General features: G+C 75.0%; 53 protein-coding genes (1 of these 53 running past the window's edge). 23 read left to right on the forward strand and 30 right to left on the reverse strand.

Annotation, left to right across the window (positions count from 1 at the left end):
- Both ACZ4M8_RS13800 and ACZ4M8_RS13805 read right to left on the reverse strand, forming a co-directional pair.
- Window positions 1-270: the beginning of a VOC family protein gene (locus ACZ4M8_RS13800; RefSeq protein ID WP_467606676.1), read on the reverse strand. It extends 531 nt beyond the left edge of the window; the window shows 270 of its 801 coding nt (coding positions 1-270); the start codon lies at window positions 268-270; its stop codon lies beyond the left edge, outside the window.
- A gap of 242 nt (window positions 271-512) precedes the next feature.
- A complete protein-coding gene (locus ACZ4M8_RS13805; protein ID WP_467606679.1) occupies window positions 513-2,057 on the reverse strand; it encodes an acyl-CoA synthetase in 1,545 nt (514 codons plus the stop codon).
- Window positions 2,058-2,432: 375 nt separating this feature from the next.
- Between ACZ4M8_RS13805 and ACZ4M8_RS13810 the strand changes: the two genes are divergently transcribed.
- Entirely contained in the window at window positions 2,433-2,873 is a 441-nt protein-coding gene (locus ACZ4M8_RS13810; protein ID WP_467606682.1) for a hypothetical protein, read from the forward strand.
- Window positions 2,874-2,905: 32 nt separating this feature from the next.
- Here ACZ4M8_RS13810 and ACZ4M8_RS13815 read toward each other — a convergent pair whose 3' ends face one another.
- The 3 genes from ACZ4M8_RS13815 to ACZ4M8_RS13825 all read right to left on the reverse strand — a co-directional run bounded on the left by ACZ4M8_RS13815 (window position 2,906) and on the right by ACZ4M8_RS13825 (window position 6,341).
- Window positions 2,906-4,465: an acyl-CoA synthetase gene (locus tag ACZ4M8_RS13815; protein WP_467606684.1), complete on the reverse strand. Its 1,560-nt coding sequence runs from the start codon at window positions 4,463-4,465 to the stop codon at window positions 2,906-2,908.
- Between the two features lie 51 nt (window positions 4,466-4,516).
- The gene (locus tag ACZ4M8_RS13820; protein ID WP_467606686.1) at window positions 4,517-5,620 is read right to left on the reverse strand and encodes an NAD(P)H-dependent flavin oxidoreductase; all 1,104 of its coding nucleotides are present in this window, start codon (window positions 5,618-5,620) and stop codon (window positions 4,517-4,519) included.
- A gap of 79 nt (window positions 5,621-5,699) precedes the next feature.
- The gene (locus tag ACZ4M8_RS13825; protein WP_467606688.1) at window positions 5,700-6,341 is read right to left on the reverse strand and encodes an eCIS core domain-containing protein; all 642 of its coding nucleotides are present in this window, start codon (window positions 6,339-6,341) and stop codon (window positions 5,700-5,702) included.
- Between the two features lie 261 nt (window positions 6,342-6,602).
- On the opposite strand from ACZ4M8_RS13825, the gene ACZ4M8_RS13830 reads away from it, so the two are divergent.
- The gene (locus tag ACZ4M8_RS13830) at window positions 6,603-7,898 is read left to right on the forward strand and encodes a glycoside hydrolase family 27 protein (protein WP_467606690.1); all 1,296 of its coding nucleotides are present in this window, start codon (window positions 6,603-6,605) and stop codon (window positions 7,896-7,898) included.
- A 105-nt stretch (window positions 7,899-8,003) separates the two neighbouring features.
- Here the strand turns inward: ACZ4M8_RS13830 and ACZ4M8_RS13835 are convergent, their stop codons facing one another.
- The 4 genes from ACZ4M8_RS13835 to ACZ4M8_RS13850 all read right to left on the reverse strand — a co-directional run bounded on the left by ACZ4M8_RS13835 (window position 8,004) and on the right by ACZ4M8_RS13850 (window position 11,112).
- Window positions 8,004-8,861 (reverse strand): class I SAM-dependent methyltransferase, encoded by an 858-nt coding sequence (locus tag ACZ4M8_RS13835; RefSeq protein WP_467606692.1) that lies wholly within the window; start codon window positions 8,859-8,861, stop codon window positions 8,004-8,006.
- 430 nt (window positions 8,862-9,291) lie between these two features.
- Window positions 9,292-10,137, reverse strand: a complete 846-nt coding sequence (locus ACZ4M8_RS13840) for a class I SAM-dependent methyltransferase (protein WP_467606693.1) — start codon at window positions 10,135-10,137, stop codon at window positions 9,292-9,294.
- A 148-nt stretch (window positions 10,138-10,285) separates the two neighbouring features.
- Window positions 10,286-10,639, reverse strand: a complete 354-nt coding sequence (locus ACZ4M8_RS13845) for an ArsR/SmtB family transcription factor (RefSeq protein ID WP_467606696.1) — start codon at window positions 10,637-10,639, stop codon at window positions 10,286-10,288.
- A complete protein-coding gene (locus ACZ4M8_RS13850) occupies window positions 10,636-11,112 on the reverse strand; it encodes an SRPBCC family protein (RefSeq protein ID WP_467606698.1) in 477 nt (158 codons plus the stop codon). Before ACZ4M8_RS13850 ends, ACZ4M8_RS13845 begins: the two co-directional genes overlap by 4 nt.
- A gap of 293 nt (window positions 11,113-11,405) precedes the next feature.
- Between ACZ4M8_RS13850 and ACZ4M8_RS13855 the strand changes: the two genes are divergently transcribed.
- Entirely contained in the window at window positions 11,406-12,305 is a 900-nt protein-coding gene (locus tag ACZ4M8_RS13855) for a universal stress protein (RefSeq protein ID WP_467608000.1), read from the forward strand.
- 72 nt (window positions 12,306-12,377) lie between these two features.
- Window positions 12,378-13,235 carry a universal stress protein gene (locus tag ACZ4M8_RS13860; RefSeq protein WP_467606701.1) on the forward strand — a complete coding sequence of 286 codons (858 nt, stop codon included), beginning with the start codon at window positions 12,378-12,380 and terminating at the stop codon, window positions 13,233-13,235.
- Here the strand turns inward: ACZ4M8_RS13860 and ACZ4M8_RS13865 are convergent.
- Window positions 13,232-13,930 carry a CBS domain-containing protein gene (locus ACZ4M8_RS13865; RefSeq protein ID WP_467606703.1) on the reverse strand — a complete coding sequence of 233 codons (699 nt, stop codon included), beginning with the start codon at window positions 13,928-13,930 and terminating at the stop codon, window positions 13,232-13,234. The two genes, ACZ4M8_RS13860 and ACZ4M8_RS13865, sit on opposite strands and share 4 nt — an antisense overlap.
- A gap of 395 nt (window positions 13,931-14,325) precedes the next feature.
- On the opposite strand from ACZ4M8_RS13865, the gene ACZ4M8_RS13870 reads away from it, so the two are divergent.
- The gene (locus ACZ4M8_RS13870) at window positions 14,326-16,053 is read left to right on the forward strand and encodes a sensor histidine kinase (protein WP_467606704.1); all 1,728 of its coding nucleotides are present in this window, start codon (window positions 14,326-14,328) and stop codon (window positions 16,051-16,053) included.
- Between the two features lie 5 nt (window positions 16,054-16,058).
- Here the strand turns inward: ACZ4M8_RS13870 and ACZ4M8_RS13875 are convergent, their stop codons facing one another.
- Window positions 16,059-16,769, reverse strand: coding sequence for a response regulator (locus ACZ4M8_RS13875; RefSeq protein WP_467606706.1), 711 nt, complete (start codon window positions 16,767-16,769; stop codon window positions 16,059-16,061).
- A gap of 87 nt (window positions 16,770-16,856) precedes the next feature.
- On the reverse strand, window positions 16,857-17,507 hold the full coding sequence (locus tag ACZ4M8_RS13880; protein WP_467606708.1) for a CBS domain-containing protein: 651 nt from the start codon (window positions 17,505-17,507) through the stop codon (window positions 16,857-16,859).
- Between the two features lie 225 nt (window positions 17,508-17,732).
- On the opposite strand from ACZ4M8_RS13880, the gene ACZ4M8_RS13885 reads away from it, so the two are divergent.
- Complete coding sequence (locus ACZ4M8_RS13885; RefSeq protein WP_467606710.1) at window positions 17,733-18,731, forward strand: Acg family FMN-binding oxidoreductase; 999 nt, start codon at window positions 17,733-17,735, stop codon at window positions 18,729-18,731.
- Between the two features lie 112 nt (window positions 18,732-18,843).
- Here ACZ4M8_RS13885 and ACZ4M8_RS13890 read toward each other — a convergent pair whose 3' ends face one another.
- From ACZ4M8_RS13890 to ACZ4M8_RS13925, 8 genes are all read right to left on the reverse strand, one after another.
- The gene (locus tag ACZ4M8_RS13890) at window positions 18,844-20,043 is read right to left on the reverse strand and encodes an acyl-CoA dehydrogenase family protein (RefSeq protein WP_467606711.1); all 1,200 of its coding nucleotides are present in this window, start codon (window positions 20,041-20,043) and stop codon (window positions 18,844-18,846) included.
- 617 nt (window positions 20,044-20,660) lie between these two features.
- A complete protein-coding gene (locus ACZ4M8_RS13895) occupies window positions 20,661-21,800 on the reverse strand; it encodes a zinc-binding dehydrogenase (protein ID WP_467606714.1) in 1,140 nt (379 codons plus the stop codon).
- A complete protein-coding gene (locus tag ACZ4M8_RS13900) occupies window positions 21,797-22,099 on the reverse strand; it encodes a putative quinol monooxygenase (protein WP_467606715.1) in 303 nt (100 codons plus the stop codon). The genes ACZ4M8_RS13895 and ACZ4M8_RS13900 overlap by 4 nt, the downstream gene beginning before the upstream one ends.
- Window positions 22,100-22,259: 160 nt before the next feature.
- Window positions 22,260-22,919: a glycerol-3-phosphate responsive antiterminator gene (locus ACZ4M8_RS13905; RefSeq protein WP_467606718.1), complete on the reverse strand. Its 660-nt coding sequence runs from the start codon at window positions 22,917-22,919 to the stop codon at window positions 22,260-22,262.
- A 103-nt stretch (window positions 22,920-23,022) separates the two neighbouring features.
- Window positions 23,023-24,576 carry an FAD-binding oxidoreductase gene (locus ACZ4M8_RS13910; RefSeq protein WP_467606720.1) on the reverse strand — a complete coding sequence of 518 codons (1,554 nt, stop codon included), beginning with the start codon at window positions 24,574-24,576 and terminating at the stop codon, window positions 23,023-23,025.
- Window positions 24,573-26,246: a glycerol-3-phosphate dehydrogenase/oxidase gene (locus tag ACZ4M8_RS13915; protein ID WP_467606722.1), complete on the reverse strand. Its 1,674-nt coding sequence runs from the start codon at window positions 26,244-26,246 to the stop codon at window positions 24,573-24,575. Before ACZ4M8_RS13915 ends, ACZ4M8_RS13910 begins: the two co-directional genes overlap by 4 nt.
- A gap of 74 nt (window positions 26,247-26,320) precedes the next feature.
- Complete coding sequence (locus tag ACZ4M8_RS13920; protein WP_467606724.1) at window positions 26,321-27,874, reverse strand: FGGY family carbohydrate kinase; 1,554 nt, start codon at window positions 27,872-27,874, stop codon at window positions 26,321-26,323.
- A gap of 79 nt (window positions 27,875-27,953) precedes the next feature.
- Window positions 27,954-29,393, reverse strand: coding sequence for an MFS transporter (locus tag ACZ4M8_RS13925; RefSeq protein ID WP_467606726.1), 1,440 nt, complete (start codon window positions 29,391-29,393; stop codon window positions 27,954-27,956).
- A 331-nt stretch (window positions 29,394-29,724) separates the two neighbouring features.
- Here ACZ4M8_RS13925 and ACZ4M8_RS13930 point away from each other — a divergent pair, with 331 nt between their 5' ends.
- Window positions 29,725-30,468 (forward strand): M24 family metallopeptidase, encoded by a 744-nt coding sequence (locus ACZ4M8_RS13930; protein WP_467606727.1) that lies wholly within the window; start codon window positions 29,725-29,727, stop codon window positions 30,466-30,468.
- Window positions 30,469-30,483: 15 nt separating this feature from the next.
- Here ACZ4M8_RS13930 and ACZ4M8_RS13935 read toward each other — a convergent pair whose 3' ends face one another.
- From ACZ4M8_RS13935 to ACZ4M8_RS13950, 4 genes are all read right to left on the reverse strand, one after another.
- Window positions 30,484-31,254, reverse strand: a complete 771-nt coding sequence (locus ACZ4M8_RS13935) for an SDR family oxidoreductase (RefSeq protein ID WP_467608003.1) — start codon at window positions 31,252-31,254, stop codon at window positions 30,484-30,486.
- Window positions 31,255-31,382: 128 nt separating this feature from the next.
- A complete protein-coding gene (locus tag ACZ4M8_RS13940; RefSeq protein WP_467606729.1) occupies window positions 31,383-32,489 on the reverse strand; it encodes an NAD(P)H-dependent flavin oxidoreductase in 1,107 nt (368 codons plus the stop codon).
- On the reverse strand, window positions 32,486-33,241 hold the full coding sequence (locus ACZ4M8_RS13945) for a CoA-transferase subunit beta (RefSeq protein ID WP_467606731.1): 756 nt from the start codon (window positions 33,239-33,241) through the stop codon (window positions 32,486-32,488). Before ACZ4M8_RS13945 ends, ACZ4M8_RS13940 begins: the two co-directional genes overlap by 4 nt.
- Window positions 33,238-34,095, reverse strand: a complete 858-nt coding sequence (locus tag ACZ4M8_RS13950; RefSeq protein ID WP_467606734.1) for a CoA transferase subunit A — start codon at window positions 34,093-34,095, stop codon at window positions 33,238-33,240. The genes ACZ4M8_RS13945 and ACZ4M8_RS13950 overlap by 4 nt, the downstream gene beginning before the upstream one ends.
- A gap of 169 nt (window positions 34,096-34,264) precedes the next feature.
- On the opposite strand from ACZ4M8_RS13950, the gene ACZ4M8_RS13955 reads away from it, so the two are divergent.
- Window positions 34,265-35,032 (forward strand): SDR family oxidoreductase, encoded by a 768-nt coding sequence (locus ACZ4M8_RS13955; RefSeq protein WP_467606736.1) that lies wholly within the window; start codon window positions 34,265-34,267, stop codon window positions 35,030-35,032.
- A gap of 7 nt (window positions 35,033-35,039) precedes the next feature.
- Here the strand turns inward: ACZ4M8_RS13955 and ACZ4M8_RS13960 are convergent, their stop codons facing one another.
- On the reverse strand, window positions 35,040-35,948 hold the full coding sequence (locus ACZ4M8_RS13960) for an SDR family oxidoreductase (RefSeq protein ID WP_467606739.1): 909 nt from the start codon (window positions 35,946-35,948) through the stop codon (window positions 35,040-35,042).
- A gap of 116 nt (window positions 35,949-36,064) precedes the next feature.
- Here ACZ4M8_RS13960 and ACZ4M8_RS13965 point away from each other — a divergent pair, with 116 nt between their 5' ends.
- Window positions 36,065-36,913, forward strand: a complete 849-nt coding sequence (locus ACZ4M8_RS13965) for an enoyl-CoA hydratase family protein (RefSeq protein ID WP_467606742.1) — start codon at window positions 36,065-36,067, stop codon at window positions 36,911-36,913.
- Window positions 36,914-36,978: 65 nt separating this feature from the next.
- Here the strand turns inward: ACZ4M8_RS13965 and ACZ4M8_RS13970 are convergent, their stop codons facing one another.
- From ACZ4M8_RS13970 to ACZ4M8_RS13980, 3 genes are all read right to left on the reverse strand, one after another.
- A complete protein-coding gene (locus tag ACZ4M8_RS13970) occupies window positions 36,979-38,136 on the reverse strand; it encodes an acetyl-CoA C-acetyltransferase (RefSeq protein ID WP_467606744.1) in 1,158 nt (385 codons plus the stop codon).
- A 23-nt stretch (window positions 38,137-38,159) separates the two neighbouring features.
- Window positions 38,160-38,756, reverse strand: a complete 597-nt coding sequence (locus ACZ4M8_RS13975) for a TetR/AcrR family transcriptional regulator (protein WP_399097340.1) — start codon at window positions 38,754-38,756, stop codon at window positions 38,160-38,162.
- Between the two features lie 142 nt (window positions 38,757-38,898).
- Window positions 38,899-40,065, reverse strand: coding sequence for an acyl-CoA dehydrogenase family protein (locus tag ACZ4M8_RS13980; RefSeq protein ID WP_467606748.1), 1,167 nt, complete (start codon window positions 40,063-40,065; stop codon window positions 38,899-38,901).
- A gap of 79 nt (window positions 40,066-40,144) precedes the next feature.
- On the opposite strand from ACZ4M8_RS13980, the gene ACZ4M8_RS13985 reads away from it, so the two are divergent.
- The 11 genes from ACZ4M8_RS13985 (at window position 40,145) to ACZ4M8_RS14035 (ending at window position 49,716) form a co-directional block, all read left to right on the forward strand.
- On the forward strand, window positions 40,145-40,993 hold the full coding sequence (locus ACZ4M8_RS13985; RefSeq protein WP_467606749.1) for an enoyl-CoA hydratase: 849 nt from the start codon (window positions 40,145-40,147) through the stop codon (window positions 40,991-40,993).
- Window positions 40,993-42,159 (forward strand): acyl-CoA dehydrogenase family protein, encoded by a 1,167-nt coding sequence (locus tag ACZ4M8_RS13990; RefSeq protein ID WP_467606752.1) that lies wholly within the window; start codon window positions 40,993-40,995, stop codon window positions 42,157-42,159. Before ACZ4M8_RS13985 ends, ACZ4M8_RS13990 begins: the two co-directional genes overlap by 1 nt.
- A complete protein-coding gene (locus ACZ4M8_RS13995) occupies window positions 42,159-43,139 on the forward strand; it encodes an acyl-CoA dehydrogenase family protein (protein ID WP_467606754.1) in 981 nt (326 codons plus the stop codon). Before ACZ4M8_RS13990 ends, ACZ4M8_RS13995 begins: the two co-directional genes overlap by 1 nt.
- A gap of 70 nt (window positions 43,140-43,209) precedes the next feature.
- On the forward strand, window positions 43,210-44,280 hold the full coding sequence (locus tag ACZ4M8_RS14000; RefSeq protein WP_467606756.1) for an acyl-CoA dehydrogenase family protein: 1,071 nt from the start codon (window positions 43,210-43,212) through the stop codon (window positions 44,278-44,280).
- A 224-nt stretch (window positions 44,281-44,504) separates the two neighbouring features.
- Window positions 44,505-44,834 (forward strand): hypothetical protein, encoded by a 330-nt coding sequence (locus ACZ4M8_RS14005; RefSeq protein WP_467606757.1) that lies wholly within the window; start codon window positions 44,505-44,507, stop codon window positions 44,832-44,834.
- 290 nt (window positions 44,835-45,124) lie between these two features.
- Window positions 45,125-45,448, forward strand: a complete 324-nt coding sequence (locus ACZ4M8_RS14010; RefSeq protein WP_467606760.1) for a hypothetical protein — start codon at window positions 45,125-45,127, stop codon at window positions 45,446-45,448.
- A gap of 209 nt (window positions 45,449-45,657) precedes the next feature.
- A complete protein-coding gene (locus ACZ4M8_RS14015) occupies window positions 45,658-46,527 on the forward strand; it encodes a helix-turn-helix transcriptional regulator (RefSeq protein ID WP_467606761.1) in 870 nt (289 codons plus the stop codon).
- A 132-nt stretch (window positions 46,528-46,659) separates the two neighbouring features.
- Window positions 46,660-47,424, forward strand: a complete 765-nt coding sequence (locus ACZ4M8_RS14020; protein WP_467606764.1) for an SDR family oxidoreductase — start codon at window positions 46,660-46,662, stop codon at window positions 47,422-47,424.
- Between the two features lie 182 nt (window positions 47,425-47,606).
- Window positions 47,607-48,599 carry a dihydroxyacetone kinase subunit DhaK gene (gene dhaK / locus ACZ4M8_RS14025; protein ID WP_467606766.1) on the forward strand — a complete coding sequence of 331 codons (993 nt, stop codon included), beginning with the start codon at window positions 47,607-47,609 and terminating at the stop codon, window positions 48,597-48,599.
- Window positions 48,600-48,691: 92 nt separating this feature from the next.
- Entirely contained in the window at window positions 48,692-49,300 is a 609-nt protein-coding gene (gene dhaL, locus ACZ4M8_RS14030; RefSeq protein WP_467606767.1) for a dihydroxyacetone kinase subunit DhaL, read from the forward strand.
- Window positions 49,297-49,716 carry a PTS-dependent dihydroxyacetone kinase phosphotransferase subunit DhaM gene (locus ACZ4M8_RS14035; protein WP_467606769.1) on the forward strand — a complete coding sequence of 140 codons (420 nt, stop codon included), beginning with the start codon at window positions 49,297-49,299 and terminating at the stop codon, window positions 49,714-49,716. The genes dhaL and ACZ4M8_RS14035 overlap by 4 nt, the downstream gene beginning before the upstream one ends.
- 293 nt (window positions 49,717-50,009) lie before the next feature.
- Here ACZ4M8_RS14035 and ACZ4M8_RS14040 read toward each other — a convergent pair whose 3' ends face one another.
- Complete coding sequence (locus tag ACZ4M8_RS14040) at window positions 50,010-50,786, reverse strand: SDR family oxidoreductase (RefSeq protein WP_467606771.1); 777 nt, start codon at window positions 50,784-50,786, stop codon at window positions 50,010-50,012.
- A 232-nt stretch (window positions 50,787-51,018) separates the two neighbouring features.
- On the opposite strand from ACZ4M8_RS14040, the gene ACZ4M8_RS14045 reads away from it, so the two are divergent.
- Window positions 51,019-51,642 (forward strand): TetR/AcrR family transcriptional regulator, encoded by a 624-nt coding sequence (locus tag ACZ4M8_RS14045; protein WP_467606772.1) that lies wholly within the window; start codon window positions 51,019-51,021, stop codon window positions 51,640-51,642.
- Window positions 51,643-51,721: 79 nt separating this feature from the next.
- Here the strand turns inward: ACZ4M8_RS14045 and ACZ4M8_RS14050 are convergent, their stop codons facing one another.
- Entirely contained in the window at window positions 51,722-52,543 is an 822-nt protein-coding gene (locus ACZ4M8_RS14050; RefSeq protein ID WP_467606775.1) for an SAM-dependent methyltransferase, read from the reverse strand.
- A gap of 558 nt (window positions 52,544-53,101) precedes the next feature.
- On the opposite strand from ACZ4M8_RS14050, the gene ACZ4M8_RS14055 reads away from it, so the two are divergent.
- Window positions 53,102-53,716: an RNA polymerase sigma factor gene (locus ACZ4M8_RS14055; RefSeq protein WP_467606776.1), complete on the forward strand. Its 615-nt coding sequence runs from the start codon at window positions 53,102-53,104 to the stop codon at window positions 53,714-53,716.
- Window positions 53,713-54,468, forward strand: coding sequence for a hypothetical protein (locus tag ACZ4M8_RS14060; RefSeq protein ID WP_467606778.1), 756 nt, complete (start codon window positions 53,713-53,715; stop codon window positions 54,466-54,468). The genes ACZ4M8_RS14055 and ACZ4M8_RS14060 overlap by 4 nt, the downstream gene beginning before the upstream one ends.
- Window position 54,469: the final 1 nt, after the last annotated feature.

A 54,469-nucleotide genomic window follows, 5' to 3' on the forward strand; every position in this document is an offset into this window, starting at 1 on the left:
GGCCGCCACGACGGCGCGGGCGGTGGCGTCCGCGTCGGCGGTGTGGAAGTAGACCGTCCAGGACGACGTGGCGCCCGGCTCGGTCAGCGGCCCGATCGCGCCGACGGTGCGGCCGTCGAGCTGGAAGAAGCCGTACCCCCCGGCCTCCGGGCCCGCCGACCGGTGCGTCCAGCCGAAGACGGCGCAGTAGAACGCGGCGGCGCGCTCCACGTCAGGGGTGCCGAGGTCGATCCAGTTGGGCGTGCCCGGTACGTAGTCGGTGGTCAGCATGGGTCCTCCGAGGTCCTTCGCCTTGCGCGTACGGGTGACGGTGCGGTGCCGGGGCGGCGTTGCGGTCGGCCTGTCGCGACCTGCGCGGGCGGGGCACGGCGACCGCGGCCGGCGCCCCCGCGCGGCGATGACACACCGTCACCGCGCGGGGAGATCCGGCCGGTTCCCAGCATGGCAGGGGGCACTGACAGTCGCCCTCCGTACACGCGGTGGCCCGTGATCCGGGCCCGGGGCGGTGGCGGTCAGCGGGCCCCGAAGCGGGAGCGCAGCTCCCTTTTGAGGATCTTGCCGCTGGCGTTGCGCGGCAGCGCGTCGACGAACAGGACGCGCTTGGGCACCTTGAACCCGGCGAGCCGGGAGCGCACCGCGTCGATCAGCTCCCGCTCCCCGACCGGTCCGCCCGCCGCGCCGTCCGGTACGGGCGCGCGCACGACGACGGCGGTGACCGCCTCGATCCACCGCTCGTCGGGCAGGCCGATCACCGCCGCCTCCGCCACCTGCGGATGCGTGTACAGGGCGTCCTCGACCTGGCGGGAGGCGACCAGTACGCCGCCGGAGTTGATGACGTCCTTGACCCGGTCGACGACGGCGAAGTACCCGTCGGCGTCGCGTACCGCCAGGTCACCGGAGTGGAACCAGCCGCCGCGGAACGCCTCGGCGGTCTCCTGCGGCTTGTCCCAGTAGCCGCTGCACAGCTGCGGGGAGCGGTAGACGATCTCCCCGCGTTCGCCGTCGGGCACCTCGCGGCCGTCCTTGTCGACCACCTTCGCCTCGACGAAGAGGACCGGACGGCCGCAGGAGTCCATCCGTCCGGCGTGTTCGTCGGGGCCGAGGACGGTGGCGAGCGGGCCGATCTCGCTCTGCCCGAAGCAGTTGTAGAAGGCGAGTCCGGGCAGCCGGGAGCGCAGCTGCTCCAGGACCGGGACCGGCATGATCGACGCGCCGTAGTACGCCTTGCGCAGTCCGCGCAGGTCGCGAACGGTGAAGTCCGGGTGGCGGGCCAGGCCGATCCAGACCGTGGGCGGGGCGAACAGACTGTCCACCCGGCCGGTCTCCACCAGGGAGAAGAGCTGTTCGGCGTCGGGCCCGTCCACGAGGGTGTTCTCCGCGCCGACCGCCAGATAGGGCATCAGGAAGACGTGCAGCTGCGCCGAGTGGTAGAGCGGCAGCGCGTGCAGCGGCCGGTCGGTCTCCTCCAGGTCAAGGGCGACGACGGCGCTGGTGTACTCGTGCACCAGGGCGCGGTGCGTCATCATCGCGCCCTTGGGGAGCGCGGTGGTCCCGGAGGTGTAGAGGAGCTGGACGAGCGTGTCGCCGTCGCCCCCGGGGAGGTCGTCGGGGTCCGTCCCCGGGGCGTCCCGCTGTGCCGCCGCGATCCGGGTGAGCAGTCCGTCCGGGGCGTCGCGCAGCGGCAGGACGGGCAGGCCCTCCGGGAGCCGCCCGGCGAGGGCGGGGTCGGTCAGAACGAGCGAGCTGCCGGACTGGTCGAGGAGATAGCGCAGGTCCTCGCCGGTCAGGGCGTGGTTGACGGGGACGTGTACCAGTCCCGCGCGGGAACAGGCCAGGAAGCCGATGAGGTACGCGTCGGAGTTGCGCCCGTAGGCGGCGACCCGGTCGCCCGGGGCGAGGCCGAGGCCGCGCAGCACCCGCGCCGCGGCGGTCACCGCGTCGTCCAGCGCCCGGTAGGTCCAGGCGCGGTCGGCGTACCGCACCGCCGTCCGTCCGGGCACCCGCCGTGCGCTGCGCCGCAGGACCCCGTCGACCGTGTTGCTCCGCGCTGCCGTCATGGCGCGATACTCGGCCCCGGCCCGGCCCTGGTCAAGGCAGCGGGCAGGGGCGCCACGGCGGGCGCACGCCCGGTCGGCGGGTTCCGGACCCGGCCCGGAACCCCTACGGGTACGCCGGGCCCGCCGCGCCCCCGCCCGAACAGGCCGTACCGTCCGGTCGCCGCTCAACTCCCCTCCGGTGCGGGCGGGTTCGGCGATCCGGTCCCGTAGGGGGCCGCCCGGTGCGGCGTCCGGGGGCGGTCAGGGTGCGGCTCATCCCGGTGGCTGACGTACCGGCGGGGTGCCGGCCGGATGCTGGACGGGTCGCGGAGGCCACCGGGGGCCTCGGCGGGCGACGCGGCGGTGGCGCCGTGGCCGGAGAAGGGGAGAGGGTTCATGGTCAGGAGTGGTTTGCCGGACGGCGGGGCGGAGGAGGCCGTCCGGCGGCCGGAGGTGCGGCGGAGGCTGCGGCGCGTCCGGGGGCTCGTCGGCTGGTACGTCGTCCTCAGTCTGCTGACGCTCGGTGGCGTCGTGGTGCTGCACGACGATCCGGTGGCGGTGACCGACGCCGTATGGGTGCGGGTCGTCATCGTCGCCGCCACCTCGCTGCTGATGGCCTCCTTCGCCGCGGGCGCGGCCCGGGGCGACCGCCGGGCGTATCTGCGGCTGCGCATAGCCTCCGGGGTGATGCTGGCGGTCGTCGCGGTGGTCGTGGCGCTGCCCCGGGCGTTCCCCGGGTGGCTGCGGTGGGAGCAGGCCGGGTGCGGGGTGCTGCTGGCCGGGGTGGTGGCCCTGGTGAACGGCGGGCGGCTGCGGGCCGCGTTCGCCGCCCGGTAGCGGGGCGGTGCGGGGCGCCACCGGGCGCGGCCCTACGTGGTCGGTTCCCGGTCCGCCCAGTACGGTGCGCGCAGCCGTCGCTTGTAGAGCTTGCCGTTGGGGTCGCGGGGCATGGCGGCGACGAAGTCGACGGATTTGGGGAGTTTGTATCCGGCCAGCCGCCCGGCGCAGAACTCCAGGACCGAGGCGGCGAGTTCCGGCCCTGCCGGGTGGCCTTCGGCCGGTTCGACGACGGCCTTGACCTCCTCCCCCCAGTCGTCGTGCGGGATGCCGAAGGCGGCGGCGTCGGCGACGGCGGGGTGAGCGAGGAGGACGGACTCGATCTCGGCGGGGTAGATGTTGACGCCACCGGAGATGATCATGTCGATCTTGCGGTCGCGGAGGAAGAGATAGCCGTCCTCGTCCAGGTAGCCCAGGTCACCGACGGTGAAGAAGTCGCCGACGCGATTCTGCCGGGTCTTGGCGTCGTCCTTGTGGTACCGGAAGCCGCCGGTGCGCATCTTCAGGTAGACGGTGCCCAGCTCGCCCGGGGGCAGGCGGTTGCCGTCGTCGTCGAGGACGGCGAGTTCGCTGATCGGCCAGGCCCTGCCGACGGTGCCGGGCTTCTTGAGCCAGTCGTCGGCGGTGGCGAACGCGCCGCCGCCCTCGCTCGCCGCGTAGTACTCCTCGACGCAGCCGCCCCACCAGTCGATCATGGCGCGTTTGACGTGGTCGGGGCAGGGTGCCGCCCCGTGGATGGCGTGCCGCATCGATGTCACGTCGTACCGGGCGCGGACCTCTTCGGGCAGCGCCAGCAGCCGGTGGAACTGGGTGGGGACCATATGGGTGTGGGTGGCGCGGTGGGCGTCGATGAGCCGCAGCATCTCCTCGGGCCGCCAGCGGTCCATCAGGACCAGCCGGTGACCGATGTGCAGGGAGGCTCCGGCGAACTGGAGGACGGCCGTGTGGTAGAGCGGTGAGCAGACCAGGTGGACGTTGTCGTCGAACGGCCGGATGCCGAAGATGCCGAGGAATCCGCCGAGATGGCTCTCCTCGGGCGGGGTGCCGGGCAGCGGGCGGCGGATGCCGCGGGGGCGGCCGGTGGTGCCGGAGGTGTAGTTCATGACCCAGCCCAGGGTGCGGTCCTCGGGCGGGGTGTCCGGCTGTCCGTCGAGGAGGTCGGCGTAGGGGCGGAAGCCCTCGGCGGCGCCGACGGCGTAGCGCCGGTCGGCGGGGAGCGCGGCCTCGTCGGCGGCGGCGCGGGCGGCGTCGGCGAACCGTTCGTGGGTGAGCAGCACCTTGGCGCCGGAGTCCGTGACGATCCAGGCGATCTCGGGCCCCACCAGATGGTGGTTGACGGGCACGAAGTAGAAACCGGCCTGGGAGGCGGCGAGGTAGGCGGTCAGGAACTCGACGCCGTTGGGGAGGACGGCGGCGAAGGCGTCGCCGCGGGTCAGCCCGGCGGCGCGCAGCCCGTGGACGAGGCGGTTGCCCGCGGCGTGCAGGCGGCCCGCGGTCCACTCCTCGCCGTCGGGGGCGATCAGTACGGTGCGGTCCGGGTCGGCGGTGGCCTGGGCCCAGAAGCCGGTGGGCGGTGCGGGGCGGTCCGTCATCGTGCTGCCTCCTCGGCGGGCGGGTCGCAGGGTCCGCGGACGGTCCGAGCCCTAGGCGCGGCCTGCGATGCGGTTGATGCGGTCGATGGCCTTCTCGAAGCCGCGGGTGAGGTCGTCGAAGACGGCCTGCACACTGCGTTCGCTGTTCATCCGGCCGACGATCTGGCCGACCGGCGTCCCCAGCAGCGGTTCGACCTCGTGGCGCTGGATACGGGAGTTGGCCTCGGCGACCAGCAGCCCCTGGAGCGGCATCGGCAGGGTGCCGGGGCCGTCGGCGGCGTCCCAGGCGTCGGTCCAGGCGGTGCGGAGCTGGCGGGCGGGTTTGCCGGTCAGGGCGCGGGAGCGGACGGTGTCGCCGGGGCCGGCGGCGAGAAGTTTGGCGGTCAGCCGCCGCGAGTGGAGTTCGGCCTCCTCGGTGGTCAGCCAGAGCGAACCGAGCCAGACGCCCTGGGCGCCGAGGGCGAGCCCGGCGGCGATCTGTTCGCCGGTGCCGATACCGCCGGCGGCGAGCACCGGCAGCGGATCGACGGCGGCGACGACCTCGGGGGTGAGCACCATGGTGGCGATCTCGCCGGTGTGGCCGCCGGCCTCGTACCCCTGGGCGACGACGATGTCGATACCGGCGTCCCGGTGGTGGCGGGCGTGGCGGGGGCTGCCGGCCAGCGCGGCGACGCGGATGCCGCGGTCGTGGGCGCGGGCGATGACGTCGGGCGGCGGGGAGCCGAGCGCGTTGGCGAGGAGTTTGATCGGGTGGTCGAAGGCGACGTCGAGCTGGCTGCGGGCGACCTCCTCCATCCAGCCGGTGATCCGCCAGCCGGACGCCTCGCCCTCGGGCAGCGGCGGCACGTCGTACTCGGCGAGGAGCCGGGCGACGTGCTCGCGGTGGCCGTCGGGGATCATCGCCTCGACGTCCGCCTCGGTGACGCCCTCGACCTTGCGGGCGGGCATGACGACGTCGAGTCCGTACGGCAGCCCGTCGGTGTGGTCGGTCATCCACTCCAGGTCGCGGGCGAGTTCGCCGGGCGCGGTGTAGCGGACCGCGCCGAGGACGCCGAAGCCGCCGGCGCGGGTGATTGCGGCGGCGACGGCGGGGAACGGGGTGAACCCGAAGACGGCGTGCTCGACGCCCAGCGTGGTGCTCAGCTCGGTCTGCATGGGCGCAGGATGCCGCAGGGCGGCGGAGGAGGGAAGAGGTCTTCTGACGCTTCGTCAGCTCTGCTGGTGGCGGCGCTCGTTACTCCGCCGTCCCGGGACCGGCCTCGTCCTCCCGCTCCGGTGCCGGACGCGACAGGACCCGGTGGGCGTTCTCCTCCGCGGCGCGCTCGAAGCGGTCGCCCGGGTCGCTGATGCTCAGACCCTGGCCGTTGTCGGTGCCGGCGACCGGGCCCTGGCGTTGCTGGATGACGTGGGTGAGTTCGTGGGCGAGGGTGTGCCGGTCACCGCCGCCGTCGCCGATGACGATGTGGTTGCCGGAGGTGAAGGCGCGGGCGCCGACCTCGGCGGCGGAGCTGCGGGCCGCCGGGTCGGTGTGGACGCGGACGTCGGAGAAGTCGGCGCCGAGCCGCGACTCCATATCGGTACGGGTCTCCTCGTCCAGCGGCTTGCCCGAGGTCCGCAGCACCTCGTGGACGGCGGAGCGCTGCACGGCGGGGTGCCCGCAGCCGGGACCGTGGCTGTGTTCCTCCTGGGCCCAGGCGTGGCCGTCCGCCCGGAGCATCTGGACCACGGCGGCGTTCCCCGCGGCGCGCTGGAGGGCCGCCAGCGCCCGGGGCGAGGCGGCGGGGCCCCGTTCCGGCACCACGGGGGGCCGGACGGCCGCCGGGCGGGCGGGAGAGGCGGTGGGGGCGGGCCGGTCGGCAGCGTCGCGGGCGTGCATGGGATCCCTCTACGGAGCGGGTTCGGGTGAACTTCCTGGATACCTTCCGGCGCGCCGGAGCGCCATGGCCCTCGGGGCACCACCGGCGACCGGACAGGCAGCGTCCGGCGGGCCGGACGGGCAACGCCCCGCTCCGGCCCGCCGCCGGACACCGGCGGCTGAATCCCCCGCGACGTGCGGCGGGGTGTCTTGACCGGCCCCCGGCCCGGCCCTAGCCTCCGGCCGACCCCGCCCCCGCTTCGTCCCCTCGTGAGGTGCCCTGTGCGTATTCCTCCGCTTTCCCGCCCCGGCCGTGTCGCCGCCGCGCTGACCGCCGCGGCGGCCTGTGCGGCCGGCCTCCTGGCAGCCACCGCCCCGGCGTCCGCGGATCCGGCGCCCGCCGCCCGGCACAGCGGTCAGCGGTACCCCGATCTGACGCCGACCCCGCCGATGGGCTGGAACAACTGGTCGTACTACATGTGCGACGTGAACGAGAAGGTGGTCCTCGACAACGCGCGGGCGCTGGTACGCACCGGGCTCGCGGCGAAGGGGTACGACACCGTCACCGTCGACGACTGCTGGACGCTCAGACAGCGCGGTCCGCGGGGCGAGTTGGTGACCGATCCGGAGAAGTTCCCGCACGGTATGGCGTACGTCGGGCGGCAGCTGCACCGGATGGGCCTGAAGTTCGGCATCTACGGGGACGCGGGGACGCTGACCTGCGAGAAGTACCCGGGCAGCCTGGGCCACTTCCAGCAGGACGCCGATCTGTTCGCGAGCTGGAAGGTCGACTACGTCAAGTTCGACGGCTGCAACGTGCCGACGGCGCCGGGCCGCACCAAGGAGGAGACCTACCGCGACGTCTACGGGCAGATGAGCCGGGCGCTGCGCGCCACCGGCCGCCCCATCGTCTTCTCGGTGTCCGCCCCGGCGTACTTCCAGTACGACGGCGACGCGCTGTGGCACCGGGTCATCGGCTGGTCGTCGGAGGTCGGCAACCTCTGGCGGGAGGGGCGGGACATCGCGGTGGAGAAGCACTCCCCGGCCGCGAAGTGGTCGTCGATCCGTTACAACTTCGACTACAACGCGCAGTTGGCGGCGCTCCAGCGGCCGGGCCGGTGGAACGACCCGGACTTCCTGCTGGCCGGTGACTCGGGGCTGACCGGGACGGAGATCCACAGTCAGATGGCGCTGTGGGCGGTGATGGCCGCGCCGCTGATCTCCAGCACCGATCTGACCCGGCTCTCCCCCGCCGCGCTGAAGGTTCTCGGCAACGAGGAGATCATCGCCGTCGACCAGGACCCGCTGGGCGTCCAGGGGAGGCTGGTCCACCACGACGAGGACACGGCGGTGCTGTCGAAGCCGCTGCGCGGCGGCGACCGGGCCGTGGCGCTGTTCAACGCCGGTGACACGCCCCGGACGGTGGCCACCACGGCGTCCGCCGCCGGTCTGCCCGCCGCCCGCTCCTACCTGGTACGCGATCTGACCACCGGCCGCACCACCCGTACCACCGGCCCTCTCACCGCCACCGCGCTGGCGCCGCACGCGACGGTGCTGTACCGGGTGAGCGCCGGGTGAGTCGGGCACGGCACCGGTGGGCGGGTCCGGCCGCCGGTGCCGTGCGCCGGGCCGTTCCGTACGGCTCCGGGCGGCGGGCGGGCACCGGCCGCCGGCCCCCGGCCGTCAGACCTCGGCCACCACGAAGCCCTCGCCGCTGGAGGGGCGCAGGCCGTCGGTCCGGCCGGTGAAGTAGCGGTCGGCCAGTTCGCCGCCGGAGACATGGCGGACGTCGTGGAACCCGGCGTCGCGGACGGCGGTCAGCATCCGTTCCGGGGTGAAGAAGGTGCAAAACGGTGTGCCGGAGGCACGGGCGCGCGGTGCGGTGGCCGCCATCGCGGGGCGGTCGGCGGCGTCGAGCCGGCCGAGGGGCAGCAGGAACGTCATGGCGAGCGTCGAGCCGGGGGCGAGGCGGGCCAGGCGCCGCAGGGTCGCCGTGACGGCCTCCTCGGTGAGGTACATGGTGACGCCGGTGCAGGCGACGACGGCGGGCCGGGCGGGGTCGAAGCCCGCGTCGACGAGCCGCGCCCACCAGTCGTCGCCCGCCTCGAAGTCGACCGGGACCAGCCGCAGCCGGTCCGGGACGCCGTGGCCGAGGACGGTCAGGCGGCGGCGTTTCCACGCCTGGGTGTCCGGCTGGTCGATCTCGAAGATCCGCAGCCGGCCGGCGGTCTCCGGGCGGCGCTGGGCGAAGGTGTCGAGTCCGGCGCCGAGGATGACGTACTGGCCGACGCCACGGGCGGCCCGCTCGGTGACGAGGTCGTCGACGAAGCGGGCGCGGGAGACGACGGCGGCACGGAAACCGCGCGTGGCCTGCGGGTCCATGTCCGGGCGCCGCTGCCAGCCCTCCTCCGGGTCGGCGAGGAGCAGTCCGATGCCGTCGTCGAGGACCGGGGGCGCCGCGTCCACCCGGAGGTGCAGTGCCCGCCAGAGGGCGACCCGTACGGCGGTGCTGTCCGGGGTCCTGTCCGCTTCGTCGGTCACGTCCGCTCCTTGTCCGTACCGTCGTCCGGCCGGCCGCGGGCCGGGCCGGTGCGGCGCTGAGTACCACCGCCGGCGAGGCCGTCTTTGGGCGTCGGCGGGCCGGGAGGAACCGCGCGGGGCCGCCCGTTCCGGGCGGCCTTTCCGGGCGGCCTTTCCGGGCGGCCTTTCCGGGCGGCCGTTCCAGGCAAGCGTACCGAGCGACTGTCCCGGAGCGGTCGCTCCGGGGCGGTCGTTCCGGGCAGGCGTTCCAGGCAGGCACACCGAACGGCCGTCCCGGGGTGGTCGTCCAGATCGCCACCCACACCACAGCTGTCCCGAGCGGCCGTTCCAGGCATCCGTCCCGAGCGACCGCCCCGGCAGCCGATCCCGACAGCCGTTCCGAGCGGCCGTTCCGAGCCCGGGAGCCTGGAACGGCCGGTGTCCCTCTCCCTCACGGGCGCCGGTGCGGGCGGTCGGCGGTCACCACGTAGTAGTCGAGGACGCCTTCCTCGTAGGCGCGCAGGAAGTTGCGGGGCCAGGTGCCGGGGGCCCACCAGCGGGCGAGCCAGCGGTCCCAGCCCGGCCAGACGTACGGGCCGATCGACACGGCGGAGGCGTCGGTGAGTCCGGCGGCGGTGAACGCGCCGGTGAGGGCGGTCACCGGGCGGGCGATGTCGAGGCCGGTGGCGAAGGTCTCCAGGAGCCGGGCGAGGTGGCCGGGGCGGTCGGGCGCGTCGTCCACCGTGAAGAAACCGGCGACCGCCGCCCGGCCGCCGGGGCGCAGCACCCGCGCGCTCTGCGCGGCGAAGGCGCCGAGGTCGGGGAAGTGCTGGGCCGCCTCCACGCTGAGGACCACGTCGAACCGGCCGTCCTCGAACGGCATCAGCTCGGCGGCGCCCTGCACGAACCGCAGCCGCTCCGGCGCGTCCCGCAGCAGCTCCGCCTGCGCCGCCCGCGCCCGGTCCAGCTGCTGCGGATGGATGTCCATACCGGTGACGGCGGCGGGCCCGTACTCCCGCAGGGTCAGCGCGCAGCCCATGCCCAGTCCGCAGCCCACTTCGAGGACCTCCGCGCCCGACCGCGGTCCGGCGGCGGTCAGGACGTGCCGGTAGAGGTCTTCCTGACTGCGGATCCGGTCCGCCGTGCCGGGCGGGCGGGCCGGGTCGAGGGCGCGCCAGTACCCGAAGTTGATGAACCCGCCGCCGAAGATCGGCTGCCCGGCCAGATCGCCCGGTCCGTAGGTCTCCCGCACCACGGGCCGCATCGCCGGCCCCGTCCCCTGCGCACCGTCCGTCATCCGTGCCGCACCTCCTGGAATCCGTGCCGCGGGCGGCGGTCGCCGCCCGGCCGGGACAACGCGCGGGCGGGGCCGGGGTGACGGGGCGGCCGGCCCCGGAGTGCCTCAGCCCCGCGCACCGCTCACCGGCGGCAGGGCCGGGGCGCGGTCAGTCCTGTCCGTCCGTCTCCGGTGCGCGGTCATGTCCGTGCGTCTCCTCCGCGAGTCGTTTGATGCCCAGCAGGCGGCTCTCCCACGAGCGGCCGATCCGGTCCAGTTCCCTGGCGAGTGCGCCGAGCCGGGCGCCCACGGCGAGGTGCAGGACCTCGCGGCCGCGCTGCTCGGACTCGACGAGGCCGACCTCGCGCAGCACGTCGAGGTGTTTGCCGATCGCCTGCCGGCTCACCGGCAGCTCCCGGGCCAGCGCGGACGCCGACTTCGGTCCCTGCCCGAGCCGGGTGAGGATCTCCCAGCGTGTCGGGTCGCCCAGCGCGGCGCATATGGCGGGCGGTGCGGCGGTCATGCCCGGCCCTCGACGTACGTCTTCGCCGCGGCGAGTTCGGTGAGCCAGCCCCGGTCGTTGCCCTCGCGCTCCTTCAGCCAGGTGGCGGGGTCCTCGGAGAGGCCGGAGAATCCGCTCTCCACGACGCGGAGCGTCACCCCGCCCTCGTCGCGCGCGTCGATCCGGAACTCGACGAGGGTCGAGGCCGTCGCCCCGTCCCGGTAGGGGGTGCCGATCCAGCGGAAGGCGGCGTAGCGCGGTTCGTCGAGCGCGACGGTGGTGAAGCGGAACTCGCCGAGCGTGGGGTGGCGGACGACGGCGACGTCGCCGTCGTACCGCAGGTCGGGTTCGGCCTCGACGGTGCCGTCGTTGATGTACCAGCCGGGGCGTGCGATCAGTTCCCAGACGCGTTCGGCGGGGGCGTCGATGTCGATCTGCCGGGCGATCCGGTCGAGCTCGGCGAGTTGCCCGGCGGTGGGGGCGGGGTCGGTCATGGGGTCCTCCTCGCGGCTTTCTCTGCAACTCAAAGGTTGCACATGTGGGGAGGGGGTGCAACCAGCAGGTTGCATCGGCGCGTCTTCCGCGGGGTGCCGCACGCCACCGGAGGACCGGTCGGCGCGCGACCGCGGGCCGCGTCGCCCCGGCCGGGCGCCGGCCGTGCGGACCGTCGCCTCCCCGGCGGGGTGCCGGGCGGGAGCTGTCCGGTACCGACCGGCCCTAGCGGCGCGCCGCTCCCGGCGCGAGCGTGGCAGCAAGCCACCTCGTGACCGGGAAGGCGGTGGGGACGATGGAACTGCCCGTGGTGGTCGGGGCCGACGGCTCCGACGCGAGCCTCACGGCCGTGGACTGGGCCGTGGACGAGGCGGTGCGGCACGGGCTCGGGCTGCGCGTCGTCCACGCCTCGCTGTGGGAGCGGTACGAGGGCACGGCGCCGTCCTGGGCGACGGACCGGCCCGCGGAGCAGATCCGCGCCGAGCACACCGCCGCCGCCGCGGCCGAACGCGCCGCACGCCGCGCGCCCGGCCTGGCCGTCACGGCGGACGTGGTCCCCGCCGACGCGGTGGGCGCGCTGCTCGACGCCGGGCAGGACGCCGCGCTCCTGGTCGTCGGGGCCCACGGGCGGGGCGCCCTGGCCGGGCTGCTGCTCGGCTCCGTCAGTCTGCTCGTGGCCGCCCGCGCCCACTGCCCGGTCGTCGTCGTACGGGGCGACCGGTACGCCCTGGAGGGGCGCCACGGACGGATCCTGCTGGGCGTCGGGGACCACGACGTGGACTCACCGGCCGTACGGTTCGCCTTCCGTGCGGCGGCGGTGCGGCACGCGGAACTCGACGCGGTCCGCGCCTGGCGGCGGCCGCTCCACGAACCGACCGACCACCCCCTCCTGGCCGGCGCCCCCGGTGCGTACCACACGGAGCGGGCCGCGGAGCTGCTGGACAAGGCGGTGGATGCCGCGGCTCGCGACCATCCCGAGGTGCGGTTGCGCCGCAGCGCGGTCGAGGGAACCGCGCGCCGGGTGCTGACGCACCGCTCGGCCGCCGCCGATCTGCTGGTGCTCGGGGCGCGGCGCGGCGACGGGCTCTTCGGGCTGGAAGTCGGCCGGGCCGTCCACCGGGCGCTGCACCACGCCGCCTGTCCGGTCGCCGTCGTCCCCCGGCGGCGACCGGCACCGGCCGGAGAAGACCTGTGAGGCGCACGGCCCCCGACCGGCGCGCCGGGAGCGTGCTCCTCCCCCACCCGACCTTCCCAGCAAGGACGCGACATGAACGACATCGTGGTCGGTGTCGACCCCCGCGAACTGCCGGTCCCGGCACTGGTGTGGGCCGCCGACGAGGCCGCGCTCCGCGGGCTGCGGCTGCGCCTGGTCACCGCCGCCCCCGCCCCCGAGAAGCCCTGGTACGGCACGTCCGGCCGCCGCGGCGCCCTGCGTATCCGTGCGCAGTCGGCGCTGGCGACGGCGGAGGACCTCGTACGGGAGCTGCACCCCGGGCTGTGGACCGCGACCGAGTTCACCGACGGAGCCCCGGCCGCCGTGCTCCAGGAGCGGACGGCGGGCGCCGCCCTCACCGTCCTGGGGGCCCGCCGGCTCCGCGGGGTCACCGAGGCCCTCGGGGAGGGCGCGGTGGTCGTCCCGCTGGTGGCGCGTGCCCGCTGTCCCGTCGCGGTGATCCGCGGCCCCGGGCCCGCGGCCGTGCATCCCCCGCTGGTCGTCGTCGGGGTGGACGGCGGGCGGGACTGCCGGGCGGCCATCGGCTTCGCGGTGGCCGAGGCCGCCCTGCGGGAGGCGCGGCTGCGGGCGGTCTGGGTGTGGCCGGGGCCGCTCGTGCCGCACGAGGACGCCGTGCCGCACGAGGACGCCGCCCGGGAGAAGGCCGAGCGCCGCCGGCTGCTGGCCGAGGCGGTCGCGGGCCGGGCCGAGCGCTACCCGGACGTCCCGATCGAGCGGCGGATCACGCCGGGCCGCCCCGCCAGGGAACTCGGCCGCGCCTCGCACCGGGCTCTCGCGGTGGTCGTCGGCCGCGGCAGCCGCGGCGGTCGCCTCGGTACGCGCCTCGGCTCCACCGTCCGTGAACTGCTGCACCACGCCGCCTGCCCCGTGGTCGTCGTACCCCCGCCCTAGGAAGCGGCGGCGGGCGGGCCGGGGGCCGGGGGAGGAACGTCCGTACGGAACGGCCGGGCGGTCAGCTCGCACCGTACGTCCACCACGCCCGCCACGGCGCGGGTGAGGCGGGCGGCCAGCGGGACGACCGCGCTGTCGGGGACCTCGCCGGAGAGGGTCACCACACCGGCGTCGACGGCGACGGCGATCCGGTGGCGGGCGTGCGGGAAGAGCGGCTCGACGACATCGCGGCGCACCTCGGCCGCGAGGTCCCGGTCCGGGCGGAGGTAGACCTTGAGCAGGTCGGCGCGGCTGACGATGCCCCGCAGGGTGCCGTGCTCGTCGGTGACCGGCAGCCGTTTCACGTGGTGGGTGGCCATGAGCCGGGCGGCCTGGGGCAGGGTCGCGGCGGTGCCGACGGTGACGGCGGGCGCGGCCATCAGCTCCGCGGCGCGGCGGGAGCCCGCCTTGGCGGTGGCGTCGAGGCGGCGCCGCTGCTCGACGAGCCCGGTGCGGTGGTCGCGGAACTCCTCCTTCGCCAGCAGATCCGCCTCGGAGACCACACCGATGACCCGGTCCGCCGCGTCGACGACGGGCACGGCGGTCACCTTCCACCGGGCCATCGCCGCGACGATCTCCTTGAATCCGGCGTCGCGCCGGACGGCGACGACCTGACGTGTCATCACGTCTGCGACGGTGAACAGCTGCGCGGCCATGGGACGTCCCTCATCGTGCGGCGGACCGGGGCCCCGGGGGCCGGGCGGCCGGGCTCCGTCGGCCACCCGGCGGCACCCCGCCGGAGCGCTCCCCCGGCTCCTCCCACGCTGCCGCACACCCGCCCGCCCCGGAAGGTCCGCCCGGCGCACACCACGGGGCCCGACGGCCCTTGCGCCGGCGGACCGGTACGCCTCCCCGGCCGGGACACGGCACCCGCCCGGCCGGGCCCGCCCGCGCCGGCGGACGCGTCGGCCCAGCGCGTACGGGGCCGGACGGCGCGGGACGGCGAACCGGCGGTGCGGGCCGGGCGAGATCGACAGGAAGGCGGCGGGCCGCCGGGCTACGGTGAGGAGGGGCCCGGAAAGTACCGCCGGTGGGCCGGGCGGAGGTGACGATGGGGCGCACGGACCCGCGGACGAGCAGGGTCCCCCGGCTACGGCTCAACGAGCTGCTCGACGAACTCCGGGTACGCATCGACGAGGTCCGCGGCACCCGGGACCGGCTCGACGGACTCCTCGAAGCGGTCATCGCCGTCGGGGAGGAACTGGAGCTGCCCGAGGTGCTGCGCGGCATCGTGCAGGCGGCCGTGACCCTGGTGGACGCCCGGTACGGCGCTCTCGGCGTGATCGGCGAGGACCGCAGGCTCGCGCAGTTCGTCACGGTCGGCATCGACGACGACCTGCGGGCCCGCATCGGCGCGCTGCCCGCGGGCCACGGGCTCCTCGGCGAGCTGATCCGCGACCCGCGGCCGCTGCGCCTGCCCGAACTGTCCGAGCACCCCGCCTCCTACGGCTTCCCGCCGCACCATCCGCCGATGCACTCGTTCCTCGGGGTGCCCGTCCGCGTCCGTGACGAGGTCTTCGGCAACCTCTACCTCACCGAGAAACGCGGCGGGGCCGACTTCGACGACGAGGACGAGGCCGTGGTGACGACGCTGGCCGTCGCCGCGGGCTTCGCCATCGACAACGCCCGCCTCTACGAGCAGGGCAGGATCCGGCAGCGGTGGCTGGCCGCGGGCTCGGATCTGACCAGCGCCCTGCTGTCCGGCGCGGCGGAGACCGAGGTCTTCGACGGCATGCTGGAGCAGGCCGCCGACATCGCGGACGCCGACACCGGCGTCTTCTACCGCGTCCGCCCCGGCGGTGAGCTGCGCGGCTCGCTGGCCCGCGGTGACGGCGCCGAGCGCCACCGCGGCGTGGTCCTGCCAGCCATCGAGGGAACCCTGCTCGCCGCGGCGCTGTCCGGAAACGGCCTGGTCACGGTGGCGGACGCCGGGAGCGACGAACGGGTCACGGCACTGCCGGACCGCTGGACGGACTCCGGTCCTGCGGTGGCCGTCGCGGTCGGGACGAAGGAACGCCTGAGCGGGGTGCTGGTGCTGGCCCGGCGGCGCGGGCGCCCGGCCTTCGGCAGCGCCGAGGTCACCCCGCTGCCGGGCTTCGCCGAACAGGCGGCGCTCGCCCTCGAACTGGCCGCCAGGCGCCGCGACGCCGAGCAGGTGAGCCTGTTGGAGGACCGCGACCGGATCGCCCGCGACCTGCACGACCTGGCGATCCAGCGGCTCTTCGCGACCGGGATGACGCTCCAGAGCGCCCGGCGGTTCGTCGAGCATCCGCAGGCGGCGGACCGGCTGAACCGGGCGATCGACGATCTGGACGCCACCATCAAGATCATCCGCTCGACCATCTTCGGCCTCCGCGAACACCCGCGCCCCGGCGCCGCCCCCAAGCTCCGCAACCAGGTCGTCAAGGCGGTGGACACGGCCGCGCCGGCGCTCGGCTTCGCCCCCGCCCTGCGGATGGAGGGCCTGCTCGACACCGACGTACCGCCCGAGGCGGCCGAGGAGGTCACCGCCGTCCTCGGCGAGGCGCTGACCAACGTGGCCCGCCACGCGCGGGCCCGCCGGGCGGAGGTCCGCGTCGCCGTCGACGACGGGGTGCTGACGGTGACCGTCAGCGACGACGGTGCGGGGATCCCGCCGGACGCAGCCCGCAGCGGGCTGCGCAACCTCGCCGAGCGGGCCGAGCGGCTGGGCGGCTCCCTCACCGTCCGCGCACGGGCCGGGCCCACCGGCGGCACGAGGCTGGAGTGGCGTGTTCCCGTACGGCCCGGCCGGGGGTGAGAGGGCTATCCCGGGCGCCGGCCCTCCCCCGGGCCGTGCCCGGCGGCGGAGTCCTGGGCCTGCGTGGCGAGCACCGCGGCCTGGACGCGGCGTTCCACGCCCAGTTTGCCCAGCAGCCGGGAGATGTGGTTCTTCACCGTCTTCTCCGACAGGTGGAGCCGCTGGGCGATCTGCCGGTTGGTGAGCCCCTCACCGATCAGCTCCAGCACGGAGCGCTCCCGCTCCGACAGCACCGCCAGCCGCTCCTCCTCCGGCGGCTTCGCCGGTCCGGGGCCGCGCAGCGAGCGCATCAGCCGCGCGGTGGTGGCGGGATCCAGCATCGACTGCCCGGTGGCGACGGTCCGCACCGCCGCGACGAGGTCGGAACCCTTGATCTGTTTGAGCACGTATCCGGCGGCGCCCGCCATGATCGCGTCGAGCAGGGCCTCCTCGTCGTCGAACGAAGTCAGCATCAGACACGCCAGCCCAGGCATCCGCGAGCGCAGCTCCCGGCAGACGGAGATGCCGTCGCCGTCGGGGAGCCGGACATCCAGCACGGCGACGTCCGGCCGCAGCGCGGGCCCCCGGGCCAGCGCCTGGTCCGCCGTGGACGCCTCCCCGGCCACCGTCAGGTCCGGCTCGTCGTCGATCAGGTCGCGCAGTCCCCGGCGTACGACCTCGTGGTCGTCCACGAGGAAGACCCGGGTGGGTGCGCCGGCCGCCGGAATGTCGGACATGGTGCCCCCTGTGCTCGCCGGGAACCTCACCGCCATTATCCGTCCCGGGTGCCGCCGCGGGCCGCGGCGGCACCCGCCGGGCGGGTGTCACGCCTCCGTTTTCGCCCTCACGTCCGCGGCGACCGAGACGACGCCGTCGACGCTCGCGCACATCCGCGTCAGGACGGGGATCAGGAGCGGATCGTCCACCGTGCCGTGCAGGGTGACCTGTCCTCGCGCCACGTCGGCGGTGACGCCCGCGGCGCCGAGCCGGGCGAGGCGGCCGACGACCTCCCGGGCGATCTCCTCCTCGATGGCCCGGTCCTGCCGCAGGAAGACGCGGAGCAGGTCACTGCGGCTGACGATGCCGAGCAGCCGGTCAGTGTCGTCGACCACGGGCAGCCGCTTCACGTTCTGCACCTCCATCAGCCGCGCGGCCTCCACGACCGTCCACTCCGGGTGGGCGCACACGGCCGGGGCGGACATGAACTCCCCGGCGGTGCGGCCCTCGGCCCGTTCCTGCTCCCATGCCTCCAGGTGCGGCAGCGGCGTCCGGCCGGTCAGGTCGGAGCGGTCGGCCACCTTCCGCAGGAGGTCGGCCTCCGAGACCATCCCGGCCGGCCGGCCGAGGCCGTCGAGGACCGGGACCGCGCTCACGGCGTGGTCGGCCAGGGTCTGCGCAATGTCCTTGAACGGCGTCTCCAGCCGGACGCTCACGACCTTCCGCGTCATGAGTTCGCCCACGGTGCGGTGCTGCATGCCGGGCTCCTTCCTCCGCGCCGCCCGGCGTGTCCTGCCACCTCCGCGGGCGCCGCACGGCCCTCACCTCTTCAGCATGGCGGGTGCCGCCTTCCCCGGCATGAGCCGATCGGCCCCCCGGGCGGAGCGCGGACAGGGACCAGCGGCCCTGGTACGGGCAGGCCGCACCGGTGACCCTGGAAGGGACACGGCCGTTGGCCTTCCGCTCCGTCCGGGGAGGTGCCGGTGTCCGCTCCCGTTCCCGACGACACGCTGGTGAGGGCCCTCGTGGCCGACGCCGTCACCGCGCCGTCCGAGCACAACACCCAGCCCTGGCGGTTCCACTACGCCCGGGCCGACCACACGCTGACCCTCACCGCCGACCCCGAACGCGCCCTCCCGCAGAGCGACCCGCTCGGCCGTGCCCTCCACCTGAGCTGCGGGGCCGCGCTGCTGAACCTGCGGGTCTCCGCGGCCCACGCCGGGCTGCGCGCAGCGCCCGTCCTGCTGCCCGACCCGCGGCGGCCCGGCATCCTCGCCGTCGTCCGCCTCGACGCCACCGCACCCGGCGGGCAGGACCCCGGCGAGGCGGAGCTCGCCGGTCTCCACCCCGCGGTCCGCGCCCGGCACACCAGCCGTCTGCCCTACACCGACCAGGAGCTGCCACCGCCGGTACGCGCGGCACTCACCGCGGCCGCCGGCACGGAAGGGGCATGTCTGACCTTCCTGACCGGCCCGCACCGCGAGACCGTCCTCGACCTGATCACACAGGCCGAGGGGTACAACCGGATGGACCAGGCGCGCGACGCCGAACAGCGCCGCTGGACCCGGACGGGCGCCGGGCCGCCGGCCGACGACGGCGTCCCCGATGACGCCTTCGGCCCCCGCCCGGAGATGACGGCGCCGGTCCGGGACTTCGCGGGGCGGAGCGCCCGGCCGGACCGGCCGTACGCCAGGTTCGAACGCCATCCGCAGATCGCGACGTTGAGCACCCCGGGCGACACCCCGGCCGACTGGCTGCGCGCGGGCCAGGCCCTGCAACGCGTCCTGCTGCGGGCCACCCGCCGGGGAGTCGTCAGCTCCTTCGCGACCCAGCCCGTCGAATGGCCCGATCTCCGCTGGATCCTGCGCGACCCGGTGTCCGGGACGGGCCACGTCCAGATGATCCTGCGCCTGGGCTACGGCCCGGAGGGCCCCGCCACGCCCCGGCGCTCGGTGGACGAGGTGCTGACGATCACACCCTGATCTGGTACAGGCGCGCACCTGCGGGTTCTCCGTCGTACGGGGGCATGCGCCGGATCCGGGCTCCCGTACCGCGGGAAGGAGGAGGCGGGAAAGCCGGCCGCGGGCGCGCGGCTCACCGCCGTACCCGTGGCATTCCCAGGCCGATCCAGCTGATGATCTCGCGCTGGATCTCGTTGTTGCCGCCGCCGAAGGTGAAGATGACGGCGGAGCGGTAGCCGCGTTCCAGGTCGCCGTGGAGGGCGGCGCCGGCGGAGCCTTCCTTGAGGGGGCCCGCGGCGGCGAGGATCTCCATCAGCCAGGCGTAGGCGTCGCGGCGGGCCTCGGAGCCGTGGACCTTGACGGCGGAGGCGTCCTGCGGGGTGAGGGTGGCGCGTTCGAGGGCGTCGACCATCTGCCAGTTGAGGAGTTTCATCACGTCGAGCGCGACGTGGGTGCGGGCCAGGCGGTTGCGGACCCAGCCGAGGTCGATGACGCGGCGGCCGTCGGTCAGGCGGGTGGCGGCGGCCCAGCGCTGGACGTCGTGGAGGGCGCGGATGGCCATGGTGCCGTGGGCGGCGAGGGTGACGCGTTCGTGGTTGAGCTGGTTGGTGATGATCCGCCAGCCCTCGTTCTCCCGGCCGACGCGGCGGGCGGCGGGCACGGTGATGCGGTCGTAGTGGCTGGCGGTGGTGTCGTGGGAGGCGAGGGTGTTGATGAGGGTGCAGGAGTAGCCGGGGTCGTCGGTCGGGACGAGGAGCAGGGTGATGCCCTTGTGCGGCGGGGTGGCGGCGTCGGCGGGGCGGGTGCGGACGGCGAGCCAGACCCAGTCGGCGGTGTCACCGTTGGTGGTCCAGATCTTCTGGCCGTCGACGGTGTAGTGGCCGGTGTCCTCGTCGCCGGTGCGGACGGCGCGGGTGCGCAGGGCGGCGAGGTCGGTGCCGGCGTCCGGTTCGCTGTAGCCGATGGCGAAGTCGATCTCGCCGGAGAGGATGCGGGGCAGGAAGTACGCCTTCTGTTCGTCGGTGCCGTACTTCATGAGGGTGGGGCCGACGGTGTTGAGCGCCATCAGCGGCAGCGGGACGCCCGCCTGGGCCGCCTCGTCGAAGAAGACGAACTGTTCCATCGGCGTCATCCCGCGGCCGCCGTACTCCTTCGGCCAGCCGACGCCGAGCCAGCCGTCGGCGCCCAGTTGCCGCACGGTGGCGCGGTAGAAGCGTTTGCGGGCGGCGGGGTCGGCGTCCTGGGCGTAGGTGTTCTCGGGCATCAGCGCGGCGAAGTAGCCGCGCAGTTCGGCGCGCAACCGCTGCTGTGCGGGGGTGTATGCGAGGTGCACGGCCCCTCCCCTTCGTCCCGTACGTGTGCGTCCGTTCCGTCAACGGCTGCCGGTCCGACGGTTTCTGACGGGCCGTCGGATATTGGAGCCGTGGGCACAGTAGAACGCGTTACAGGAATTCGGAAGGGCGGGCGCGGTCCGGCTCAGGGCGTGTGCGGCGCCGGGACCGGGTCGGGGGCCGGACCGGGCGCCGGGCCCGGCGTCGGCGGGGCCGGATTCGGCGGGATCGGGTCGGGCTCGGGCGCCGGGACGGGGCCGGGGACGGGATCCGGTCCCGGTGCGGGTACCGGTCCCGGCCCGGGGCCCGGGGTCGGACCGGGCGGTCCGGGTCCCGGGCCCGGTGTGGGCGGCACGGGGTCGGGGTGGGTCGGCCCGGGGGGTCCGGGCGGCTGCGGGACGGTCATGGCGGCTCCTCCTCGCGGCTCGGCGCGTCATCCTTCACCGGGCGCCTGCTCACTCCCGCCGCTCCGTACACCCGGCGCCCGGGGGGCTCGTCCGCCGCGCGGCCCCTCCCTTTCACCGTGCGCCGCCCCGGGGCGCGCCGCGACCCGGCGGGCGCGGGGGCGCGCCCGGCAGGTTCGGGGGAATACCGTGCCGGGCGCGCGTACGGGGGCGGGTCAGCCGTCGAGGAGGCCGTTGGTGTCGAGGACCTGGCGGATGGCGCGGCCGGAGGCCAGCTCCTCCAGGGCGTCGTTGATGCCGGTCAGCGGCAGGGTGCCGGTGTGCATCAGCTCGACCGGCATCAGACCGGCCCGCCACAGGTCGAGGAAGCGCGGGATGTCACGGCTGGGCACCGCGTCGCCCATGTACGAGCCGAGCAGCGACTTGCCCTCCCCGGCGAAGGCCAGCGCCGGGACCTCCAGCGTGCGGCCGGGCGCGGGCAGCCCCACCGAGACGACCTTGCCACCGCGGCCGACCACGTCCAGGCAGGCGGCCATCACCGCGGGCGAGCCGACCGCCTCGACGGCGATCTCCGCGCCGCCGCCGGTCAGCTCACGGATCGCGGCCGGCGCCTCGTCGGGGGCGTACGCGTGCGAGGCGCCCAGCCGCAGTGCCAGCTCGCGCTTGCCGGCGACCGGGTCGACGGCGACGATCGGGTACGCCCCGGCGGCGCGGGCGCCGAGCACCGCGGACAGCCCCACGCCGCCGAGCCCGTAGACGACGGCGGACTGGCCGGGGCGGAGCGCCGCGGTGTTGATGACCGCGCCCGCGCCGGTGAGAACCGCGCAGCCGAACATCGAGGCGACGGCGAACGGTACGTCACGCGGGATCGGGACGAGGGATTCCTGGGCGACGACGGCGTGCTCGGCGAAGGCGGAGACGCCGAGCTGGTGGTGGACCCTCTCCCCCGCCGCGTCGGTCAGCAGCGACGGGCCGTGCAGCAGTCCGCCGGAGCCGTTGGCGGCAGCGGCGGCGGCGCAGAGCGCGGGGCGGCCCTGGGCGCAGTCGGCGCAGGAGCCGCAGCTCGGCACGAAGACCAGCGCGACATGGTCGCCCGGCGTGACCCGGCGGACCCCGGGGCCGGTCTCGGTGACGACGCCGACCGCCTCGTGGCCGAGCGCCATGGGCAGCGGGCGGACCCGGTCACCGTTGACGACGGAGAGGTCCGAGTGGCACAGCGAGGCCGCGGCTATCTTGACGAGGACCTCACCCTCGCGGGGCGCGCCGAGGGTCAGTTCCTCGACGGCGACCGGCGCGGTGGTGGCGTAGGGGCGGTCGGTGGAGACGGCGCGCAGGACGGCGGCACGGGTTTTCACGCGGCCACCTCCGCCCGCGGCGCGCAGCGCAGCACCTCGCGGCTCTCCAGCAACGGGACGATCTTGCCGAGGACGAGGTCGCGGAAGTGCGCGGAGGCGCAGTGCGCGGTGAAGTCGGCCTCGGTGCGGTACTCCTCGTGGAGCGCGAGGTCGCGAGGGTCCTCGATGCCCTGGTGGACGCGGTAGCCCAGGCACCCCTCCTCGGCACGGGAGGCGGTGGCCATGGCGTCGAGGAGCGGCAGGACGGTGTCCTGGGCACCCGGCAGGGTGCGGTAGCGGGCGATGACCACGTAAGTCATGGGTGCTTACTCCTGGAAGGGTGAGGTCGGGGGCGGGCCCGGTGGGGTCCGGTGCGGGCGAGCGCGAGGCGGGGGGTGAGCCGGCGCGGCGCGTCGGTGTGCGACGGCGGCGCCGTGCGGGAGCGTGCCGGGCCCCGCCGGGCAGGCACGGCCCCTTTACTCACCCCTCCTGGGGTGCGGCGGGCCTCTTGAGGGCGGACGGCGGGACCGGTGGGAGCTGGTCGCGGCGCAGATGCCAGAGGCGGGGGTCGGAGGTGGCGGCGGCGCTCGCGCCCTGGGCCAGGGCCAGCGCCACGTCCGCCGGGGACTCCACGAAGCCCGCGGCGATCGACGGGGACATGGCACGGCGGGAGGTGGCGTTCATCCGGCCGATGATCGGGGCGGGCATGACCTCGACCAGGTCGGGGGCGCCGCGCGAGACGGCGTCGAGGGAGCGGCGCAGATTGGACCGGTCGGTGACGAAGACCTTCATGACGGTCAGCAGACCGAGCGGGCGGCCCTTCTCTATGAGGGAGAGCCGGGTGCTCACCACGCCGTGCGCGCCGAGGTCCTTGAGGAATTCCAGCGCGCCCCGGTCCTGGGCGAGGCCCGGACTGGAGTCGACGTTGACGAACACGGCCTTCCCCGCCCGGCCCAGCGCCGGGACGACCTGGGGCAGCTGCCCCACGGCGAACGACGCGAGGATGCACATCTTGGCCGGTGCGGTCAGGAACTGGCGCAGCGGCTGGCTGCCGACGACCGACGCGACGACCGGGACCTCGGCGAGGGCCGAGGTGAGCCGGGGGTCGAGCGGGGCGCCGGACCGGGGGGAGGGGGCCATGGCGGAACCTTCCGGTGAAAGGGGCCTACCCGTCGGGAGAGGGCCAAGCGGCGGAAGCCGCCGGGCGGCCCGGTGGGAGCCGGGCCGCCCGGACGTACTCCGGTCAGCTCAGCGGGGACGTCCCGAAGCGGCTGGGCAGGCCCAGTTTGCCAGGGTTGAGGATGCCCGCCGGGTCCAGGGCCTGCTTGACGGCGGTGAACGTCGCGAAGCCGGCGCCGAGCGATTCCTCCAGGTAGGGGCCGCGCAGCAGTCCGCAGCCGTGGTGGTGGCTGAGCGCCGCGCGGTGCTTGATCAGGACGGCGTTGGCGGCGTCCCACACCGCGCGGTACCAGTCGCGGCGGCGCTCGGGCGCGACGTCGCCGCGGAGCGAGAAGTAGACGCAGGCGCCGTCGGTGTAGGCGTGGGACTGGTGGGCGGAGGCGGCGAGGGTGCCCTCGACCGACTGGATGGCGGCGACCACCTCGTCGTAGATGACCGGCAGGTCGGTCCAGGACGCGGCCATCTCCAGGGTGTCGGCGACGAAGCCGGGGCCGGGGGTGAAGCCGTCCGCGGACTTGCCGACCAGCATCCGCTCGTCCAGCCAGCGCGCGAAGACCGCGTCGCTGTCCAGCTCGGGGCCGTAGGCGGCGCAGACGTCGGCGGCGACGGCGATCGAGGCGTCGACGATCACGGGGTCGCCCTCGTCGGCGATGAGCAGCAGGTTGGTCTCGGGGTGGCCGAAGTGGGTGCCCGACTCCAGGGTGTCGTACAGGCGCAGGACGGCGGGGGTGGCGCCGCGCTGCATGATCTTGCGGCAGGCGTCGAGGCCCTCGGCGAAGGTGGCGAAGCCGTAGGCGACGGCCTTGGCGTAGGTGGGCAGCGGGTGGACGCGCAGCCGGGCGCCGACGATGACGCCGAGGGTGCCCTCGGAGCCGATGAAGAGCTGGCGCAGGTCCGGGCCGACGGCGGCGCGGGCGTAGTCGCCGTAGGTGGCGCGGGTGCCGTCGGCGTGGATGACGTCGAGGCCGACGACCATGTCCTCGATCTTGCCGTAGCGGGTGGAGAGCTGGCCGGCGCCGCGGCAGGCGATCCAGCCGCCGACGGTGGAGACGGCGAACGCGGACGGCCAGTGGCCGGTGGTGACGCCGTACTCCTCCTGGAGCTGCTTCTCGAAGAGGTCGCCGAACATGCCCGCCTGGACGTCGACGATGTTCGACTCGGCGTCGAAGCCGGTGATGGCGTCGAGGCCGCAGACGTCCAGGACGACGCCGCCGAAGACGGGCAGCGCCGCGCCGGTGACGTTGGAGCGTCCGGCGGACGGGGTGACGGGGATGCCGGCCTCGTGGCAGATGCGCAGGACGGCGGCGATCTGGTCGGCGTCGGCGGCCTCGACGATGACGGCGTCCGGGGTCGCCGGGCGGCCCTCGGTCTCGCCGATCATCGAACCGGCCCACCAGTCGCGGGTGCGGGTGACGACCTCGTCGCGGGTGGTGTGCACCGCGCGGGCGGCGCCGCGCAGCGCCGCTATGACGGACTCGGGGACCTCGACCGGATCGTTCTGGAGCGCGGCCGGGCCGTCGCCGACCGGCCGGTCCTTGGCCCACTTGGCGAAGCTGGGGGCGCCGACCGTGTAGTTGCCGCGGTTGAAGGGGTGGGTGATGGTCTGACGGCTGATCATGCTGCTGCTCCTTCGAGGAGGACGGTCTTTTCGTGGCGGACGGAGTCGAGGTACGCGGCGACCGAACGGTCCACCTCGTCCTGGGTGAGGCCCAGTTCCTGGCCGAGCAGGGCGCCGACGACCGGGGCGGCCTCGGCGGAGGCGTCGCGGTCGAAGAGCCGGGCGCGGGTGCGGCGGGAGAGGACGTCGTCGACGGAGCGGGCCAGTTCGGCGCGGGCCGCGTAGACGACCTCGGCCTTGGTGTAGGGCAGTCCGGCGACGACGGGTGCGGCGAGCGCGGGATCGTCCTGGATGAGGTCGCCGACGAAGCGGGCCTCGGTGCCGTAGCGCTCGCCGAGGTGGGCGGCGAGGCCGCCGGACGCGGCGACCGCCTCGGCGTCGTAGCCGGCGCCGCCGAGCAGCGGCAGCTTGACGGTGCGGCTGGGGGCCTTGCGGCCGAGGACGGTCATCACCTTGTCGATGACCAGCTCGCCCATGTGACGGCTGGTGGTGAGCTTGCCGCCGGTGACGGTGACCATGCCGCCGGTGCCGACGGTGATGTGGTGATCGCGGCGCATGTCGAGGGTGGCGCCCTCCTTGCCGCCGACCAGCGGGCGCAGCCCGCCGATGGAGCCGACGACGTCGTCCGGGGTGAGCTTGCCCTCGAAGGCGGTGTTGGCGCCCTCCAGCAGGAACTCCATCTCCTGCCGGGTGCAGTGCACATCGTCCGGCGAGCCCTGGTAGTCCTCGTCGGTGGTGCCGAGGACGACGCGGTCGCCCCAGCGGGTGCAGGTGGCGCGGCGGGCGCGGCCCGGGATCGGCACCGTGACGGTGCAGTTGATGCGGACCTTCTCCCACGGCACGACGATGTGCACGCCCTTGGCGGGGCGGACCTGCGGGGCGTGGTGCTCGTCGGCCATCGCGTCGATCCGGTCGGCCCAGACGCCGGTGGCGTTGACGACGGCGCGGGCGCGCACGTCGAACGTGTCGCCGTCGGCGCTGACGCGGGCGCCGGACGCCTTGCCGCCGCGCATCAGCAGCCCGGTGGCCGCGGCGCCGTTGAGGACCGTCGCGCCGAGCGCGGCGGCGGTACGGACGAGGGTCAGGACGAGGCGGGCGTCGTCGGTGCGGGCGTCGAAGTAGACCAGGCCGCCCTTGAGGTTCTCGGCGCGCAGCGTCGGGGCCTGCGCCAGGACCTCGGGGACGGTCAGCCGCTGGTGGAGCTTGCCGATGCGCCAGCCGCCGACCAGGTCGTACGTCCACAGCAGGCCCTCGAAGCCCTTGGCGAGGCGGGCGTCGAACACGCCCTCCTTCTCCAGGATCGGGAAGAGGAACGGCAGCCGGTGCACCAGGTGCGGGGCGTTCTTGCGGAAGCGGTGGCGCTCCAGGAGGGAGTGGCGGACGAGGTTGACGTTGCCCTGCTCGATGTAGCGCAGACCGCCGTGGATCATCTTCGAGGACTTGGAGGAGGTGCCGGAGGCGAAGTCGTCCTTCTCGATCAGCGCCGCGCGCAGTCCGCGGGAGGCGGCGTCGAGCACGGCGTACGCCCCGGTGACGCCGCCGCCGATGACGAGGACGTCGTAGGTCTCGTCGGCGAGGTCGCGCTTGGCGGCCGCGCGGTCGAGCAGCAGGGCCGAGCGGCGGGTGGCCGCGGCGCTGCGCCGCGGCTTCCGGGCGGGCATGGTGATCACAACATCAACTCCTGGTGTTCCTTGACGGCGGTCCGGGGGTCGGCCGGACCGTCCGGGCGACGGCGCGCGGGCCGTCAGTGGGGGGCGTGCGGGGGCAGGGCGCGTTCGTGCAGGTGGGTGGCGAGCAGGTCGTACCAGTCGGCGCGGCGGCGGTCGCGGTCGGCGGCGTCGGCGGACGGGGTGAAGATCCGGCCGCGCGGCTGGGCCTCCACCACCTCGTCCAGCGAGGACCACAGGCCCTGGGCGACGCCCGCGAGGTAGGCGGTGCCGCGCAGGCTGGCGGTGGCGGAGTCGGCGGCGCGCTCCAGCGGCAGTCCGGTCAGATCGGCCTGGATCTGCATCAGCGGGTCGCTGCCGGAGACGCCGCCGCCGACGCGGAGCCGGGTGAAGGGCGCGCCCATGGTGTGGGCGACGCCGTCGATGAGGTCGCAGACGGAGTGGGCGATGCCCTCCAGGACGGCGCGGGCGAGGTCGGCGCGGGTGGTGGCGAGGGTGAGTCCGGTGAGCGCCGCGGTGGCCTCCGGATGCCACACGGGCGTACGGACCCCGGCGAGCGCCGGGACGAAGCGCGGGGTGCGGCCGGGCCGGGACGGTACCCGCCCGGCCTCCTCCCCCAGTTCCTTCGGGGAGGCGAAGAGGCCGAGGTCGTCGCAGAGCCAGCGCAGCGCGGAGCCGGCGGTGGAGGTGTACGCCTCCAGGCTGAAGTGGCTGGTGTCGCCCTGCCGCCGGCCCGGTTGGGCGAGCACCCCGGAGATGTCGGGCCGGGGCAGGGCGGGTTCGGTGCCGGTCGCGGCGTCGACGAAGGCGCCGGTGCCGTACATGCACATGCCCTGGCCGGCTTCGAGTCCGCCGAGGGCGATGAGGGCGGCGTGCTGGTCGCCCATGGACGCGGCGACGGGGACGGCGATGCCGAGGGCCGCCGGGTCGGTGGTGCCGAACCCGGCGTCGTCGGAGCGCAGCTCGGGCAGCAGGTCGAGGGGGAAGCCGAGGTGGCCGATCCACTCCTCGTCCCAGGCGTGCGCGCCGAGCAGGTAGCCGCCGCTGGACGCGGCGTTGGTGGGGGTGGTGGCGTGGACGGCGCCGCCGGTCAGCCGCCAGATCAGCCAGGTGTCGACGGTGCCGAAGCGGAGGCGTCCGGCGCGGTGGGCGGCGGCGACCTCGGGGTGCGCGGCGATCTGCCGGGCGGCCCAGAGGAACGGGGCGCGGGCGCCGACCGGCCGGCCCTGGCGGGCCAGCAGCCGGGCGTCCCACTCGGCCTCGTAGCCGGTCAGCTCGTGGGCGTAGCGGCGGTCCTGCCACACCACGGCGGGCAGCAGCGGTTCGCCGGTGGCGGCGTCCCACAGCATCGCGGTGGCCCGCTGGGTGGAGAGGGCGACCGCGGTGATGCCGATGCTGTCCTCGCGGGCGGCGGCGACGGCGCGCCGGGCCACGTCGAGGGTGGCGGTCCAGATCTCGGCCGGGTCCTGCTCGACGGCCAGGTCGTCCGGGTGGCTGACCGCGATCGAGCGGTAGAACACCTGGTGGGCGGCGCCGGAGTCGAGGACGACACCGGCCCGGGTGCCCGTGGTGCCTTCGTCGATGGCCAGCACACCGCGCCGGCCGGCGGCGCCGGTGAACGTCTGCGTCATAGCGGCCCTTTCACTTACGAGCGTGCGGTACGGGGTCGAGCGGGGACCATCGTGTGCCGGGGCGGGGCCCCGGCCCGGGTCAGCGCGCGGGGGCGGCGGGGGCGGATTCCGGGGCGGCGGCCAGGTCCTGCGCCGCGGCCTCGTCGGGGGAGATCCCGGCCTTGGTCGGGTCCCACTTGATGACCAGGCAGGTGATCAGGCCGAGCAGCGGTACGGCGGAGAGCACCAGGAAGGTCCCGGCGAGCCCGAGCCCGTCCTTGATCTGCGGGAAGACGTACAGCCCGACGACGCTGCCGAAGCTGCCGACCATGCCGGTGACGCCGGTGCCCAGGGCCCGTACGTCGCTGCTGTACGAGAGGGCGGCGATGGACTTGCCGTTGGCGCCGGGGCCCGCCGCGTGGCAGAGGATGAAGACCACGGGCAGCAGGAACGCGACGGCCAGCGGGACCTTCCCGAAGGTCAGGCCCATCGCGACGAGGGCGACGAAGACCCCGGCGAACCCGGCGGCGGAGCTGAGCCGCAGGCCCAGGCGGCGCCCGGCGTAGGCGGAGAGGAGACCGCCGACGATGCCGAAGGCGTTGAAGACCATGGAGCCGACGGTGGCCTTCTCGAAGCTCTCGCCGAAGATCGACAGGCTGATGACCGGCAGGTACCAGCCGACCGCGAAGTACTGCATCGACTGCCCCAGGGAGATCACCGAGGAGAGGACGGTACGCGGCAGGTAGGCGCCCTTGAAGAGGACCCCGGCCTGCCGGAAGCCGGGCGCCGGGGCGGCGGTGGCGGCGCGGGTCGCCTCGTCGGGGCGGCCGGCGACGGCCTTGATCCCGTAGAGCTTGTCGAGGTTGGCGACGGCGTCGTCCAGGCGTCCCTTGCCCGCCAGCCAGGTCGGGCTCTCCTTCAGCATCGCCCACTGGCCGATCAGCAGCGCGGCGGCGACGACCGCGGCGGAGCCGACGGACCAGCGCCAGATGTCCGCGCCGACGTCCAGGTGGAAGAAGAGCAGCGCGAGGGCGAGGTTGCTGGTGGTGGCGACGTACCAGACGGCCTGCCAGAGGTTGAGGCGGCCGCCCTGCTTGGCGGGCGTGTACTCGGCGAGCAGCGCCATCGCCACCGCGAAGTCGATGCCGTACGCGACGCCGACGAGGACGCGGCCGAGCCAGACGACGGTGAAGTCCCCGGCGAACGCGGCGAGCAGGGCGCCGGCGATGGCGAAGACCTTGGCGAGCAGCAGCGGGGGGACCCGGCCGAAGCGGGTGGCGAGCCAGCCGCCGGCGGGGTTGAAGAGGATGGCCAGCGCCGGGGCGGTGGCGGTGAGGACCGAGACCTGGGTACTGGTCAGGTGCATCTGGGTCGTCATCGGGCCCAGACCGGCGCTGAGCGCGGCGTTGGAGTAGGCGTCGAGGAAGAGCCCGCCGAAGACGAGGAACCAGACGACCTGCGCACGGCCGGTGATCTTTCCCAGGCCATCGATGAGGCCGACGACGTCGGCGACGCCGTTGACGCTCGGACGTTGTGCCATGAATCCGCCTCTGAAGGAAGGACCCATCGGTGGCGGGGAAAGACGAAAAGACAGGCATGACGAAACCACCGACAGGTGGTCTATGTCTGTGCCTGTCCAAAAATCTGCGGAAAGCGCCGCAGCACGTTTACTGCAAAGTACGAACTACGAGCGAGATTAAGAACGGATCAGAAAGCCGTCAAGGGTTTCACCGGGGTTACCTGAATGTGACGGTCAGGCTGCGCAAGGTGGCCGCGAGACCGAGCCGGGACCGCTCCGACCTGGCCTGTTGCGTCCCCTGGATGCGGAGCCCACCGTGCCGGATGTGCCGATCTCTCCTAGCCTGTGCGGCATGACCCAGGAAGCGGGCACACAGGATCCGGAAGTCGGCACGGCCGGGGAGTCCGCCCGTACGGCGGCGCTGCTGACGGCCCAGGGACAGGCCGCCGCGCTCTTCGCGGAGATCGGCGCCCGCGGGCTGGTCGCCCCCGGACGCGGTGAGCGCGAGGTCAGCGACGCGGTACGGGACCTGGCCCGCGAGCTGTTCGGCATCCGGCGGTACTGGCACAAGCGGATCGTGCGCTCCGGCCCCAACACCCTCCAGCCCTACCGGCAGAACCCGCCGGACCGGATCATCGGCGAGGACGACATCGTCTTCTGCGACTTCGGCCCGCTCTTCGAGGAGTGGGAGGCGGATTTCGGCCGGACCTTCGTCCTCGGCGACGACCCCGTCAAACACCGGCTCCGCGACGATCTGCCGGTGCTCTTCGACGCCGGACGCCGCTACTTCGAAGCGCGCCCCGACATCACCGGCGAGGAGCTGTACGCCGAGGTGGTACGGCTGGCCGAGGCGGCGGGCTGGGGGTTCGGCGGGCCGCACTCGGGCCATCTGCTGGGCGAGTTCCCGCACGAGGAGGTGGACGGCGCCGAGATCGACTCGTACATCGCGCCGGGCAGCGCCCGCCCGATGCGGCGGGACGACGGGCTCGGGCGGCGCTGCCACTGGATCCTGGAGATCCATCTCGTCGACCGGGAGCGGGGGTTCGGCGGCTTCCACGAGGAGCTGCTGGATCTCGGACACGGCGGCGCGGTCTGACCCCGCCGGCGCCGGTCAGGGGTGCTGGCTGCTGACGGACACCACCTCGCCGGTCAGGTACGAGGCGTAGTCGCTGGCGAGGAAGACCATGACGTTGGCGACCTCCCAGGGCTCGGCGGCGCGGCCGAACGCCTCGCGGGTGCGCAGCTCGGCGAGGAGCTCGGCCCCGGCGGCCTTGGCGAGGTGCGGATGCATCGCGAGGCTGGGGGCGACGGCGTTGACGCGGATGCCGTGGGCGGCGACGTCGAGCGCGCTGCACCGGGTCAGCGCCATCACCCCGGCCTTGGCGGCGGCGTAGTGGGCCTGGCCGCGCTGGGCGCGCCAGCCGACGACCGAGGCGTTGTTGACGATGGTGCCGCGCCCGGCCGGGATCATATGCCGCAGCGCGGCGCGGGTGGCCTTGAAAGTGCTGGTCAGCGTGGTGGCGAGGACGGTGTCCCACTGGGTGTCGGTCATCTCGGCGACGGAGGCGGTGCCGCCGAGCCCGGCGTTGTTGATCAGTACGTCGAGGGCGCCGCACTCGCGCGCCGCGGTGTCCATGAGGTGGTCGAGCTGGTCGCCGTCGGTGACGTCGCAGGGCACGGCGAGCGGGCGGGTGCCGGTGTGCTCGGCGAGGCGGTCGGCGGCCTCTGCCAGACGGCGGGTGTGGCGGTCGCTGATGACGAGCCGGGCGCCCTCCTCGGCGCACCGCCGGGCGGCGGCGAAGCCGATGCCGGTGCCCGCGGCGGCGGTGACGACGACGGTGCGGCCGGCCAGCAGCTGGTGCGAGGCGGGCCGGTCGGGCACGGGCCGCGGGGCGGGCGCCCCGGGGGTGCCGGACGGGGCGGCGGGCGCCCCGGCGGAGTCGGGCCGGGCGGCGGGTGTCCCGGCGGGTGCGGGCTGCGGGGCGGGCGCCCCGGGGGTGTCGGGCACGGTCACACGGCTCCCTCGTCGAATGCGGCGGGGTGGGCTCCCCCGGCGGGCGGGTCCGTCAGGCGGTGCAGGACCTCGTCGGCCTGCGTCATGATCCGGTCGATCAGCTCCCGGCAGCTGGGCAGGTCGTCGATGAGGCCGACGACCTGGCCGGTGGCGAGGACGCCGAGGTCGGGGCGGCCGTCGAGGAGTCCGGTGCGGTAGAGGAGCGGGGCGTTGGCCGCCATGACGACCTGGCTCCAGGTCAGGCCGTGGCGGCGGCGCAGCGCCAGGCCCTCGCGGACCAGGTCGGGCCAGGGGGTGCCGGAGAGCTTGCGGAAGGCGGTGGCGTTACGGGCGGCGCGCAGCAGCCGGCCGGGACGGGAGGTCTTCTCCAGACGGGCGACGGGCCCGGTGCGCAGGACGCGCTGCGGAACGCCGTCGATCTCGCGGGTCAGGACGGTGTCGTGGACGCCTTTGCCGAGGTAGACCTGTTTGACGGCGGGGGCGACGGGCGAGTCCCGGGTGAGCAGGAAGCGGGTGCCCATGGCGATGCCGTCGGCGCCGTGGGCGAGGGCGGCGACCAGTCCGCGGCCGTCGTGGTAGCCGCCGGCGGCGATCACCGGCAGGTCCACGGCGTCGCGGACCTGGGGCAGCAGCAGGCTGGTGGGGACGGCGCCGGTGTGGCCGCCGCCCTCGCCGCCCTGGACGATCACCGCGTCGGCGCCCCACGCGGCGACCTTCTCGGCGTGGCGGCGGGCGCCGATGGACGGTACGACGAGCAGTCCGCCGTCCTTGCAGCGGGCGATGAGGTCGCGGCGGGGCGCGAGGGCGAACGAGGCGACGCGCACGCCGGAGCGGATCAGCAGATCGACGCGGTCCTCGGCGTCGGGCTGGTCGGCGCGGAGGTTGACGCCGAAGGGCCGGTCGGTGGCGGCGCGGACCGCGTCGACGGCGCGGCGCAGCCCGTCCAGGTCGAGCAGTCCGGCGGAGAGGATGCCCAGGCCCCCGGCCTCGGCGGTGGCGGCGGTGAGGCCGGCGTCGGAGACATATCCCATCCCGGTCTGGACGACCGGGTACGCGACGCCGAACAGGTCGCAGATCCGGGTGCGCAGCGCCGGGTGCGTCATGCCGGGATCTCCTGGTGACGCAGGCCCGCCGGGTCGATCTCCTCGCGGATCAGGCGGAGTTCGGCGGCGGTGGGCAGCCGGGTCGCGGGGATGTCGCCGTCGATGACGAGCGGGCAGCCGGTGCGGGCGGTGACGTCCTCGGTGCGGACGCCGGGATGGACCGAGCGCAGCCGGAGCGTGCCGGTGGCGGGCGCGAAGTCCAGGACGGCGAGGTCGGTGACGACGCGGCGCAGGTCGTGGTGGCGGGCGGCGGGCCCGGCGGCCGCCGCGGCGTCGGTGCCGACACCGCAGACCAGGTCGACCCGGGGGACGAAGACCCGGGTGGAGTGGCGCGGTATCCAGTAACTCACCGGATGGCACACGGTGTTGCCCGGGGCGCCGCGCACCCCGATGAGCTGCGCCGTGGGCGCGTCGTACGGGCCGATGGCGGAGATGTTGACGTTGCCGTGGGCGTCGATCTGGGTGGGCATCATCATCGCGTGCCGCCGCCCGCTCCAGACCAGGTCGAAGACGGCGCGGAAGGGCAGGTACCCCTCGACCGGCCCGTCGGGCGCGGCGCCGAGCGGCCAGATGCCCTGCACGAGGCGGGATTCGCCGTCGGTGAGCATCAGGTCGGGGGCGAAGGTGGCGCGGGCCAGCCGGACGCCGATGGCGGGGGCGGTGCCGAAGGCGCTGGCCAGGATCTCGCCGCTGCCGCGGAACGCCTCGGCGCAGGCGACGGCGCAGATCTCGGCGCGGGTCGCGTCGCTCATACCGGCTGCTCCTCTCCGTGGTGGCCCGGCGTGCGGCGGGGCCCGTCGCCGGTGAGATAGCGGTGCCGGAACGCCTCCCAGGCTTCCGGTGAGCGGGCGGCGTCGACGTACTCCTTCTGGTACGCCTCATCGCGCGGGTAGTCGGGCGCGCAGGAGGTGAAGTGGGCGCCGCCGGGCGCCTCGACGACGCCTTCGACGGTGTGGCGGCGGACGACGAGGGTGGCGGGGTGGGCCTCCTCGGTGAGGGCGGCGGTGGGCACGAACCGTTCGCAGGAGACGAAGGCGTGCTCGGCGGCGGCGCAGAAGAGGTCGTCGAAGTACGGGTCGGGGCCCAGGCACTGGGCGTTGCCCGCCGCGTCGGCGCGGTGGAGGTGGACGAGCGCGGCGTCCAGCGGCAGCGCGGGCACGGCGAGCAGTTCGTCACCGCCGTAGGGGTCGGCGACGGTGCGCAGGTGGGGGTTGACGACCGGGACGTCCGAGCCGATTCCGGCGCGGGTGGGCAGGAACGGCAGCCGCAGCGAGGCGGCGTAGAGCCCCCACTGGAGCATCCCCTCGTCGTACTCCGCGACCTCGATGCGGCCGTTCTGGCGGGCGGCGCGGAAGTGCGGGTCGAGGGGGATGGAGTCGAGCGAGACGAAGCCGAAGACCAGTTTGCGGACCTTTCCGGCGGCGCAGAGGAGGCCGACGTCGGGACCGCCGTAGGAGACGACGGTGAGGTCGCGCAGGTCGGAGCGGAGGATCTCACGGATCAGGGCGAGCGGTTTGCGGCGCGAGCCCCAGCCGCCGATGCCGAGGGTCATCCCGGAGCGGAGCCGGGCGACCACCTCCGGCGCGGTCATCGTCTTGTCGGCCATACGCAGCTCCTGACGGTGTGTGCCGTGGACGGTCCCGTGCCGGGCACCGGAGCGACCCCCACACTTACCTAGCAAACGTTTGGTAGATAGATTACGGTGGCCGCGCGGCCGGGTGTCAAGGGCCCGCGGGACGCGGCGGCACCGGGGCACGGACCGAGAGGAGCGGGCCATGGAGGGCGGCGGTTCACGGGAGTTCTCCGGCCGGGCGGTGGCCGTCACCGGCGGCACCAGGGGCATCGGACGGGCCGTCGCCGAGGCGTTCCTCGCGGCCGGCGCGGAGGTCACGGTCTGCGGGCGCACCGCTCCCCCGGCCCCGCCACGCGCGGACGGACGCGCCGCGCACGTGGTGTGCGCCGACATCCGCGACCCGGCGGCGGCACGGGAGTTCGTCGACACCGCGGCCCGCCGCTCGGGACGGCTCGACGTCCTCGTCAACAACGCGGGCGGCTCCCCGGACGCCGACGCGGCCACCGCCTCCCCGCGCTTCGCCGAGAAGGTGGTGGCGCTCAACCTGCTCGCACCCCTCTACGCGTCCCAGGCGGCCCACCGCCACATGCGCGGGCAGGACGGCGGCGGCTGCATCCTCAACATCGGCAGCGTCTCGGCGCACCAGCCGCAGCCCGGTACGGCCGCCTACTCCGCCGCCAAGGCCGGGCTGCTGATGCTCACCCGGGCACTGGCGCTGGAGTGGGGCCCGGCGGTCCGGGTCAACCACCTCAGCGTCGGGCCGGTGCGCGCCCCGGGCGCGGAGCGCCAGGCGGCCCTCGCCGGGCTCGTGCCGCTGGGCCGCCTGGCGCTGCCCTCCGATGTCGCCGCCGCCTGCCGCTATCTGGCGGGCCCGGCGGCCGGATACGTCAACGGCGCGGATCTGGCCGTCCACGGCGGCGGTGAACCGCCCGCCCGCTATCTGGCCGGGCGGCGGGGGCCCGCGGACTGACGGGCCCTCACGTCCCGTACACCGGGAGCGGCGGACGGGCCGCCGCGAGCAGGCGGCGGGCCGTGGCGCCGGCCTCGGCGGGGGTGCGGCGGGCTCGTGAGTCGTCGCTCGGGCCGGGGCGCCAGCCCTCCATGACCGTGATCCGGCCGGCCTCCGCCTCGAAGACACGGCCGGTGACGCCCGCCGAGCCGGCGGAGCCGAGCCAGACCACGAGCGGCGAGACGTTCTCCGGCGCCATCGCGTCGAACTCCCCCTCCCCCGGCGCCGCCATCGCCTCGGCGAAGGCGTGCTCCGTCATACGGGTGCGGGCGGCCGGGGCGAGGGCGTTGACCTGGACGCCGTAGCGGGCGAGTTCGGCGGCGGCGACGAGCGTCAGCCCGACGATCCCGGCCTTGGCCGCGGCGTAGTTGCCCTGCCCGACACTGCCCAGCAGCCCCGCTCCGGAGCTGGTGTTGACGATCCGGGCCTGCGGGGCTCGCCCCGCCTTGGCCTCGGCCCGCCAGTGCGCGGAGGCGTACCGGAGGGTGAGGAAGTGGCCCTTGAGATGGACGCGGACGACGGCGTCCCAGTCGTCCTCGCCGAGGTTGACCAGCATCCGGTCGCGGAGGAATCCGGCGTTGTTGACGAGGGTGTCGAGGCGGCCGAAGGTCTCCAGCGCGGTGGTGACGAGCGAGGCGGCGCCCTCGGGGGTGGCGATGTCGCCGTCGTGGACCACCGCCTCGCCGCCGAGGGCGCGGATCTCCTCGGCGACCCGCCGCGCGGGCCCGGTGACCGCGCCGGTGCCGTCGAGTCCGACGCCGAGGTCGTTGACGACGACCCGGGCGCCCTCGGCGGCGAAGGCGAGTGCGTGGGCGCGGCCCAGTCCGCGTCCGGCTCCGGTGATCGCGACGACGCGCTGCGCGCACAGTCCGGCCATGGCTTTCCCTTCCGTCCGCCGATGACGGCGGGCATCCGGGGCGCCGGGCCCCTCTGCCGCCGTCCGTGGAGCTGCTAGCGTACCTAACAAACGTTAGATGGAAAGGTGGTGGCAAGGTGACCGAACATCGCACGGGCGTCTCCGTCTCCCGCCCCGAGGAGGGCATCCGCGTCGTCACCGTCGACGTCCCGCCGGTCAACGCCCTTCCCGTACAGGGCTGGTACGACCTCGCCGACGCGGTGCGCGCCGCGGGCGCCGACCCGGAGACGCGGTGTGTGGTGCTCGCCGCCGAGGGGCGCGGGTTCAACGCGGGCGTCGACATCAAGGAGATGCAGCGCACGCCCGGCCACACCGCGCTGCTCGGCGCCAACCGCGGCTGCTACGAGGCGTTCGCCGCGGTCTACGACTGCGAGGTGCCGGTCATCGCCGCGGTCCAGGGGTTCTGCCTGGGCGGCGGCGTCGGACTGGCCGGGAACGCCGACGCGATCGTGGCCGGTGACGACGCGGTGTTCGGCCTGCCGGAGCTGGACCGCGGGGCGCTCGGCGCCGCCACCCACCTCGCCCGGCTGGTCCCGGCGCATCTGATGCGGACGCTGTACTACACCTCCCGGACCGTCACCGCCGAGGAGTTGCGGGCGCACGGCTCGGTGTGGCGGGTGGTGCCGCGTACGGAGCTGCGGGCGGCGGCGCTGGAGCTGGCGCGGGAAATCGCCGCGAAGGACGGCGCGCTGCTGCGGCTGGCCAAGGCGGCGCTCAACGGCATCGACCCGGTCGACGTCCGCCGCAGCTACCGCTTCGAGCAGGGCTTCACCTTCGAGGCGAACCTCAGCGGCATCGCCGACCGGCACCGGGAGGCGTTCGTGGCGTCCCGGGACGGACGGACCGGCGGACTGGCCGAGGGGCGGCGGGCTGACGGCCCCGGGGCCCGGCGGGGCGACGGCCGGCCGGGGGCGGCCCGGCCCTGAGCCGCCGGGCCGAGGGCGTGCGAGCCGGGCGCCGTCCGCCCACCACCCGTCACCCCGCCCCCGCCTCACACCCGTTCGATGATCGTCACGTTGGCCTGGCCGCCGCCCTCGCACATGGTCTGGAGGCCGAAGCGGCCGCCGGTGCGTTCCAGTTCGTGCAGGAGGGTGGTCATGAGTTTCGCGCCGGTGGCGCCGAGGGGGTGGCCCAGGGCGATGGCGCCGCCGTTGACGTTGACCTTCGCCGGGTCGGTGCCGGTCGCGCGCAGCCAGGCCAGGACCACGGAGGCGAACGCCTCGTTGATCTCCACCAGATCGATGTCGTCCATGGTCAGGCCGGTCTTCGCCAGGGCGTACGCGGTCGCCGGGATCGGGGCGGAGAGCATCCGGATCGGGTCCTCGCCGCGTACCGAGAGGTGGTGGATACGGGCGCGCGGGGTCAGTTGGTGGTCGCGGACGGCGCGTTCGGAGGCGATGAGGAGGGCGGCGGCGCCGTCGGAGATCTGGGAGGCGAGGGCGGCGGTGAGGCGGCCGCCCTCGGTCAGCGGTGCCAGCGCGGCCATCTTCGCGAGGCCGGTGTCGCGGCGCGGCCCCTCGTCGGCGGTGACGGCTCCGTAGGGCACCATCTCGCGGGTGAAGCGGCCCTCGTCGAGGGCGCGGGCGGCGCGGCGGTGCGAGCCGAGTGCGAACTCCTCCATCTCCGCGCGGCCGATGTCCCACTGCTCCGCGATGAGTTCGGCGCCGTGGAACTGGTCGACGGGCCGGTCCCCGTACCGCTTCCGCCAGCCTTTTGAACCGGCGTAGGGGCCCTCGGTGAAGCCGAGCGGTTCGGCGGCCCGGCGGCTCGCGAAGGCGATCGGGATCTGCGACATGCTCTGCACGCCGCCGGCGACGACCAGGTCCTGGGTGCCGGAGAGTACGCCTTGGGCGGCGAAGTGGAGTGCCTGCTGGGAGGAGCCGCACTGCCGGTCGACGGTCACGCCCGGCACCTCCTCGGGCAGTCCGGCCGCCAGCCAGCAGGTGCGGGCGACGTCCGCCGCCTGCGGTCCGACGGTGTCCACACAGCCGAACACCACGTCCTCCACGGCGGCCGGGTCGATGCCCGAGCGGGCCATCAGGGCGGTCAGCACATGCGCCCCGAGGTCCGCCGGGTGGACGGCGGCCAGAGCGCCGCCGCGCCGGCCGACGGGGGTGCGGACCGCTTCGACGAGATACGCCTCGGGCATCGGGACTCCTTGAGGGAGGGGTGTCAGGGGGTGCGCTCCCCGAGGGCGATGCCGTCGAGCACCATCGAGAGGTACTGCCGGGCGATCTCGTCGGGGCTGTGCAGTCCGCCCGGCCGGTACCACGACGCGGCGACCCAGACGGTGTCGCGGACGAAGCGGTAGGTGAGGCGGATGTCCAGGTCGGCGCGGAAGACGCCGTCGGCGACGCCGCGCTCCAGGGTGCCCAGCCACGCCTTCTCGAACTTCCGCTGCGAGTCGGCGAGATAGGTGAACCGGGGCTGGACGGAGAGGTGGCGGGACTCCTTCTGGTAGATCGCGACCGCCGCGTGGTGCCGGTCGATCTCCCGGAACGACTCGGTGACCAGCGCCTCGATGGTCTCCCGGGGGCCGAGCCCGGCGGCGAGGACGGCGTCGTAGCCGGCCCACAGTTCGTCGAGGAAGGTGGAGAGGATCTCGTCGAGCATCGACTCCTTGGAGTCGAAGTGGTAGTAGAGGCTCCCCGCCAGCATTCCGGCCGCGTCGGCGATCTTGCGGACGGTGGTGGCGTTGTACCCCTGCGCGGCGAACACCTCGGCGGCGACGCCGAGCAGTTCCCGGCGCCGCTCGGGCGAGGGGGTCATCGTCTTCTTCTTGCCGCTGTCGGGCGCGTTGCTTTTCGGCACACCGCCATTGTCGTCCCCCGCCCGAGCAGCGACGGGACCGGGCCGGGCCCGCCGCCGTACGGGCCGCCGCGCGCGGCGGGCGGCGGGGCCGGGGCGCCCGTCACGGCCGGGGCTCCCGGGGCAGTCCGAGCACCCGCTCGGCGATGATGTTCCGCTGGATCTCGTTGGAGCCGCCGTAGAGCGTGTCGGCGCGGGAGAAGAGGAACAGCCGCTGCCACTCGTCCAGCTCGTACGGCTCCCCGGCGGTCAGCATGCCGTCCGCGCCGCGGATCTCCATGGCGAGTTCGCCCAGCTCGCGGTGGAAGGTCGCCCAGTAGATCTTGCCGATGGACGCCTCCGGGCCCGGCGCCCCGGCGGCGGCGCCCTCCAGCATCCGCAGGGCGTTGCCGCGGACGGTCTCCAGCGCGATCCAGGAGCGGGTGAGCCGGTCGCGGATCAGCGGGTCGCGGGCGGCGCCGTTGCGGACCGCGAGGGCGGCCAGCGCCTCCCATTCGCGGCGGAAGCCGACCTGCTGCCCGAGGGTGGAGACGCCGCGTTCGAAGCCGAGGGTGGCCATCGCCACGGCCCAGCCGCCGCCCTCCTCGCCGACGAGGTTCCCGGCGTCGGTGCGCGCGCCGTCGAACAGCACCTCGTTGAACTCGGCGGTGCCGGTGAGCTGGGTGATCGGCCGGATCTCCACCCCGTCCCGGTCCAGCGGCACCAGCAGGTAGGACAGCCCCCGGTGGCGGGTGGAGCCCGGCTCCGTACGGGCGAGGACGAAGCACCACCGGGACTCGTGGGCCAGTGAGGTCCAGATCTTGCGGCCGGTGAGCACCCAGGAGTCGCCGTCGCGTACGGCGCGGGTGCGGACGGCGGCGAGATCGGACCCGGCGTCCGGCTCGCTGTAGCCCTGGCACCACAGGTCGCGGACGGCGGCGATACCGGGGAGGAAACGGGCGCGCTGCTCCGGGGTGCCGTACGCCATGAGGGTGGGGCCGACGAGCTGTTCGCCGATGTGGCCCACCCGGGCGGGGGCGCCGGACTCCGCGTACTCCTCGTGGAAGGCGACCTGCTCCTCCAGGGTGGCGCCGCGGCCGCCGTGCTCGACGGGCCAGCCGACGCAGGTCCACCCGGCGGCGGCCATATGGCGCTCCCAGGCGAGGCGGGCGGCGAACTCCTCGTGCTCGCGGCCCGGTCCGCCGAGCCCGCGCAGCCGTCCGAACTCGCCGCTGAGCTGCGCGTCCAGCCAGGCCCGCGCCCGCCTGCGGAACTCCCGCACCGTGTCCATCTGCCGGCTCCCCCACGGATCTCGACGGTCACCGGCCGGTACGTTAACCTACCAAACACTTGTTAGGGAAGGAGGGCGGATGTCCACTGCCCCGACGGAGCCGGTCCGCTACGAGAGGCGGGGCCCGGTGGCCCTGATCACCATGGACCGCCCCGCCTACCGCAACGCCCAGAACTCCGCGATGACCTACGCGCTGGACCGGGCCTTCTCCCGCGCCGCGGCCGACGACGGCGTCAAAACCGTCGTCCTCGCGGGCGCGGGCGCGCACTTCTCGGCCGGTCACGACATCGGCACCCCCGAACGCGACGCCCACCTCCCGTTCGACCGCACCGCCGGACTGTGGTGGGACCACTCGGACAAGGAGGGCGCCGAGAGCCGCTACGCCCGCGAGTCCGAGGTCTACCTCGGGATGTGCCGCCGCTGGCGGGAGCTGCCCAAACCGGTGCTCGCCTGCGTCCAGGGCGCCTGTGTGGCGGGCGGGCTGATGCTCGCCTGGATCTGCGACCTGATCATCGCCGCCGAGGACGCGTTCTTCGCCGACCCGGTGGTGCGGATGGGCATACCCGGCGTCGAGTACTTCGCCCACCCCTGGGTGATGCCGCCGCGGATCGCCAAGGAGTTCCTCTACACCGGCGACCGGATGAGCGCCGCCCGCGCCTACGAGCTGGGCATGGTCAACCGCGTCGTCCCGCGCGAGCAACTCCTCGGCCACACCCTGGAGTTGGCCACGAAGATCGCCGGTCAGCCGCGGATGGGCCTGGCGCTGACCAAACGCGCGGTCAACCAGGCCGAGGACCTCCAGGGCCTGCACACCGGCCTCGACTCCGCCTTCGGCCTGCACCACCTCGCGCACGCGCACAACGCGGAGACCTCGCGGGACGCGCTCGGCGGGATGGACATCCGTGCCATGAAGGAGGCCGGCTCCTGATGGACCTCGATCTCACCGCGGCGCAGCGCGCGTTCCGCGACGAGGCCCGCGCCTGGCTCGCCGAGCATGTCCCCGCCTCGCCGCTGCCGTCCCTGGAGACGGCCGAGGGGTTCGCCGCCCACCGCGCCTGGGAGCGGACGCTCGGCGCCGCCCGCTGGTCGGCGGTGTCCTGGCCCGAGCGGTACGGGGGCCGGGGCGCCGGTGTCATCGAGTGGCTGCTCTTCGAGGAGGAGTACCACGCGGCGGGCGCCCCCGGCCGGGTCGCGCAGAACGGCGTGGGCCTCCTCGCCCCCACGCTGCTGGAGCACGGCGGCGAAGCGCAGCGCGCCCGGATTCTGCCGCCGATGGCGCGCGGGGAGGTGATCTGGGCGCAGGCGTGGTCGGAGCCGGAGGCCGGATCGGACCTGGCCGCGCTGCGCTCGACGGCGACCAGGACCGACGGCGGCTGGCTGCTCGACGGCCAGAAGACCTGGTCGTCGCGGGCCGCCTTCGCCGACCGCGCCTTCGGCCTCTTCCGCAGCGGGCGCGGCGCCCGCCCGCACCACGGCCTGACGTATCTGATGTTCCCGCTGGACGCGCCCGGGGTGACGGTCCGGCCGATCGGCCGCCTGGACGGCAGGCCCGCCTTCGCCGAACTCTTCCTGGACGGGGTCTTCGTGCCGGACGAGGACGTCATCGGCGCGCCGGGCGACGGCTGGCGCGTCGCGATGTCCACCGCCGGGAACGAACGCGGGCTGACGCTGCGCAGCCCCGGCCGGTTCACCGCCGCCGCCGGGCGGCTGGCCGCGCTGTGGCGTGAGCGCGGCGACCCCGGGGACACGGCGCTGCGCGACCGGGTCGCCGACGCGGTGATCGGCGCCGAGGCGTACCGCCTGTTCACCCACGCGGCCGCCGCCCGGCTCGCCGCCGGGGAGCCGATCGGCGCGGAGTCCAGCCTCAACAAGGTCTTCTGGTCGGAGCTGGACCTGGCGCTGCACGAGACCGCGCTCGATCTGCTCGGCCCGTACGGCGAACTCGCCGACGACGCCGGTGAGGCGCCCGCGTACGGCCGGTGGGCGGAAGGGTACGTCTTCGCGCTCGCCGGGCCGCTCTACGCGGGCACCAACGAGATCCAGCGCGACATCATCGCCGAGCGGCTGCTCGGCCTGCCGAAGGGACGACGCTGATGCGGTTCCTCCTCGACCGCGAACAGCGGGAGTTCGCCCGCACGCTGGACGCCCTGCTCGGCGCGGCCGGCACCCCCGCGGCGGTGCGCGCCTGGGCCGCCGGGGACACGGGCCCCGGCCGCGCCCTGTGGAAGCGGCTCGCCGACGCCGGCCTGTTCGCCCTGGCGGTCCCGGAAGGCCACGGCGGGATGGGGTTCCACCCACTCGAACTGGCCGTCGCCTTCGTGGAGGTGGGGCGGCACGCGGTGCCGGGTCCGCTGGTGGAGACGGTCGCGGCGGGGACGTTGCTGTCCGGGCCGGCCGGTGTCGCGGCCGGCCTCCTCCCCCGCATCGCCGCCGGGGACGCCCTCGTCTCGCTCTGCCCGCTCTCCCCCGCGCAGCCGTACGCGCTGGACGCCGATGCCGCCGACGCGGTGCTGGTCACCGAGGGGGACGTGCTGCGGCGGGCGGAGTCGGTGGGCCCGGTGCGGCGCTCGGCGGATCCGGCGCGGCGGCTCGCGCGGCCGGGACCGGGACCGGCTCTCGCGCGTGGGCCGGAGGTGGCCGCCGCGGCGGCGCGGGCGTACGACACGGCGGCGCTGGCCACCGCCGCCCAGGCGCTGGGGCTGGGCCGCGCCCTGCTCGACGCGACCGTCCGGTACGTCCGGGAGCGGACGCAGTTCGGCGTGCCCGTCGGATCGTTCCAGGCGGTCAAGCACCGGTTGGCCGACACGCTGCTGGGCCTGGAGTTCGCCGAGCCGCTGGTGTACGCGGCGGCGCTCGCCCTGGCGCGGGGCACGGCGGACGGCCGCGCCACCTCGGCGGCGAAGGCCGCGGCCGGCGAGGCGGCGTACGCGGCGGCGCGCACCGCGCTCCAGTTGCACGGCGCCCTCGGCTACACCGAGGAGCCCGACCTGTCCCTGTGGATCCGCAAGGCCCGGCCGCTGCGCGACGCCTGGGGCACCCCCGCCGCACACCGGGCCCGCGTCCTGACCCCGTGACGGCACGGGCAGCGCGGGCGGCACGGACGGCACGGAAGCCACCACCGGTACGTCGACGAAGGAGTGGACGGTGCGACTGACGGCGGAGCAGCGGGAGTTGGGGGACGCGGTGCGCGCGGTGCTCGCCCGGCACGACGGGGCGGCCGCCTGGCGGCCGTTGACCCGCCAGATCGGCGTCGCGGGCCTCGCCGTCCCCGAGGCGTACGGCGGCGCGGGCGGCGGATTCCGCGAACTCCACGTCGTGCTGGCCGAGTTGGGGCGCGTGCTGAGTCCCGTGCCGTTCCTCGGTTCGGTGGTCCTGACCACCCAGGCGATCCTGGCGAGCGGCGACGAGGCGGCCCGCGCCCGGCTGCTGCCCGGCCTCGCCTCCGGCGCGGTGACGGGCGCGCTGGCCTGGGCGGAGGGCGGCTCCTGGGATCCGGCGCGGATCCGGACGGAGGCGGTCGCCGGGCCGGACGGCGGCTGGCGGCTCACCGGGGTCAAGGAGCACGTCCTCGACGGCGCCGGTGCCGGACTGCTGCTGGTGGCGGCGCGCACCGCCCGCGGACTCGCGCTCTTCGAGGTCCCCGCCGGTGATCCGGGGGCCCGGCGCGAGGCGCTGGTCCCGGTCGACTCCACCCGGGCGCAGGCCCGGATCGTCCTCGACGGCGCCGCGGGGCGGCTGCTCGGCGCCGACGGCGACGGCGCGCGGACACTGGCCCGCCTGGTGGACCTGGCCGCCACCGCGCTCGCCGCCGAGCAGACCGGCGCCGCCGCGTCCTGCCTGGAGCGCACGGTCGCCCATGTCGGCACCCGGGAGCAGTTCGGCCGCCCGATCGGCTCCTTCCAGGCGGTCAAACACCGGCTGGCCGACGCGTACGTCCAGGTCGAGGCCGCCCGCACCGCCGCGCTCGCCGCCGCCTGCGCCGCCGACGACGACCCGCCCGCACTGTCCCGACTGGCCGCCGCCGCCAAGTCCGCCTGCTCGGAGGCGTTCACCGCGGTGGCCGGCGAGATGGTCCAGCTCCACGGCGGTATCGCCCTGACCTGGGAACACCAGGCCCACCACTACCTCAAACGCGCCTACGCCGCGGCCCACCTCTTCGGCTCACCGTCCTGGCACCGGGGCCGGCTGGCGGCGGAACTGGGGCTGGCGGGGTGAGGGGCGCGGGCGGGTGCCCGAGCCCCGCGCCGCACCGCCCGCACATCTGCCGATATCACGTCAAGAGCCCCGCTACTCAACCCTGTTGAGGGCATACCGCCAGGCGCGCCGCACCGTCCGCACCTAGCGTTCTCGACGGTCCGCCGCCCGGTGGCCCTCGCCCCGACGGGGGGCACCGGGTCGGGCGGGCCGTCACGGCACACCGCCAACGGAAGGTGCGTTCCATGCGTGAGTTCAGGCGTTTCCTCGTCTCCGCGGCCGTCGTCGCGGTGGCGGCCACGGGGCCGGTCGCCGCCGGGGCGGCCACGGCGAGTGCGGCGCAGCCCGCCGCCGGTGCGGCCGTCGCCGCCGCCGGTCCGATCTCCTGCAACCCCCAGAAGCTGCGGCACAAGGCGGCCGAGTACCGGCAGCTGTCCGACAAGGCCGAGGCCCGCGCCCGCCACGAGGCGGGGCTCGGCCACAGGAAGAAGGCGATCGCGTACAAGAAGAAGGCGCGGGCGTACGACAAGAAGGCGGACCACTACCTCGCGAAGGCGAAGCGCTGCCACGACTGAGGTGCGTCGCGTACGGGCCTGCCGGCGGCGGGCGGGAACGGCGGTCCGGGGCCGAGGGTGCCCCGGGCCGCCGTTGCCGTACGGGCGGGCGTCCGGGGCTGTGTGCCCGGCACCCGGGCGGGCGGAACTTCAACGTCCGTGTACAGCCCGCATCTTGCGGCTTCCGGCTCCGGACGCACCTTCACCCGTCATCCGGCACTCGCGTGCTTCACCGCCTCGCTACGGTCGCCCCGAGGGGCCGGTTCCGGCGCGAACCCTCACGGCACAACCACCCATGAAAGGTGCGTTCCATGCGTAAGTTCCAGCGCGTCCTCGTCTCCGCCGCCGTCGTCACGGTGACGGCCGCGGCACCGGTCGCCCTCGGCGCCGCCTCGGCGAACGCGGCGCAGCCCGCCGCCGCCTCCGCCCCCGCCGTGACGTTCTCCTGCAGCAAGGGGGAGCTGCTGCAGAAGGCGCAGCAGGCCCAGAAGCAGGCCGACGAGGCCGAGGCCACCGCGCGGGACGCCGCGGCCCGGGGCGACCAGCGGCGGGCCGACGAGTACATGCAGAAGGCGCGGGCGTACCGCGCCCAGGCGGCGGACTACTACAACCAGGCCGCGCAGTGCCAGGGCTGACCCGCGGGTAGGCCCGCGCCGCCACCGGCGGGCCGCGGCGGCGGTCCGGGGACGCCCCGGGCCGCCGTTCGTGTGTGCGGGTCCGGGCACGGCAGTCGACCTCCGGACCGCACCCCGGCCATCACCCGTTCGGAGCAGTGCGCCCGGGGCCGCCCCGGGCGGTGCGGGCACGGACGGCCGCCGGGCGCCGGGAGGCGGATACTGGCCGGGTGAGCGTGTCGTACATCAAGCCGCATCTGCGGTGTCTGCACAGCAGCGCGGGGCTGCTCGGCCACGCGGTGGCGGAGCGGGTGGTGGAGCGGGCCGCGGGGACGGCCGACACCGCGCCGCCGCCGGTCGGGCCGCCGCTGCACGTCCTGGTGGTGCACACCGGGCGGTCGGCGGAGCTGCGCTGGTCGGCGGAGGGCACCGCGCGGCGCGAGCGGTTCCTGCCGGGCGAGGCGCTGATCAACCCGGCGGGCTGGGCGGCGCGCCCGCGCTGGCAGGACGAGGTGGAGCTGCTGCTCCTGGGCATCGACCCGGTGTGGCTGGAGAAACTGGCGGACGAGGGCGGCGCCCCGGGCCGTGCCGGGCTGGTCCCCCGCTTCCATTTCTCGGACCCGCTGCTGACGCTGGTCGCCGAACGGCTGGTGGCGGAGTGCTCCGGGCCCGGCCCGGCGGACACCCTGTACGCGCAGTCGCTGGTGCAGACGGCCGCCGCGTCGCTGCTGCGACTGGCGGGGCCGGACGGCGGTGTGCCGGGGCGGCCGGGCGGGCTGCCGCCGCGCGCCCTGGCCCAGGTGACCGACTTCGTCCACGCGCATCTGGGGCGGCGGATCACGCTGGCGGAGCTGGCCGCCGTGGCGGGCGTCAGCGAGTCCCATTTCGTGCGGCTGTTCAAGGCGTCGACCGGTGAGCCGCCGCACCGCTACGTCCTGCGGCGGCGGCTGGCCCACGCGCGGCGGGAGCTGCTCCGTACCGACCGGCCGATCACCGAGATCGCGGCGGAGGCCGGGTTCGCCGACCAGAGCCATCTGACGCGGATGATGCGACGCTACGAAGGGGCCACCCCGCGGGTGCTGCGCGAGAGCGGGCGCTGACGGAAGTGAGCGGTCCGTTCCACCGGCGAGCGGATCGTTCAAGACCTGTGGGGGCGGGGCCGGTGAGGGTGGGGGGAGAAGGGCACGGCCGGGCCGTGCCGCACCGTTCGCCACCACACGCAGGAGGCCGACATGGTCAGCAAGCCGGACACCGCGCTCCAGGGGAAGGCCGCGTTCATCGGGGGCGCGTCGCGCAACCTCGGCGGACTGATCGCCACCACGCTCGGCGCGGAGGGCGCCCGGGTCGCGGTCCACTACAACAGCGATTCCTCCCGGGCCAAGGCCGAGGACGTCGTCGCGCAGATCAACGCCGGGCCCGGTGAGGCGTTCGCGCTCCAGGCGGACCTGACCCGGCCCGCCGAGGTGGCGCGCGCCTTCGACGAGACCGTCGACCGCTTCGGCAAGCTCGACATCAGCGTCAACACCGCCGGGATGGTGCTGAAGAAGCCGATGACCGAGATAACGGAGGAGGAGTACGACCGGATGTTCGCGGTCAACTCCAAGGCCGCGTTCTTCGTGATGAAGGAGGCCGCCCGGCGGATCGAGGACGGCGGGAAGATCGTCACCATCGTGACCTCGCTGCTCGCCGCCTACACCGGGCTGTACTCCTCGTACGCGGGGAGCAAGGCGCCCGTGGAGCACTTCGCGCGGGCCCTGTCGAAGGAGCTGTTCGGGCGGAACATCTCGGTCAACAATCTCGCGCCGGGGCCGATGGACACCTCGTTCTTCTATCCGGCGGAGGACGACGACTCCGTCGCGTTCCACAAGGCGTCGGCGATGAACGGTGACCTCACCAAGATCGAGGACATCGTGCCGTGGGTGCGGATGCTGCTGACCGACGGCTGGTGGGCCAACGGCCAGACGCTCTTCCTGAACGGCGGGTACACCACGCGCTGACCGGATTCCGGGGCCGGGCGCGGGTGTACGCCGCGGCCGCGGGCGCGTCCGGCCGCCCGGTCCCGCGCCCAGGTCCTCCGGAGCGGGGATTCCCCGCGTCGCCCCTCCGATCGGGCCCGGCTCTTCGATACTGGGGGCCGGGCCCTGTGAGGGGCGGCCGGGAACCACCGCAGGAGGAACCGTTGAAGATGCTCATCAACGTCGCCGAGACCGTCGTGGCGGACGCGCTGCGCGGCATGGCGGCGGCCCATCCCGACCTGGTCGTGGACGTCGACAACCGGGTGGTGGTGCGGCGGGACGCACCGGTGGCCGGGAAGGTCGCGCTGGTCTCGGGCGGCGGCAGCGGGCACGAACCGCTGCACGGCGGGTTCGTCGGGCCGGGCATGCTGGACGCGGCGTGCCCCGGGGAGGTGTTCACCTCGCCGGTGCCCGATCAGATGGTGCGGGCGGCCGCCGCCGTGGACAGCGGGGCGGGCGTGCTCTTCCTCGTGAAGAACTACACCGGTGACGTGCTGAACTTCCGGATGGCGGCGGAGCTGGCGGAGGACGAGGGCATCACGGTCGCCAGCGTGCTGATCGACGACGACGTGGCGGTGACCGACTCGACGTTCACCGCGGGCCGCCGCGGCACCGGCGCCACCCTCTTCGTCGAGAAGATCGCCGGGGCGGCGGCCGAGGAGGGCGCGCCGCTGGAGCGGGTCGAGGCGCTCGCCCGTCAGGTCGTCGCGGCGTCCCGCAGCTTCGGGGTGGCGCTCACCGCCGGCAGCACCCCGGCCAAGGGCGGCCCGACCTTCGATCTGCCCGCCGGGCAGCTGGAGTTGGGCGTCGGCATCCACGGCGAGCCGGGGCGGGAGCGGCGCGCGATGATGACGGCCCGGGAGATCGCCGAGTTCACGGTGGACGCCGTCCTCGACGACCTGCGGCCGGAGCGGCCGGTGCTGCTGCTGGTCAACGGCGCGGGGGCGACGCCGCTGCTGGAGCTGTACGGCTTCGCGGCCGAGGTGCACCAGCGGCTGGCCGACCGCGAGGTGGCGGTGGCCCGCACCCTCGTCGGCGACTACGTGACCTCGCTGGACATGGCGGGCGCTTCGGTGACGCTGTGTCAGGTGGATGAGGAGCTGCTGCGGCTGTGGGACGCGCCGGTGCAGACCGCGGGGTTGCGGTGGGGCCGCTGAGCCGCGCCGCGTCCGCCGCCCCGCGCCCGGGGGACGCCCGGGTGCCCGTACCGTCCGTGGTGCCCGCAGCGCCACGAGCCAAGGAGAGTCACGTGTCCGAAACGGCCCTGGATGCCGCGTTCTTCGTCCGGTGGCTGGCGGCGGTCGCCGCCGCCGTCGACCGGGAGGCCGACCGCCTCACCGAACTGGACTCCGCGATCGGCGACGCCGACCACGGCAGCAACCTCAAGCGCGGTTTCACCGCGGTGCGCACCTTGCTGGAGAAGGAGCCGCCGGCGACGCCCGGCGCCGTCCTCGTCGCGGCGGGGAAGACGCTGGTCTCCACCGTCGGCGGCGCGTCCGGGCCGCTGTTCGGCACGCTGCTGCGGCGGACGGGCAAGACGCTCGGCGACGCGGAGCGGGTGGAGGCGGGGCAGCTGCGGGACGCGCTGCGCGCCGGGGTGGACGCGGTCGGTCAGCTCGGCTCCTCGGCGCCGGGCGACAAGACGATGCTGGACGCGCTGGACCCGGCGGTCACCGCGCTGGCGGACGGCTTCGCGGCGGCGTCCGCCGCGGCCGCGGAAGGCGCGCGGGCGACCGTACCGCTCCAGGCCCGTAAGGGACGCGCCAGCTATCTCGGGGAGCGCAGCATCGGCCACGAGGATCCCGGTGCGGCGTCGTCGGCGCTGCTGTTCGCGGCGTTCGCGGAGGTGGCGCGGTGACGGGGCGGGCGGTGGCCGGGACGGTCGGCATCGTGCTGGTGTCGCACAGCGGGCCGGTGGCGGAGGCGGTGGCGGCGCTCGCCACCGGGCTGGCGGGCGGCGGGACGACCGCGCCGGTGGCCCCGGCGGGCGGCACCCCGGACGGCGGGCTGGGCACCAGCGCGGAGCTGATCGCCGAGGCGGCGCGTTCGGTGGACGGCGGCGCGGGTGTCGCGGTCCTCGTCGATCTGGGCAGCGCGGTGCTGACGGTGAAGGCGATGCTGGCGGAGGGCGATGAACTGCCCGACGGGGCGCGGCTGGTGGACGCGCCGTTCCTGGAGGGCGCGGTGGCCGCCGTGGTCACCGCGTCGGCCGGCGCCGACCTGACGGCGGTGGCGGCCGCGGCCGGCGAGGCGTACGGCTACCGCAAGGAGTGAGCCGGGCCCGGCGGCCGCCCGCGCCGGTGGCCGCCGGGCTGTGCGCCGTCGGCGGCCGCCGGTGCGCCGCGACCGCGCGGCCCGCGCCTTCGGGACGGAAGGCTCAGCCGGGCCGGACGAGGGGGCCGGCGCCGCCCTCGGCCACGGCGGCAGCAGCGGATGCCGGTCGGCGAGGCCACCGGACCTCCCGATGGCCCGCCGGACGTCATCGGGTCCGGCGGTCACGACGGCCGTACGGCTGAAGGCGTGCGCGGACCGGTCTCCGGTGGCCGCGGCCGGCCGCTCTTGCCCGCTCACCACGCGCCGTCGCCCCGCAGTACGGCGTCGGCGCCGCCGTCGATGAAGACGACCTGGCCGGTGACCAGTTCGTTCTCGGGGGAGGTGAGCCAGGCCAGAAGGGGGGCGATCTGGTCCGGCCGGGCGTGGCCGTGGAGCGGCATGGGAACGGCCCGGTCGATGACCTCGCGCAGTTCGGGGCGGGCCAGCATCGGTTCGGTCATGGGGTTGACGACGGTACCGGGGGCGATGGCGTTGAGGGGGATGCCGGCGCCCGCCCAGTCGGCGGTCACCGCGGTGCGGCGGACCCACCGGGCGAGGGCCACCTTGGCCGAGCCGTAGATCGCGTACTCCTCGCCCCGGTCGACCGCCGCGCGGGCGGCGGCCAGCGCCGCTTCCTCGTCCCCGGCGAGCGCCGCGTCGACGAGTGCCGGATCGTGCGGGTGGACGGCGGCGACCGAGGCGATGGCGACGGCGCGCGGGGCCGTACCGGCGGCCAGCAGCGGGCGCAGCCCTTCCAGGGTGGCGACCGCGCCGAAGTGGTTGACGCTGACGGTGCGCGGTACGAAGGCGCCGAGACCGGCACCGGCGATCACCGCGTCGAGCCGTCCGCCGCTCAACTCGCCCGCCCGGCGGACCAGATGGGTCCGTCCTTCGGCGGTGGCGAGGTCGGCGACGATGTCGGCGTCCCGGAGGTCGGCGCCGATGACGGTGTCGCCCCGTTCCCTGAGCCAGGTGGCGGTGGCCGCGCCGATGCCGGAGGCAGCTCCGGTGATGAGGTAGGTGCGGGACATGGACGGCTCCTTCGTCGACTCCGTACGTTCGCCGGTCACCGGCGGCCGGGCGCACCGGCCGCCGGCGGACGGGCGTGCGGGGGCGGCGCGGCAGCCGGGGACGGCGGACGGACGGGCCGCCGCCGGCCGCCGACCGGTCGTCGAGGAACATACGCTTTTTTGGCATGCCGTGCCAATAATTTGCTCTGGGACAATGAGGGGCCGGAGTGGAACACGGCGAGGAGCACACACCATGGCGGCAGCGCGGGGCCGTCCGTCCCTGACGGAACAGCGGCGCCATCGGACCCGGCTGGAGATCGCGGAGGCCGCGGCGGCCCTGTTCGCCGACCGCGGTTACGACGCGACGACGGTCGAGGACATCGCCTCGGCGGCGGGCCTCTCCCTGCGCACCTTCTACCGCTACTGCCCGGCGAAGGAGGACGCCCTCACCCCCCTCTTCGCCTCCGCCGTGGGTCAGCTCGTCGACGTCCTCGCGGCGCATCCGGCCGATGAGCCGCTGCTCGGCGCCGTCGAGGCGTCCTTCGGTACGGCGACGGCCGAGCGGCGCCTGGAGGACGCCGCGCGGGCCCGGCGGCTGGTGCGGGTCCTGGGCACCGTCCCCGCCCTGAAGGCGCGCTGGCTCGCCGCGGGCCGGGAGATGCAGGAACGGCTCGCGCCCGCGCTGGCGCCCCGCGTGGGCGCCCCCGCCGACAGCCTGGAGGTCCGGCTGCTGACGGTCGCGGTGCTCGACGCGTTCACCGTCACCATGGAGCACTGGGCCTGGCAGGAGGAGCCGGAGGAACTCGTCGGCCTGATGCGCCGCGCGCTGGTGTTCCTCCGGCTCGACCAGCTCACGGCGGCGGCCGCCGACCGGTGACCACCGCGGCCGTGCGGCGCGGCCACCGGCCCGTGACTCACGGCTCCCGGTTCACGGCCCGCCGCTCACCGCCGACGGCTCACGGTTTGCGGGCGATGGCCGCGTAACAGGCCGCCTCGGCGTCGGTGACATGGGTGGCGTCCTCGGGGCTCTCGGGGCGCCACTGGTGGGAGAGGGTGATGCCCGGGTCCAGCAGCTCCCAGCCGTCGAAGAAGCGGGCGAACTCCGCACGCGTACGGAACTGCAGAGCGGTCCCGGCCTCGCCGTAGATCTCGATGATCTTGCCCATCACCTCGGGGGCGAAGTCCTGCGTGGCGTGGGTCATGGCGAGGGTGGAGCCGCTGGGCACCGCGTCCTTGAGGGTCTCGACGATGGCGTGCGCCCGGCCCCGGCCGTCGTCGGTGACGAAGTGCATCAGGGCGTTCAGACTCAGGCCCACCGGACGGGTGAGGTCCAGCGCTTCCAGGAGCTGCGGGGCCGCCATGATGCCGCCCGGGTCGTGGGCGTCGGCCTGGACGTAGGCGGTGCGGCCCTCGGCGGTGCTGTGGAGCAGGGCGGCGGCGTGGGCGAGGACGATCGGGTCGTTGTCGGTGTAGACGACGCGGGTGTCGGGCGCCACGGACTGCGCGATCTCGTGGAGGTTGGGCGAGGTGGGGATGCCGGTGCCTATGTCGAGGAACTGGCGGATGCCCGACTCGGTGAGGAAACGGGTGGCGCGGTGCATGAACTCGCGGTTGATACGGGCGGCGACCAGCGCGCCGGGGAAGACCCCGAGGACGCTTCCGGCCGCCATCCGGTCGGCGAGGAAGTTGGTCTTGCCGCCGAGGAAGTAGTCGTAGATACGGGCCGAGTGGGCCCGGTCCAGTTGCAGGTCCACCCCTGACGCGCTGTGGTCGCTCATCGTGTGCCAGCCTCCCCTGTCGGCGGACCGCCGCACCGGCGGCCAAGATCGATTGTGGCACCGCGCCGCGGCCCCGTCACCGCTCACCCGGACCGCGCCGCGGCACTCCGACGGCCGGGGCGCACGCCGGGGCGGACGGCGTGCGCGGGGCGCGCAGGGGCGCGCGGCGCCCATGACAGGGGCACCCGCGGTCATATGAATACCCGGGGACGGATTTCTTCCGGTCCCGCTCCACAAACGGATGCGCTTTCCTGTTGATTGGAAGGGAGGACAACCGTCCTCCCGCCGCTCCCCCGCCCTCCGGCGCACCGGGAGCGGCGGTGCACGGCCAACGGAACGAGGACGGCTCGTGAGCGCATACCGGCACCGGCTCCCGCCCGCAGATCCGGGGGCGCACGCCCATCCGGCGGCGGCCCGGCGAAGGGCCCGCGGGGCCCGCCGGCCCCCGGCCCCCGACCCCGCCGCACCCTTTGTGCGCTCCCCTCCCGCCACCGGCGCACGCGGGGCGTGCCACCGCGCCCGGAAGCGACATCCCCGGCCCGCGCGTGAGGGGCGTACATGAGCCGGTACGCCGCCTCACCCGCACCCGGGGCGGCGGCGGACACGGACGGCAGGACGGGCACGGACACCGATACGGACCGTCAGCTCTCACTGTCCTACGAGGCGTTCCACGCCACACACGCCCGCAAATGGGTCAAGTACGCCTACCTGCACACCGGGGGACGGGACGCGGCCGTCGCGGTGACGCGCGGCGCCTTCCACCGGCTGGCCGCCGTGTGGCCGCACGCGCTGCGGCAGGCGTCGGTCGAGGCGTTCGCCTGGGCGCTCCTCAAGGAGTGCGTCGTGGAGTGGCTCTACGACCACCGGCAGCCCACCGCGCTCACCGAGACCGCGGCCTTCGCCGTCGTCACCAAGGCGCTGCTGCGGGAGTTCCAGGCGCAGTTCGCGTTATTGGAGAGCCAGTTGGGGCTGTACGCGGCCATCGCCCGGCTGCCGGAGCGGCAGTGCGACGTGATCGTGCTGCGGCATGTGATCGGGTACGACGACGCGCAGATCGCGGCGTTGCTGGGCGTCGACGAGGCCACCGTCCGCTCGCACGCCAGCCGGGGCAGACGCAGGCTCGCCACGGCGCTCGGAATGGATCAGGGAAACGCGAGGGGGAACGAGCCATGACATCCACCTACGGGACCGGGCGGCGCGACACCGTCGAGGCGCTGCTCGACGCCGCCGCGGCGGTCGCCGGTATCGACGGTCTGGAGGGGTTCGGGGAGCTGGACGACCGCGGCGTACTCGACGGGTTCGGGCTGCTGGACGGTGACGTCCCGGGCGCGGGGGGCGCGGCGGAGCCCGGTGCCCGCCCGGCGGCCCACCCGGAGCGGGGCGCGCCCAGCGCGTATCCCAGCGCGCGGGACGAGGCGACGCACGAACTGGAGCTGGCCTGCGCGCTGGTGGTGAACGCCGCCGCGGCTGCGGCCAGTCTGGAGCGGCTGGTGGACGACCACCGCATCGATCCGGAGGGCGCGCTGGTCTTCGCGTGTCTGCTGCACATCACGGGGCGGAGCGAGGCGGCGCACTTCTGGTGGCACTTCGGCGCCGGTGCGGGCAGCCGCACCGCGGCGTACTGCCTCTATCTGGCGCACCGCCGCAACGGCGAGTTCCGGGACGCGGCGTACTGGCGGGAGCAGGCGGCGCACTCCCCCGACGAGGAACGGCGGCAGATCCCGGCGTTCGACACCCGGCAGCTGCTGCCGGACGCCGCCCGCCACAACCTCCTGGTGCAGTGGCACAGCGGGCTGGCGCCGACGCTGCCGCCCGCCCTGGAGAGCGTCATCAACCGGCTGACGGTGGACTGCGACGACGAGGACTTCGGGGAGATCCCGCACCCCTCCCCGACGCTGGTACGGGATCTGGGCGGAGCCCGCTGAG

Source organism: Streptomyces sp. NPDC027185 (assembly GCF_055567035.1).

Bases quoted from the DNA above. Each gene is read 5' to 3' on its own strand.
- ACZ4M8_RS13820 (WP_467606686.1), bottom strand. From the start codon at position 5,620: ATGCAGACCGAGCTGAGCACCACGCTGGGCGTCGAGCACGCCGTCTTC.
- ACZ4M8_RS13825 (WP_467606688.1), bottom strand. From the start codon at position 6,341: ATGCACGCCCGCGACGCTGCCGACCGGCCCGCCCCCACCGCCTCTCCC.
- ACZ4M8_RS13905 (WP_467606718.1), bottom strand. From the start codon at position 22,919: ATGGCCCCCTCCCCCCGGTCCGGCGCCCCGCTCGACCCCCGGCTCACC.
- ACZ4M8_RS13870 (WP_467606704.1), top strand. From the start codon at position 14,326: ATGGGGCGCACGGACCCGCGGACGAGCAGGGTCCCCCGGCTACGGCTC.
- ACZ4M8_RS13840 (WP_467606693.1), bottom strand. From the start codon at position 10,137: ATGACGGACGGTGCGCAGGGGACGGGGCCGGCGATGCGGCCCGTGGTG.
- ACZ4M8_RS13940 (WP_467606729.1), bottom strand. From the start codon at position 32,489: ATGACGCACCCGGCGCTGCGCACCCGGATCTGCGACCTGTTCGGCGTC.
- ACZ4M8_RS14040 (WP_467606771.1), bottom strand. From the start codon at position 50,786: ATGTCCCGCACCTACCTCATCACCGGAGCTGCCTCCGGCATCGGCGCG.
- ACZ4M8_RS14050 (WP_467606775.1), bottom strand. From the start codon at position 52,543: ATGAGCGACCACAGCGCGTCAGGGGTGGACCTGCAACTGGACCGGGCC.
- ACZ4M8_RS14045 (WP_467606772.1), top strand. From the start codon at position 51,019: ATGGCGGCAGCGCGGGGCCGTCCGTCCCTGACGGAACAGCGGCGCCAT.
- ACZ4M8_RS13910 (WP_467606720.1), bottom strand. From the start codon at position 24,576: ATGATCAGCCGTCAGACCATCACCCACCCCTTCAACCGCGGCAACTAC.
- ACZ4M8_RS13950 (WP_467606734.1), bottom strand. From the start codon at position 34,095: ATGGCCGACAAGACGATGACCGCGCCGGAGGTGGTCGCCCGGCTCCGC.
- ACZ4M8_RS13930 (WP_467606727.1), top strand. From the start codon at position 29,725: ATGACCCAGGAAGCGGGCACACAGGATCCGGAAGTCGGCACGGCCGGG.
- ACZ4M8_RS13810 (WP_467606682.1), top strand. From the start codon at position 2,433: ATGGTCAGGAGTGGTTTGCCGGACGGCGGGGCGGAGGAGGCCGTCCGG.
- ACZ4M8_RS13875 (WP_467606706.1), bottom strand. From the start codon at position 16,769: ATGTCCGACATTCCGGCGGCCGGCGCACCCACCCGGGTCTTCCTCGTG.
- ACZ4M8_RS13845 (WP_467606696.1), bottom strand. From the start codon at position 10,639: ATGACCGCCGCACCGCCCGCCATATGCGCCGCGCTGGGCGACCCGACA.
- ACZ4M8_RS13980 (WP_467606748.1), bottom strand. From the start codon at position 40,065: ATGGACACGGTGCGGGAGTTCCGCAGGCGGGCGCGGGCCTGGCTGGAC.
- ACZ4M8_RS14020 (WP_467606764.1), top strand. From the start codon at position 46,660: ATGGTCAGCAAGCCGGACACCGCGCTCCAGGGGAAGGCCGCGTTCATC.
- ACZ4M8_RS13970 (WP_467606744.1), bottom strand. From the start codon at position 38,136: ATGCCCGAGGCGTATCTCGTCGAAGCGGTCCGCACCCCCGTCGGCCGG.
- ACZ4M8_RS14010 (WP_467606760.1), top strand. From the start codon at position 45,125: ATGCGTAAGTTCCAGCGCGTCCTCGTCTCCGCCGCCGTCGTCACGGTG.
- ACZ4M8_RS13855 (WP_467608000.1), top strand. From the start codon at position 11,406: ATGGAACTGCCCGTGGTGGTCGGGGCCGACGGCTCCGACGCGAGCCTC.
- ACZ4M8_RS13920 (WP_467606724.1), bottom strand. From the start codon at position 27,874: ATGACGCAGACGTTCACCGGCGCCGCCGGCCGGCGCGGTGTGCTGGCC.
- ACZ4M8_RS13865 (WP_467606703.1), bottom strand. From the start codon at position 13,930: ATGGCCGCGCAGCTGTTCACCGTCGCAGACGTGATGACACGTCAGGTC.
- ACZ4M8_RS13925 (WP_467606726.1), bottom strand. From the start codon at position 29,393: ATGGCACAACGTCCGAGCGTCAACGGCGTCGCCGACGTCGTCGGCCTC.
- ACZ4M8_RS14055 (WP_467606776.1), top strand. From the start codon at position 53,102: ATGAGCCGGTACGCCGCCTCACCCGCACCCGGGGCGGCGGCGGACACG.
- ACZ4M8_RS13850 (WP_467606698.1), bottom strand. From the start codon at position 11,112: ATGACCGACCCCGCCCCCACCGCCGGGCAACTCGCCGAGCTCGACCGG.
- ACZ4M8_RS13815 (WP_467606684.1), bottom strand. From the start codon at position 4,465: ATGACGGACCGCCCCGCACCGCCCACCGGCTTCTGGGCCCAGGCCACC.
- ACZ4M8_RS13975 (WP_399097340.1), bottom strand. From the start codon at position 38,756: ATGACCCCCTCGCCCGAGCGGCGCCGGGAACTGCTCGGCGTCGCCGCC.
- ACZ4M8_RS13860 (WP_467606701.1), top strand. From the start codon at position 12,378: ATGAACGACATCGTGGTCGGTGTCGACCCCCGCGAACTGCCGGTCCCG.
- ACZ4M8_RS14060 (WP_467606778.1), top strand. From the start codon at position 53,713: ATGACATCCACCTACGGGACCGGGCGGCGCGACACCGTCGAGGCGCTG.
- ACZ4M8_RS13900 (WP_467606715.1), bottom strand. From the start codon at position 22,099: ATGACTTACGTGGTCATCGCCCGCTACCGCACCCTGCCGGGTGCCCAG.
- ACZ4M8_RS14005 (WP_467606757.1), top strand. From the start codon at position 44,505: ATGCGTGAGTTCAGGCGTTTCCTCGTCTCCGCGGCCGTCGTCGCGGTG.
- ACZ4M8_RS13880 (WP_467606708.1), bottom strand. From the start codon at position 17,507: ATGCAGCACCGCACCGTGGGCGAACTCATGACGCGGAAGGTCGTGAGC.
- ACZ4M8_RS13945 (WP_467606731.1), bottom strand. From the start codon at position 33,241: ATGAGCGACGCGACCCGCGCCGAGATCTGCGCCGTCGCCTGCGCCGAG.
- ACZ4M8_RS13955 (WP_467606736.1), top strand. From the start codon at position 34,265: ATGGAGGGCGGCGGTTCACGGGAGTTCTCCGGCCGGGCGGTGGCCGTC.
- ACZ4M8_RS13985 (WP_467606749.1), top strand. From the start codon at position 40,145: ATGTCCACTGCCCCGACGGAGCCGGTCCGCTACGAGAGGCGGGGCCCG.
- ACZ4M8_RS13995 (WP_467606754.1), top strand. From the start codon at position 42,159: ATGCGGTTCCTCCTCGACCGCGAACAGCGGGAGTTCGCCCGCACGCTG.
- ACZ4M8_RS13960 (WP_467606739.1), bottom strand. From the start codon at position 35,948: ATGGCCGGACTGTGCGCGCAGCGCGTCGTCGCGATCACCGGAGCCGGA.
- ACZ4M8_RS13990 (WP_467606752.1), top strand. From the start codon at position 40,993: ATGGACCTCGATCTCACCGCGGCGCAGCGCGCGTTCCGCGACGAGGCC.
- ACZ4M8_RS13805 (WP_467606679.1), bottom strand. From the start codon at position 2,057: ATGACGGCAGCGCGGAGCAACACGGTCGACGGGGTCCTGCGGCGCAGC.